General features: G+C 68.8%; 53 protein-coding genes and 1 tRNA gene (2 of these 54 only partly in view). 25 read left to right on the top strand and 29 right to left on the bottom strand.

The window, feature by feature from the left end:
- The 3 genes in view from AC3WJT_RS02905 to AC3WJT_RS02895 are tightly spaced (at most 8 nt apart) and all read left to right on the top strand, a layout consistent with a single transcriptional unit that may run on beyond the window.
- A protein-coding gene (locus tag AC3WJT_RS02905; protein ID WP_492341560.1) for an NAD(P)H-dependent glycerol-3-phosphate dehydrogenase crosses the window boundary here: on the top strand, positions 1-694 show its 3' portion. The gene continues 308 nt to the left of window position 1, outside the view; only the last 694 of its 1,002 coding nucleotides appear in the window; its start codon lies beyond the left edge, outside the window; its stop codon occupies positions 692-694.
- Positions 695-702: 8 nt separating this feature from the next.
- The gene (locus tag AC3WJT_RS02900; RefSeq protein ID WP_492341559.1) at positions 703-993 is read left to right on the top strand and encodes a YciI family protein; all 291 of its coding nucleotides are present in this window, start codon (positions 703-705) and stop codon (positions 991-993) included.
- The gene (locus AC3WJT_RS02895) at positions 981-1,340 is read left to right on the top strand and encodes a Rieske (2Fe-2S) protein (protein ID WP_492341558.1); all 360 of its coding nucleotides are present in this window, start codon (positions 981-983) and stop codon (positions 1,338-1,340) included. Before AC3WJT_RS02900 ends, AC3WJT_RS02895 begins: the two co-directional genes overlap by 13 nt.
- 128 nt (positions 1,341-1,468) lie before the next feature.
- On the opposite strand, the gene AC3WJT_RS02890 is transcribed toward AC3WJT_RS02895, so the two are convergent.
- Complete coding sequence (locus AC3WJT_RS02890) at positions 1,469-2,218, bottom strand: creatininase family protein (protein WP_492341557.1); 750 nt, start codon at positions 2,216-2,218, stop codon at positions 1,469-1,471.
- Positions 2,219-2,355: 137 nt separating this feature from the next.
- On the opposite strand from AC3WJT_RS02890, the gene acs reads away from it, so the two are divergent.
- Positions 2,356-4,242, top strand: coding sequence for an acetate--CoA ligase (gene acs, locus AC3WJT_RS02885; protein ID WP_492342364.1), 1,887 nt, complete (start codon positions 2,356-2,358; stop codon positions 4,240-4,242).
- Between the two features lie 23 nt (positions 4,243-4,265).
- Positions 4,266-4,847 (top strand): SRPBCC family protein, encoded by a 582-nt coding sequence (locus tag AC3WJT_RS02880; protein WP_492341556.1) that lies wholly within the window; start codon positions 4,266-4,268, stop codon positions 4,845-4,847.
- On the opposite strand, the gene AC3WJT_RS02875 is transcribed toward AC3WJT_RS02880, so the two are convergent.
- Positions 4,844-5,551: a hypothetical protein gene (locus AC3WJT_RS02875; RefSeq protein WP_492341555.1), complete on the bottom strand. Its 708-nt coding sequence runs from the start codon at positions 5,549-5,551 to the stop codon at positions 4,844-4,846. The genes AC3WJT_RS02880 and AC3WJT_RS02875 overlap by 4 nt on opposite strands.
- Before the next feature lie 133 nt (positions 5,552-5,684).
- Here AC3WJT_RS02875 and AC3WJT_RS02870 point away from each other — a divergent pair, with 133 nt between their 5' ends.
- Together AC3WJT_RS02870 and AC3WJT_RS02865 are read left to right on the top strand one after the other, a co-directional pair.
- The gene (locus AC3WJT_RS02870) at positions 5,685-8,540 is read left to right on the top strand and encodes a M16 family metallopeptidase (RefSeq protein WP_492341554.1); all 2,856 of its coding nucleotides are present in this window, start codon (positions 5,685-5,687) and stop codon (positions 8,538-8,540) included.
- 131 nt (positions 8,541-8,671) lie between these two features.
- On the top strand, positions 8,672-9,850 hold the full coding sequence (locus AC3WJT_RS02865) for an aminotransferase class I/II-fold pyridoxal phosphate-dependent enzyme (protein WP_492341553.1): 1,179 nt from the start codon (positions 8,672-8,674) through the stop codon (positions 9,848-9,850).
- Positions 9,851-9,884: 34 nt separating this feature from the next.
- Here the strand turns inward: AC3WJT_RS02865 and AC3WJT_RS02860 are convergent, their stop codons facing one another.
- On the bottom strand, positions 9,885-10,409 hold the full coding sequence (locus AC3WJT_RS02860) for a DUF1993 domain-containing protein (protein ID WP_492341552.1): 525 nt from the start codon (positions 10,407-10,409) through the stop codon (positions 9,885-9,887).
- Between the two features lie 83 nt (positions 10,410-10,492).
- Complete coding sequence (locus AC3WJT_RS02855; protein WP_492341551.1) at positions 10,493-11,416, bottom strand: LysR family transcriptional regulator; 924 nt, start codon at positions 11,414-11,416, stop codon at positions 10,493-10,495.
- Positions 11,417-11,493: 77 nt separating this feature from the next.
- On the opposite strand from AC3WJT_RS02855, the gene AC3WJT_RS02850 reads away from it, so the two are divergent.
- Positions 11,494-12,114, top strand: coding sequence for a DUF2306 domain-containing protein (locus tag AC3WJT_RS02850; RefSeq protein WP_492341550.1), 621 nt, complete (start codon positions 11,494-11,496; stop codon positions 12,112-12,114).
- A 6-nt stretch (positions 12,115-12,120) separates the two neighbouring features.
- On the opposite strand, the gene AC3WJT_RS02845 is transcribed toward AC3WJT_RS02850, so the two are convergent.
- Together AC3WJT_RS02845 and AC3WJT_RS02840 are read right to left on the bottom strand one after the other, a co-directional pair.
- Positions 12,121-13,431 (bottom strand): Hsp70 family protein, encoded by a 1,311-nt coding sequence (locus AC3WJT_RS02845; RefSeq protein ID WP_492341549.1) that lies wholly within the window; start codon positions 13,429-13,431, stop codon positions 12,121-12,123.
- Positions 13,432-13,546: 115 nt separating this feature from the next.
- Positions 13,547-15,838 (bottom strand): NADP-dependent malic enzyme, encoded by a 2,292-nt coding sequence (locus AC3WJT_RS02840; RefSeq protein ID WP_492341548.1) that lies wholly within the window; start codon positions 15,836-15,838, stop codon positions 13,547-13,549.
- A 269-nt stretch (positions 15,839-16,107) separates the two neighbouring features.
- Between AC3WJT_RS02840 and dapB the strand changes: the two genes are divergently transcribed.
- The gene (gene dapB, locus AC3WJT_RS02835; protein WP_492341547.1) at positions 16,108-16,893 is read left to right on the top strand and encodes a 4-hydroxy-tetrahydrodipicolinate reductase; all 786 of its coding nucleotides are present in this window, start codon (positions 16,108-16,110) and stop codon (positions 16,891-16,893) included.
- Positions 16,894-17,240: 347 nt separating this feature from the next.
- Here dapB and cysQ read toward each other — a convergent pair whose 3' ends face one another.
- Together cysQ and AC3WJT_RS02825 are read right to left on the bottom strand one after the other, a co-directional pair.
- The gene (gene cysQ, locus AC3WJT_RS02830; RefSeq protein WP_492341546.1) at positions 17,241-18,011 is read right to left on the bottom strand and encodes a 3'(2'),5'-bisphosphate nucleotidase CysQ; all 771 of its coding nucleotides are present in this window, start codon (positions 18,009-18,011) and stop codon (positions 17,241-17,243) included.
- The gene (locus AC3WJT_RS02825; RefSeq protein WP_492341545.1) at positions 18,008-18,196 is read right to left on the bottom strand and encodes a DUF3553 domain-containing protein; all 189 of its coding nucleotides are present in this window, start codon (positions 18,194-18,196) and stop codon (positions 18,008-18,010) included. The genes cysQ and AC3WJT_RS02825 overlap by 4 nt, the downstream gene beginning before the upstream one ends.
- Positions 18,197-18,261: 65 nt before the next feature.
- Between AC3WJT_RS02825 and chpT the strand changes: the two genes are divergently transcribed.
- The 5 genes from chpT (at position 18,262) to AC3WJT_RS02800 (ending at position 22,598) form a co-directional block, all read left to right on the top strand.
- On the top strand, positions 18,262-18,942 hold the full coding sequence (gene chpT / locus AC3WJT_RS02820; RefSeq protein WP_492341544.1) for a histidine phosphotransferase ChpT: 681 nt from the start codon (positions 18,262-18,264) through the stop codon (positions 18,940-18,942).
- 270 nt (positions 18,943-19,212) lie between these two features.
- Complete coding sequence (locus AC3WJT_RS02815; RefSeq protein ID WP_492342363.1) at positions 19,213-19,626, top strand: response regulator; 414 nt, start codon at positions 19,213-19,215, stop codon at positions 19,624-19,626.
- Positions 19,623-20,450, top strand: a complete 828-nt coding sequence (locus tag AC3WJT_RS02810) for a CheR family methyltransferase (RefSeq protein ID WP_492341543.1) — start codon at positions 19,623-19,625, stop codon at positions 20,448-20,450. The genes AC3WJT_RS02815 and AC3WJT_RS02810 overlap by 4 nt, the downstream gene beginning before the upstream one ends.
- The gene (locus AC3WJT_RS02805) at positions 20,450-21,232 is read left to right on the top strand and encodes a hypothetical protein (protein ID WP_492341542.1); all 783 of its coding nucleotides are present in this window, start codon (positions 20,450-20,452) and stop codon (positions 21,230-21,232) included. Before AC3WJT_RS02810 ends, AC3WJT_RS02805 begins: the two co-directional genes overlap by 1 nt.
- A gap of 76 nt (positions 21,233-21,308) precedes the next feature.
- Positions 21,309-22,598, top strand: a complete 1,290-nt coding sequence (locus tag AC3WJT_RS02800; protein ID WP_492341541.1) for a cytochrome P450 — start codon at positions 21,309-21,311, stop codon at positions 22,596-22,598.
- A 62-nt stretch (positions 22,599-22,660) separates the two neighbouring features.
- On the opposite strand, the gene AC3WJT_RS02795 is transcribed toward AC3WJT_RS02800, so the two are convergent.
- The 4 genes from AC3WJT_RS02795 to nepR form a co-directional block, all read right to left on the bottom strand.
- Positions 22,661-22,795 carry an entericidin A/B family lipoprotein gene (locus AC3WJT_RS02795; protein ID WP_492341540.1) on the bottom strand — a complete coding sequence of 45 codons (135 nt, stop codon included), beginning with the start codon at positions 22,793-22,795 and terminating at the stop codon, positions 22,661-22,663.
- 68 nt (positions 22,796-22,863) lie between these two features.
- Positions 22,864-24,501 (bottom strand): sensor histidine kinase PhyK, encoded by a 1,638-nt coding sequence (gene phyK / locus AC3WJT_RS02790; protein ID WP_492341539.1) that lies wholly within the window; start codon positions 24,499-24,501, stop codon positions 22,864-22,866.
- Positions 24,502-24,563: 62 nt separating this feature from the next.
- Positions 24,564-25,175, bottom strand: a complete 612-nt coding sequence (locus AC3WJT_RS02785) for a sigma-70 family RNA polymerase sigma factor (RefSeq protein ID WP_492341538.1) — start codon at positions 25,173-25,175, stop codon at positions 24,564-24,566.
- Positions 25,176-25,361, bottom strand: a complete 186-nt coding sequence (nepR, locus tag AC3WJT_RS02780; RefSeq protein ID WP_492341537.1) for an anti-sigma T factor NepR — start codon at positions 25,359-25,361, stop codon at positions 25,176-25,178.
- Between the two features lie 227 nt (positions 25,362-25,588).
- Between nepR and phyR the strand changes: the two genes are divergently transcribed.
- Positions 25,589-26,380 carry an anti-anti sigma factor/receiver protein PhyR gene (gene phyR / locus AC3WJT_RS02775; RefSeq protein WP_492341536.1) on the top strand — a complete coding sequence of 264 codons (792 nt, stop codon included), beginning with the start codon at positions 25,589-25,591 and terminating at the stop codon, positions 26,378-26,380.
- A gap of 8 nt (positions 26,381-26,388) precedes the next feature.
- Here the strand turns inward: phyR and AC3WJT_RS02770 are convergent, their stop codons facing one another.
- The 3 genes from AC3WJT_RS02770 to AC3WJT_RS02760 all read right to left on the bottom strand — a co-directional run bounded on the left by AC3WJT_RS02770 (position 26,389) and on the right by AC3WJT_RS02760 (position 27,810).
- Positions 26,389-26,634 (bottom strand): hypothetical protein, encoded by a 246-nt coding sequence (locus tag AC3WJT_RS02770; RefSeq protein WP_492341535.1) that lies wholly within the window; start codon positions 26,632-26,634, stop codon positions 26,389-26,391.
- Between the two features lie 310 nt (positions 26,635-26,944).
- The gene (locus AC3WJT_RS02765) at positions 26,945-27,382 is read right to left on the bottom strand and encodes an OmpA family protein (protein WP_492341534.1); all 438 of its coding nucleotides are present in this window, start codon (positions 27,380-27,382) and stop codon (positions 26,945-26,947) included.
- Positions 27,383-27,462: 80 nt separating this feature from the next.
- A complete protein-coding gene (locus tag AC3WJT_RS02760) occupies positions 27,463-27,810 on the bottom strand; it encodes a YMGG-like glycine zipper-containing protein (RefSeq protein ID WP_492341533.1) in 348 nt (115 codons plus the stop codon).
- 130 nt (positions 27,811-27,940) lie between these two features.
- Between AC3WJT_RS02760 and AC3WJT_RS02755 the strand changes: the two genes are divergently transcribed.
- The gene (locus AC3WJT_RS02755; protein WP_492341532.1) at positions 27,941-28,834 is read left to right on the top strand and encodes a diacylglycerol/lipid kinase family protein; all 894 of its coding nucleotides are present in this window, start codon (positions 27,941-27,943) and stop codon (positions 28,832-28,834) included.
- On the top strand, positions 28,831-29,631 hold the full coding sequence (locus tag AC3WJT_RS02750; protein WP_492341531.1) for a metallophosphoesterase family protein: 801 nt from the start codon (positions 28,831-28,833) through the stop codon (positions 29,629-29,631). The genes AC3WJT_RS02755 and AC3WJT_RS02750 overlap by 4 nt, the downstream gene beginning before the upstream one ends.
- A 62-nt stretch (positions 29,632-29,693) precedes the next feature.
- Here the strand turns inward: AC3WJT_RS02750 and AC3WJT_RS02745 are convergent, their stop codons facing one another.
- From AC3WJT_RS02745 to AC3WJT_RS02730, 4 genes are read right to left on the bottom strand one after another with little or no spacing between them, the layout of a single operon-like run.
- Positions 29,694-29,864 carry a DUF1328 domain-containing protein gene (locus AC3WJT_RS02745; protein ID WP_492341530.1) on the bottom strand — a complete coding sequence of 57 codons (171 nt, stop codon included), beginning with the start codon at positions 29,862-29,864 and terminating at the stop codon, positions 29,694-29,696.
- Positions 29,865-29,915: 51 nt separating this feature from the next.
- Complete coding sequence (locus AC3WJT_RS02740; protein WP_492341529.1) at positions 29,916-30,584, bottom strand: superoxide dismutase; 669 nt, start codon at positions 30,582-30,584, stop codon at positions 29,916-29,918.
- Positions 30,585-30,631: 47 nt separating this feature from the next.
- The gene (locus AC3WJT_RS02735) at positions 30,632-31,021 is read right to left on the bottom strand and encodes a hypothetical protein (RefSeq protein ID WP_492341528.1); all 390 of its coding nucleotides are present in this window, start codon (positions 31,019-31,021) and stop codon (positions 30,632-30,634) included.
- 17 nt (positions 31,022-31,038) lie between these two features.
- Positions 31,039-31,386, bottom strand: coding sequence for a hypothetical protein (locus tag AC3WJT_RS02730; RefSeq protein WP_492341527.1), 348 nt, complete (start codon positions 31,384-31,386; stop codon positions 31,039-31,041).
- 165 nt (positions 31,387-31,551) lie between these two features.
- Here AC3WJT_RS02730 and AC3WJT_RS02725 point away from each other — a divergent pair, with 165 nt between their 5' ends.
- Positions 31,552-33,468, top strand: a complete 1,917-nt coding sequence (locus AC3WJT_RS02725) for an HWE histidine kinase domain-containing protein (RefSeq protein ID WP_492341526.1) — start codon at positions 31,552-31,554, stop codon at positions 33,466-33,468.
- Positions 33,469-33,515: 47 nt separating this feature from the next.
- On the opposite strand, the gene AC3WJT_RS02720 is transcribed toward AC3WJT_RS02725, so the two are convergent.
- Complete coding sequence (locus AC3WJT_RS02720) at positions 33,516-34,733, bottom strand: CaiB/BaiF CoA transferase family protein (protein ID WP_492341525.1); 1,218 nt, start codon at positions 34,731-34,733, stop codon at positions 33,516-33,518.
- Between the two features lie 80 nt (positions 34,734-34,813).
- Between AC3WJT_RS02720 and AC3WJT_RS02715 the strand changes: the two genes are divergently transcribed.
- Positions 34,814-35,386, top strand: a complete 573-nt coding sequence (locus AC3WJT_RS02715; protein ID WP_492341524.1) for a DUF4142 domain-containing protein — start codon at positions 34,814-34,816, stop codon at positions 35,384-35,386.
- 23 nt (positions 35,387-35,409) lie between these two features.
- Here AC3WJT_RS02715 and AC3WJT_RS02710 read toward each other — a convergent pair whose 3' ends face one another.
- Both AC3WJT_RS02710 and AC3WJT_RS02705 read right to left on the bottom strand, forming a co-directional pair.
- Complete coding sequence (locus tag AC3WJT_RS02710; protein WP_492341523.1) at positions 35,410-39,015, bottom strand: ABC transporter permease/M1 family aminopeptidase; 3,606 nt, start codon at positions 39,013-39,015, stop codon at positions 35,410-35,412.
- Positions 39,016-39,025: 10 nt separating this feature from the next.
- On the bottom strand, positions 39,026-39,904 hold the full coding sequence (locus AC3WJT_RS02705) for an ABC transporter ATP-binding protein (protein ID WP_492341522.1): 879 nt from the start codon (positions 39,902-39,904) through the stop codon (positions 39,026-39,028).
- Positions 39,905-40,049: 145 nt separating this feature from the next.
- On the opposite strand from AC3WJT_RS02705, the gene AC3WJT_RS02700 reads away from it, so the two are divergent.
- Positions 40,050-40,823, top strand: coding sequence for a tyrosine-protein phosphatase (locus AC3WJT_RS02700; protein WP_492341521.1), 774 nt, complete (start codon positions 40,050-40,052; stop codon positions 40,821-40,823).
- Between the two features lie 37 nt (positions 40,824-40,860).
- Here AC3WJT_RS02700 and lptB read toward each other — a convergent pair whose 3' ends face one another.
- The 5 genes from lptB to AC3WJT_RS02675 all read right to left on the bottom strand — a co-directional run bounded on the left by lptB (position 40,861) and on the right by AC3WJT_RS02675 (position 43,539).
- Positions 40,861-41,604, bottom strand: coding sequence for an LPS export ABC transporter ATP-binding protein (gene lptB, locus AC3WJT_RS02695; protein ID WP_492341520.1), 744 nt, complete (start codon positions 41,602-41,604; stop codon positions 40,861-40,863).
- Positions 41,605-42,126 carry an LptA/OstA family protein gene (locus AC3WJT_RS02690; RefSeq protein WP_492341519.1) on the bottom strand — a complete coding sequence of 174 codons (522 nt, stop codon included), beginning with the start codon at positions 42,124-42,126 and terminating at the stop codon, positions 41,605-41,607.
- Between the two features lie 29 nt (positions 42,127-42,155).
- On the bottom strand, positions 42,156-42,779 hold the full coding sequence (gene lptC / locus AC3WJT_RS02685) for an LPS export ABC transporter periplasmic protein LptC (RefSeq protein ID WP_492341518.1): 624 nt from the start codon (positions 42,777-42,779) through the stop codon (positions 42,156-42,158).
- 8 nt (positions 42,780-42,787) lie between these two features.
- Complete coding sequence (locus tag AC3WJT_RS02680; RefSeq protein WP_492341517.1) at positions 42,788-43,405, bottom strand: ribonuclease D; 618 nt, start codon at positions 43,403-43,405, stop codon at positions 42,788-42,790.
- Positions 43,406-43,452: 47 nt separating this feature from the next.
- Positions 43,453-43,539, bottom strand: a tRNA-Leu gene (locus AC3WJT_RS02675).
- A gap of 137 nt (positions 43,540-43,676) precedes the next feature.
- Between AC3WJT_RS02675 and AC3WJT_RS02670 the strand changes: the two genes are divergently transcribed.
- On the top strand, positions 43,677-44,642 hold the full coding sequence (locus AC3WJT_RS02670; protein ID WP_492341516.1) for a complex I NDUFA9 subunit family protein: 966 nt from the start codon (positions 43,677-43,679) through the stop codon (positions 44,640-44,642).
- A 4-nt stretch (positions 44,643-44,646) separates the two neighbouring features.
- Here the strand turns inward: AC3WJT_RS02670 and AC3WJT_RS02665 are convergent, their stop codons facing one another.
- Positions 44,647-45,450, bottom strand: a complete 804-nt coding sequence (locus AC3WJT_RS02665) for an undecaprenyl-diphosphate phosphatase (protein WP_492341515.1) — start codon at positions 45,448-45,450, stop codon at positions 44,647-44,649.
- Positions 45,451-45,639: 189 nt separating this feature from the next.
- Here AC3WJT_RS02665 and AC3WJT_RS02660 point away from each other — a divergent pair, with 189 nt between their 5' ends.
- The 3 genes from AC3WJT_RS02660 to AC3WJT_RS02650 all read left to right on the top strand — a co-directional run bounded on the left by AC3WJT_RS02660 (position 45,640) and on the right by AC3WJT_RS02650 (position 52,946).
- On the top strand, positions 45,640-47,088 hold the full coding sequence (locus AC3WJT_RS02660) for an NAD(P)-dependent oxidoreductase (RefSeq protein ID WP_492341514.1): 1,449 nt from the start codon (positions 45,640-45,642) through the stop codon (positions 47,086-47,088).
- A 5-nt stretch (positions 47,089-47,093) separates the two neighbouring features.
- The gene (gene gltB / locus AC3WJT_RS02655) at positions 47,094-51,632 is read left to right on the top strand and encodes a glutamate synthase large subunit (RefSeq protein ID WP_492341513.1); all 4,539 of its coding nucleotides are present in this window, start codon (positions 47,094-47,096) and stop codon (positions 51,630-51,632) included.
- Positions 51,633-51,758: 126 nt separating this feature from the next.
- Complete coding sequence (locus AC3WJT_RS02650; RefSeq protein ID WP_492341512.1) at positions 51,759-52,946, top strand: aspartyl/asparaginyl beta-hydroxylase domain-containing protein; 1,188 nt, start codon at positions 51,759-51,761, stop codon at positions 52,944-52,946.
- Here AC3WJT_RS02650 and AC3WJT_RS02645 read toward each other — a convergent pair.
- Complete coding sequence (locus AC3WJT_RS02645; protein ID WP_492341511.1) at positions 52,919-54,067, bottom strand: citrate/2-methylcitrate synthase; 1,149 nt, start codon at positions 54,065-54,067, stop codon at positions 52,919-52,921. The two genes, AC3WJT_RS02650 and AC3WJT_RS02645, sit on opposite strands and share 28 nt — an antisense overlap.
- An 82-nt stretch (positions 54,068-54,149) precedes the next feature.
- Between AC3WJT_RS02645 and AC3WJT_RS02640 the strand changes: the two genes are divergently transcribed.
- A protein-coding gene (locus AC3WJT_RS02640; RefSeq protein ID WP_492341510.1) for a citrate synthase/methylcitrate synthase crosses the window boundary here: on the top strand, positions 54,150-54,873 show its 5' portion. The gene runs 362 nt beyond the window's last position; 724 of the gene's 1,086 nt are visible here — the first part of the coding sequence; the start codon lies at positions 54,150-54,152; the stop codon falls past the right edge of the window.

Genomic DNA, 54,873 nt, shown 5'->3' with positions numbered 1-54,873 from the left:
GATCCTGCTGTGCGCCAAGGGCGTCGAACAGGGCACGCTGCAGCTGATGACGCAGGTGCTGGCCGAGACCGTGCCGCAGGCCTCGCCCGCCGTCCTGTCCGGTCCCAGCTTCGCCGGCGAGGTCGCGCGCGGTCTGCCGACGGCGGTGACCCTGGCCTGTCCCGACGAGGACCTCGGCCGGGCGCTGGCGGAGGCCGTCGCCACCCCGACCTTCCGCCCCTACCTCTCGACCGACATGATCGGCGCCGAGGCCGGCGGGGCGATCAAGAACGTGCTGGCCATCGCCTGCGGCATCGTCGAGGGCAGGGGCCTGGGCCGCAGCGCCCACGCCGCCCTGATCACCCGTGGTTTCGCCGAGATGACCCGCATGGCCGAGGCCCTCGGCGGTCAGGCGGAGACCGTGGCCGGCCTCTGCGGCCTGGGCGATCTGGTGCTGACCTGCTCCAGCCCCCAGTCGCGCAACATGAGCGTCGGTCTGGCGCTCGGAGCGGGTCAGTCGCTGGAGCAGGCGCTGGCCGGCAAGTTGACCGTGGCCGAGGGCGTCGCCTCCGCCCCGGCCGTCCGGGCGCTGGCCCGCAAGCTGGGCGTCGAGACGCCGATCAGCGAGGCCGTCGCCGCCATTCTCGCGGGAGAGGTAGGGGTGGACGAAGCGATCCTCGGCCTGCTCTCGCGCCCGATCAAAACCGAACGCTAGGAAAGCTCATGCCGCTCTTCATCGTCCAATGGAAAGACCGGCTGCCCGACGGCCCGGCGATCCGCGCCGCGACCCGCGAGGCGCATCTGGCCTGGGCGGCGGCCCAGCCGCTGAAGATCAGGCTCGGCGGGCCGTTCCTGACCGCCGATGAGGGCATGGCCGGCTCGATGATCATCGTCGAGGCGCCCGATCTCGCGGCCGCGCAGGCGTTCCACGCGGACGATCCCTACACAAAAGCCGGCCTCTACGAGACCTCCAGCGTCGAACCCTGGCGGGTCACCATCCCGTGGAAGGACTGAACCCGGCCCGTCCGCCGGCGGGGACGGTCCTGTGCCGCCTCGACGAGATCGCCGACCCCGGCTCCCGCGGCTTTCACTTCCAGGCAGGGGACAAGCTGTTCCTCGGCTTCGTGGTGCGGCGCGGCGATAGCCTGACCGGCTACGTCGACAGCTGCCCCCACACCGGCCAGCCGCTCGGCGGCCCGACCGGTCGCCATGTCACGCGCGAGAACGACCTGATCCTCTGCACCGGGCATGGCGCGCTGTTTCGCATCGGGGACGGCCTGTGCACCAGCGGGCCGTGCGAGGGGAAGCGGCTGACCGAATGGCCGGTCGCGGTGGTCGACGGCGCGGTGCTGACGGCCTGAACTAACACTGTCATCCCGGCCGGAGCGCAGCGGAGAGCCGGGAACCAGATTTGGCTTCAGGCAGGGTGGACGAGATTAAATCTGGGTCCCGGATCGACCTGGCGGCCGTCCGGGATGACAGGATGAGGTTAGGGCGCGACCTCAGCGCCGAACGCCGCCACATCCTCGATCAGCGCCTTCGCGGCCAGCGCCACCAGCTCGCCGCCCTTTTCCGGCGTCGCCTGCGCCGGGTCGGAGCCCATGCGGCCGTCGGCGTAGCGCGCGCGGAAGTCCACCGCCTCACGGATCGGACCGGTCGGGGCGATCTGTGGCGCGTAAGACGCCGTCTTGATCGCGTCCGGATAGGCCCACTGCGTCACCGCGATCTCGGACGGCGTGGCGTGGCTGCCGTGGCCGATGGGAAACTGGCGATTGGCCAGGCCGTTCACGCCCGACAGGTCCCACCAGTTCTTCAGCTTGCAGGCAAAGCCGCGCGGCTTTCCGGCGAAGCTGGCCTCGGCGTAAAGCTCGCTGAACGCCGCCTCGATGGTGTGCACGTTGCCGCCGTGCCCGTTGAGGAAATAGATCTTCTCGAACCCGTGCCCGGCCAGTGACCGGCACCAGTCGCCGATCGCCGCCATGAAGGTCGAGGGCCGCAGGCTGATGGTGCCGGGGAAACCCAGATGATGCTGCGCCATGCCGATGTTGAACGTCGGCGCGATCAGCAGGTCGTCGCGACCTTTCTGCGCCTCGATGGCGATGATCTCCGGGCACATCCAGTCGGTGCCGAGCAGACCGGTCGGGCCATGCTGCTCGTTCGAGCCGATCGGCACGACGACCGTCCTCGACCGCTGAAGGTAGGCCTCGATCTCGGGCCAGGTGGATTTGGCGAGCAACATGATCAAACTCCCGCAGCGGCATCCTTGCGCCGCCGACCTCCATCCGCATACTCGCGCACAACAAGAAGGCAAGGGAGTGCGGCGTGAGCGAGGGTCAGGTGTTTCCGGTTCCCGAGGCTTGGGCGAAGCGCGCCCACATGGACGCCGCCGCCTATGAGGCTGCCTGCGCCCGCGTCGACAGCGATCCCGACGGCTTCTGGCGCGACGTCGCCGGCCGGCTCGACTGGATCAAGCCGTTCACCCAGGTGAAGGACGTCTCCTGGAACCGCGACGACTTCCGCATCAAGTGGTTCGCCGACGGGGTGCTGAACGTCTCGGTCAACTGCCTCGATCGCCACCTGCCGACCCGCGCCGACGACGTGGCCTTCATCTGGGAAGGTGACGACCCCGCGGACTCGAAGACGATCACCTACCGCGAGGCGCACGCCGAAGTGTGCCGCATGGCCAACGTCCTCAAGAACCACGGCGTGAAGAAGGGTGACCGGGTCACGATCTACCTGCCGATGATCCCCGAGGCCGCCTACGCGATGCTGGCCTGCTCGCGGATCGGCGCGGTGCATTCGGTGGTGTTCGGCGGCTTCTCGCCCGACAGCCTCGCGGGCCGGATCCAGGACTGCGACAGCCGGCTGGTGATCACCGCCGACGAGGGCGTGCGCGGCGGCAAGATCGTGCCGCTGAAGATGAACGTCGACCTCGCCCTGACCCAGTGCCCGGACGTCGAGAAGGTGTTGGTCATCGAGCGGACCGGCTGCAAGTGGCTGAAGCACAGCGGGCGCGACGTCGCCTATGGCCCCGAGCGGGACAAGGCGTCGGCCGACTGTGCGCCCGAGCCGATGGGCGCCGAGGACCCGCTGTTCATCCTCTACACCTCCGGCTCGACCGGAAAACCCAAGGGCGTGCTGCATACCACGGGCGGCTATCTGACCTGGGCGGCCTGGACCCATGAGCTGGTGTTCGACTACCGCCCCGGCGAGGTCTTCTGGTGTACGGCGGACGTGGGCTGGGTCACCGGCCACAGCTACATCGTCTACGGCCCGCTCGCGAACGGGGCCACCAGCCTGATCTTCGAGGGCGTGCCCAACTACCCGACCGCCTCGCGGTTCTGGGAGGTGATCGACAAGCACCAGGTGGAGATCTTCTACACCGCCCCCACGGCCCTGCGCGCGCTGATGCGCGAGGGCGAGGATCCGGTGAAGAAGACCTCGCGCAAGAGCCTGCGGCTGCTCGGCAGCGTCGGCGAGCCGATCAATCCGGAGGCCTGGCTCTGGTATCACCGCGTGGTCGGCGAGGGCCGCTGCCCGATCGTCGACACCTGGTGGCAGACCGAGACGGGCGCCTGCCTGGTCAGCCCGCTGCCGGGCGCCACAGCGCTGAAACCCGGCTCGGCCAGCAAGCCGCTGCCTGGCGTGAAGCTGCAGCTGGTCGACGCCGAAGGGCTGGTGCTCGAGGGCGCCGTCAGCGGCAACCTCTGCCTGACCGACAGCTGGCCCGGCCAGATGCGCACGGTCTACGGCGACCACCAGCGCTTCATCGAGACCTACTTCACCACCTATCCCGGCAAGTATTTCACCGGCGACGGCTGCCGTCGGGACGAGGACGGCTACTACTGGATCACCGGCCGGGTGGATGACGTGATCAACGTCTCTGGCCACCGGATGGGCACCGCCGAGATCGAGAGCGCGCTGGTCGCGCACCACGATGTGGCCGAGGCCGCCGTGGTCGGCTTCCCGCACGACATCAAGGGCCAGGGCATCTACGCCTATGTGACGCTCAACGCCGATGTTCAGCCTACGGAGGACCTGCGCGCGGCGTTGGTCAAATGGGTGCGGCGGGAGATCGGCCCCTTCGCCGCGCCGGACGCCATCCAGTGGGCGCCCGGCCTGCCCAAGACCCGCTCGGGCAAGATCATGCGCCGGATTCTGCGCAAGGTGGCGGAAAACGACATCTCCAGCCTCGGCGACACCTCGACCCTCGCCGACCCTGCGGTGGTCGACGATCTCGTCGCCAATCGCCTGACACGATGATGCGGCCGGGGAGCGGACAGACGATGCGCCGGATGCTCCCCGCCCTGCTGCTGCTCCTCGCCGCCGGCCCCGCCCAGGCCGACTGGACCCTCGACGGCGACGCGCTCCGCCAGCTGTCGCGCGGCGCGGTTCATGCCGAAGTGCATCCGGACGGCGACGGGGTTTCCGGCGTCGTGCTCGGCGCCGTCGAGATCGACGCCCCGCCGGCCGTCGTCTGGCGGACGATCACCGACTGCGGCCGCGCCGGACGGATGGCGCCCAGCGTCAAGTCCTGCCGCATCACCACGAGTGACCCGGAAGGTCGCTGGGATATCCGGGAGATGATTGTCCGCAGCGGGATCATGCCCGCTTTCCGCACCGAATTCCGGTCCGACTTCACCCCGCTGCGGTCGATCCGCTTCCGCTGCACGGCCGGCGACATCCGCACCTGCAAGGGCGAATGGCGGCTCGAACCGCTGGCGGGCGGCCGAACCCGGGTGCTCTACGAAAACCGCGCCAGCTCGCCCTTCCCGGCCCCCGCCATCGTCGCCCGGGCAGCGATGCGCCTGGACCTCGCCGACGCCCTGCGCGCGCTGCGCCGGGAAGCGGAGTCCCGCGCCCCCTAGCGCGAGATCGTCTGCCGATAGGGGACGTACAGCGCCAGTTCCAGCGGCCCGGACTGGTACCAGGTGACCGGCAGGGTGAGCCCGTCGATACTGACCCCGTATTTGTCGCCGAAGGCCGCCGCCGTCCTGTTGGCGTCCGCCGCGACCAGGTTGATGATGTCGCCGCGATACTGTCCGGGACCGATCAGGGTCAGGTCCCAGCCCCCGCTCATCAGCACCTCGGTGCGGCCGGTCTTGGGCGTCTTCCTGACGAACGCGGTGACGCGGCCGGTGACCGAGTCATAGGTGTCGGTCGGCAGCACCCGCGTCTTCAGGGTCAGGGTCGCGGTGCTGGTGTCGACCTTGGCGGCCGCGCGGATGATGCCGTCGAGATCGGCGGCGTCGAACTTGCGCACGACGTCGTCGGTCTCCACCGCCAGTTCGATGCCCGCCGCCGCCGCGCCCTTCACCAGCGCCTGCAGCGTGGCCTTCAGTTCCGCCCTGCGCTGGACAGGATCGCGCGTGTCGCAGGTGACCTCGATCCGGGTCAGGATGTTGTCGGCCCGCTTTTTCAGCACGATCGCCGGGGTTTCGGTCGGCTCGTAGTCCTGCATCCGCGAGCCGGTGACGACGATCTCGGAGACATCGCTGTCCTGGGCGACGGCGATCGAGCCCGCGACGAGAACCAGACCGAGGGCCAGAGCGGTCAGACGCACGGCTTTCATGGAAACCTCCCGTTGTTTCCACCGAGCTTGGTCGCGGAGCGCGTCGGCGTCCAGCCGCCACATGACAGGACCGTAAGGTTTCGCCGCCGCCGCCCGGTGCTAGGGTCCGCGCACAGTTCATCCGGAGTTCTCCATGCGCCGTCCGGCCAAGGCCTTCCTGCTCGCCCTCGCACTTGCTTCCTCGGCCCTCGCGCCGGTGGCCTGGGCCCAGACCGCCCCCGCTCCGGCTGTCGCGTCCGCCGCCACGGACGTGCCGCCGATCGGCTTCAAGAGCCGCGTCCTGGCCAACGGGATGAAGGTCTTCTATTCGACCGACCGCACGACCCCGAACGTGACCGTGCAGGTCTGGTACGGCGTCGGCGCCAAGGATGATCCCGCCGGTCGCTCGGGCTTCGCCCACCTGTTCGAACACCTGATGTTCAAGGCCACCCGCGACCTGCCCGCGGAGTCCTTCGACCGGATGACCGACGATGTCGGCGGCTTCAACAACGCCTCCACTTGGTCGGACTTCACCAACTACTACGAGGTCGTCCCGGCCAGCCATCTGGAGCGCATCCTGTGGGCTGAGTCCCAGCGCATCGGCTCGCTCGTGGTCGATGAGGCCACCTTCAAGTCCGAACGGGACGTGGTGAAGGAGGAGCTGCGCCTGCGGGTGTTGTCCGACCCCTACGGCCGGTTCTTCCGGATCGTCATCCCGGACGCGAGCTATACGACCCACCCCTACAAGCGCCCGGGCATCGGCTCGATCGAGGACCTCGACGCGGCGACCGTCGACGACGTGCTGGCCTTCCACGCCACCTACTATCGCCCGGACAACGCCGCCCTGATCGTGGTCGGCAATTTCGACGAGGCCGAGCTGAACGGCTGGATCGACAAGTATCTCGCCCCGCTGAAGACGCCGGCGACGCCGCTGCCGCGCGTGACCGTCCGCGAGCCGGCCCGCACCGGCGCCCGCACGGTCACCGCCTACGCCCCGAACGTGCCGCTGCCGGCGGTCGCCATCACCTGGCAGGGGCCGTCCGCTTCGGACCCGGACGCCGCGGCGCTGGTGGTGCTCGACGCCATCCTGTCGGGCGGCAAGTCCTCGCGGCTCTACAACAGCCTGGTCTATGACCAGCAGTTGGCCCAGGCGGCCTTCTCCAGCGCCGACCTGAACGCGCAGCCCGGCCTGTTCTGGGTCGGCGCGATCATGGGCGGCGGCAAGACGGTCGAGGAAGGCCAGGCCGCCCTGATGGCCGAGATCCGCCGGCTGCGCGATGCGCCGCCGACCGAGGCCGAACTGGCAGAGGCCCGCACCGAGATGATCGCCAGCGCCGTTCGCGACCGCGAGACCATCGACGGCCGCGCCTTCTCGCTCGGCTACGCCCTGATCATGGAAGGCGACGCGGCCAAGGCCAACACCGGCATCGCCGAACTCCAGGCCGTCACCGCCGCCGATGTCCAGCGCGTGGCGCGCAAATACCTCGCCGACGACCGTCTGGTGACCATCCGCTATCTCGACGAAGGCCAGCGCCCAGCCGGCGAGGCCGCCCCGGCGCCTGCCAGGGTCAAGCCCGTCAAGTCGCCGAAGTTCAAGGGCCAGGTGTTCACCCTGGCGCCGGAAGCCGAACGCGCGACGCCCCCGGCGCTGGGAACGCCCGTCGCGCCGGTCCTGCCGGTCGCCTCTGAGAAGATCCTCGCCAACGGTCTGCGCGTGATCGTCGCGCGCAGCAGCGACCTGCCGCTGGTCACCGCCGAACTGACCGTCCGCTCCGGCGCCGCGGTCGACCCGGCCGACCGCGCCGGCGCCTCGGCCATGATGGCCGAACTGCTGACCGAGGGCACGACCACCCGCAGTTCCGTCGACATCTCCAGCCAGACCGAGGCGCTCGGGGCGGACCTGTCGGCCGGCTCGGGCTGGGAGTCCTCGTCGGTGACGCTCAACGTCATGCCGCAGAATCTCAAGGCGGCCATGGGCATCATGGCCGACGTCACCCTCAACCCGGCCTTCGCCCAGACCGAGCTGGACCGCGTCCGCGACCAGTCGCTCGACGGCTTCTCGGTGGCATTGAAGCGGCCGGGCACGGTCGCCGGCTTCATCACCCCGACGATTATCTACAGCGGCTCGTCCTACGGCCACGTGGCCGGCGGCACGCCCGCCTCGCTGCCGAAGCTGACCCGCACCGACCTGCTGGCGATCCACAGCACCTGGTGGCGGCCGGACAACGCGGTGCTGGTCATCGTCGGCGACCTGACCCCGGAACAGGGTTTCGCCCTGGCCGAGTCGGCCTTCGGCGGCTGGGCCCGTCCCGCCGCGCCCCTGCCGGCCCTGCCGATCGCCGACGCCAACCCGCCGGTGCGCAATGTGATCATCGACATGCCGGGCGCCGGCCAGGCTGCCGTCACCCTCGCCCGTCGCGGCATCGCCCGCAGCGACCCGCGCTACTACGCGGGCGTCGTGGCCAACGCCATGCTCGGCAGCGGCCTGTCCTCGCGCCTGAACCAGGAGATCCGGGTCAAGCGCGGCCTCGCCTACGGCGCCGGGTCCAGCCTGTCGGCGCGTCGGGTCGTCGGCGGCTTCACCGCCTCGACCCAGACCAAGAACGAGTCGGCCGCCCAGGTCGTCGGCCTGATCCGTCAAGAACTGGCCGGCATGGCCACCGTCCCGGCGACGCCGGCCGAGCTGACGGCCCGCAAGTCGGCGCTGGTCGGCGACTTCGGTCGCGACATCGGCACCACCGACGGCCTGGCGGGCATGCTCGGCGGGCTGGCCGTTTACAACATCGATCTGGGCGAGATGAACCTGTTCACCGGCAAGGTCGAGGCGGTCACCGCCGCCGATGTCGCGGCCTTCTCCGCCGACATCCTCGACCCGTCGAAAGCCAGCGTGATCATCGCCGGCGACGCGGGCAAGTTCGGACCCGACATCAAGACCGCCGTCCCGAACGCCACGGTCATCCCGATCGGCGAACTCGACCTCGACAGCCCGACGCTGAAGAAGGCGCAGTAACACCGCCTCAATCCTCCCCAACGCAGTTGGGGAGGGGGACCGCTCGAAGAGCGGTGGAGGAGAGTCCGTGCACCACCGCCCCTCCACCACGCTCCCCGCAAAGCGGGGAGGATCGTGTAGAAGATGCCCCCATGACCGCGCAGATCGACCCGTTCCACGCCATCGCCATCAGCCGGCTGGCGCACCAGCTCAAGGGTGAGGGCCGGTCGATCATCCACATGGAGTTCGGCCAGCCCTCGACGGGCGCGCCGGCGGCGGCGATCGCGGCGGCCCACCATGTGCTCGACACCGACGGCATGGGCTACTGGGAAAGCCCGGCCCTGCGCGCGCGGATCGTGCAGCACTATCGCGAGACCTACGGCGTCACGGTCGAGGAGAGCCGGATCATCCTGACGTGCGGCGCCTCGCCGGCGCTGGTTCTGGCCCTGCTGTCGGCCTTCTCGCCCGGCGAGCGGGTGGCGCTGGCCCGGCCCGGCTATGTCGCCTACCGCAACACGCTCAAGGCCCTGCGGATGGAGCCGGTGGAAATCGCCTGCGGCGCCGACAGCGGCTTCCAGCTGACGGCGGCGCATCTGGCGGCGCTCGACCCGGCGCCCGCCGGGGTGATCATCGCCAGCCCGGCCAACCCGACCGGCACGATCATTCCCGCCGACGAAATGCGCGCGATCGCCGAGGTCTGCCGTACACGGAACATCCGCATCGTCTCGGACGAGATCTACCACGGGCTCAGCTACGTCGAGCCCTGCCACTCGATCCTCGAATTCGAGCCGACCGCCCTGGTGGTCAACAGCTTCAGCAAATACTTCAGCATGGTCGCCTGGCGGCTGGGCTGGCTGCTGGCCCCGGCGGACCTGATCGCCAGCGCGCGCGCCTATGTCGGCAACCTGTTCCTCACCGCGCCGTCGCTGAGCCAGCATGCGGGTCTGGCGGCCATGGATGCGACCGCCGAGCTCGACGGCCATGTAGAGGTTTATCGCCGCAACCGCGCCCTGCTGCTGGAGGCCCTGCCGTCACTGGGGCTGGCCGACATCGCCCCGCCGGACGGGGCCTTCTACATCTACGCCAGCGTCGCCCATCTGACCGACGACAGCCTGGCCTTCTGCATGGACCTGCTGCGCGACACCGGCGTCGCCATCGCCTCGGGCGTCGATTTCGACCCCGTCGAGGGCCGCCGCTTCATCCGCATCAGCTTCGCCGTCTCGACATCCGAGGTCGAGGAGGCGCTGACCCGCCTTCGCCCCTGGTTCGCGGCGCGCAGCCAGGGGACATGTACCGAAGGCACGTGTCCCCCAAACCGGCAACTCGATTAGGGGACACGTACCTGCGGTACATGTCCCCGCGCCCTCAGCTCTTCAGCTTCAGCGCGCCGAGGAAGTAGCGCTTGCCGAGCGGAACGCCGTTGGCGCGCAGCACGTCGTAGGCGGTCGAGGCGTGGAAGTAGAAGTTCGGCAGCGAGAACGACAGCAGGAAGCCCTCGGCGGTGAACGGCATCTTGGTCGGGCCGAACTCGAAGGTCACGTCCTTGCCGGCCAGGGCGTTGACCTCGTCGGGCGTCAGGGCCCGCAGCGCCGCCTGGGTGTCGGCGATGATCTTGATCAGACCCTCGTAGGTCTCGGGCATGGCCGGGCCGCCGACCGCCTTGAACAGGCCGACTTTCACCGCCTCGATGGCGCCGATGGAGTGGTGGGCGATCGAGGTGACCTGGAACGCCAGCGGCAGCATGTCGCCGGTCAGCCGCTTGCCGACCAGATCATCAGGGTTCGCGCCCTCGTCGGTGCAGTGCTTGAGCCCCCGGTCAAGGAAGCCCGCGGCGGCGTCGACGGTCTGGAGGAACTGGCCGACGGTGATGTCATAGAGCGAGATGGTCATGGCGGTCGCGCCTCCCGGGTGCGTTGTTTTGTGAAACGGTGGGCACATTGCCCAGCGCGCCGTCCGGCGGCAATCCCCAACCGTCAGCCCGCCGCAAAGACCTCGCCGGCGATGTCGCTGATCTGGTCTCTGAGCCAGGCCAGCAGGGCGTCGCTGCTGCGGTGGCTGGCCCAGACCAGGGTCATCTCGTAGTCGCCCCCGGGGAAGGGCGCGGCCGCCAGATGGAGGCCGAGGGAGTCGCGAAACCGCTCCGCCAGGGCCCGGGACACGGCGGTGAGGCTGTCCCCGGCGGCAACCGAAGCCAGCGCCGCCACGAAGCTGGGCGTGGTCAGGGCGATGCGTCGCTCCAGCCCCTCCGCCGCGAGGATCGAATCGATCGTCGACTGACCATCGCCGAACAGACTGACGCCGACATGACTGTGCCGGGCATAGTCGGCCAGGCCCAGCGCGCCTGCGGACGCCGGATGACCCCTGCGCATGGCCACGACCAGACTGTCACGGGCGATCGGCGCGCTGACGGCGCCGGGCGGCAGCGGGGCGCCGGTGACGGCGAAGGTCAGGTCGACCTCGCTGCGGGCCACGCGCAGCGGCAGGTCGGGACTGTAGGCCTCGATGCGCAGTGTCACCCCGGGCGCCTGCGTCGCCAGCCGGGCGGCCAGCGGCGGGACCAGCAGCACGGTGTGGATGTCGCTGGCGACGAGACGGATCGTGCGGGTTTCCGTGCGAGGATCGAACACCGGCCGTCGGAAAAGACCTTTCAGGTCCCCGAGCGCCGTCTCCAACTGGGGAACCAGCGCCTCGGCGAACGGCGTCAGCACCAGGCCGCCCCCCTGGCGGACGAGCAGGGGATCGCCCAGCAAGTCGCGCAGGCGTCCCAGCGCCCGGCTCATGGCCGGCTGGCTGAGCCCGGCGTCCGCCGCCGCCCGCGTGACATTGCGCCGCCGCAGCAGCGCCTCCAGGGGCGGCAGCAGGTTCAGATCGACGGCGGCCAAATTCACTTCACGCATAGTCTGGATATAATCTATGCATTTCCGGCATGAACAAGGCCGTGACACGGTTCAGGCTCGATCGCAGGGAGCCGCCCATGTCCGCCAACACCGCCTCACCCGCCGCCCCGAAGACCGGCTGGCCGTTCCGGCTGATGCTGGCCGGATCGCTGCTGATCGCCCTGGCCTCGGCGCGCTACCTGGTTCCCGGCGCACCGGGCGGGGCTCCGGACATCATCACCAACGCGTTTGCGAAGTACGGCGCCCTGACCGTCCATGCCGGCTTCGCTATCGTCGCCCTGACGATCGGGCCGTTCCAGTTCCTGCGGGGCCTCCGGGCCCGGCGGCCGGGCCTGCACCGCTGGATGGGGCGGACCTATGTGCTGGCCTGCCTCGTCGCCGGCGCCGCCGGCCTGGTGCTGGCCTTCGGTGCGACCACCGGACCGGTCTCGACGGCGGGGTTCGGCCTGCTGGCGGTGCTGTGGCTGTTCACGACGACCAAGGCCTGGACCTCGGCGATGAACCGCCGGTTCGACGAGCATCGCCGCTGGATGATCCGCAGCTTCGCCCTGACCTTCGCGGCGGTGACCCTGCGCCTCTACCTGCCCTTCGCCTTCTTCTCGCCGTTCGGCTACGACGACACCTACCGGGCGATCAGCTTCCTCTGCTGGGTCCCGAACCTGGCGTTTGCGGAGGTGTTTGTGAGAGTGCGGCGGTAGCGGCCCCTACCCCGCCCGCTCACTCCAGTCGTCCAGGTCCTCTTCCGCCCCAAGCAGCGCAAGGCCCGTCGCGATCGACACCAGCTCGGCGCCGCTCTCCAGCTTGCCCGCCCCGAAGCGGCGCTCGAAGATCCCCCTCACCGCCGGCACGAAGCTCGACCCGCCCGTGAGGAACACCCGGTCGACGCCCGCCTCGGTCAGCCCGGCCCGCGACAGCGCCTGATCGACCGCGCCCTCGATGGCCGTCAGCTCCGGCTGGATCCAACGGTCGAAGGACGCCCGCTTCACCGGCCCCTCGATCTCCACCGACCCGCCTTTGAAGCTGAACACCGCCTCCTCGGCCCCCGACAGCGCCTCCTTCAGCCGCGAGACGGACTGGTAGAGCCGGTAGCCGTGGTTGTCGTCGAGCACCTCGACCAACCGCTCGAGCTTCTCCGGCTCGACCGCGTCGCGCACCAGCCGGCGGATGTCGCGCATGTCCTTCGACGCCCGCAGCAGGGCCAGCTGCTCCCACCGCGCGAAGGCGGTGAAGTAGCGGTTGGGCAGCGGGATGACGTTGTCGAACGCCTTGTACAGGCTGCCCTTGCCGAGCTTGGGCGACACCAGATGGTCGATTATCCGGTAGTCGAACGCGTCCCCCGCCACGCCCACCCCGGCGTTGGACAGGGCCTGCGACTTCACCCGCCCGTCCTGGCGCGTGAACTTCACCAGCGAGAAGTCGCTCGTGCCGCCGCCGAAATCGGCCACCAGCACCGTGGCGTCGCCCTCCAGCCGCTTGGCGAAGAAGAAGGCCGCCGCGACGGGCTCGTAGACATAGCGGATGTCCTCGAACCCCAGCCGTTTGAACGCCGTCTCATAGCGGGTCAGCGCCAGCGCCGGGTCCGGCCGCAACCCGGCGAACGCCACCGGCCGCCCGACAATCACCCGCTTGGGCAGATCGGCGAGATCGGCGCCGCCGTGCTCGCGCACCTTCAGCAGGAAGGCGCTCAGCAGGTCCTCGAAACTGAACCGCCGCCGCAGGATCTCGGTGTCGGTGAACAGCGTCGAGGCGGCGTAGCTCTTGAACGACTGTATGAACCGCGTCTCCAGCGGCTCCTCGACATAGGCGTCGATGGCCCAGGGCCCGGCCTCTACCACCCGGCCGGCGGGGTCGTCGGCGGGGGCGTGGAAACTCAGCGCCGAGCGGAAGGCGTTGAACGGCTGGCCGTCATGGCTGAACCCGGCGAGGGCCGCCTGGCCGTCACCCTGGTCGAAGGCGACGACCGTGTTGGTCGTGCCGAAATCAACGCCGATCGCGGCGTCGGGTACGCGCGTCATGGGATTGTCCCTTCGCGGAAAATGGAGTGGCGCGCGCGCCACCCCGGCGAAGGGGCGGGCGTCAGGCCTGGAGGATGAAACTCGTCACAGCGCGGCTGATCATGAAGCCATGGCCCTACTCCGCCACCGGCTCGAGCGGCTGGTCGTAAGCCGCCATGAGCGCCATGTTGAGAATCCGGGACACCGAGGCCGACAGCGGCGCGATCTGCACCGACTTGTTCATGCCCAGCAGGATCGGACCCATCACCGTCGCCCCGCCCAGGCTCTGGACCAGCTTGGTCGAGATCGAGGCGGAGTGGATTGCCGGCATGATCAGGATGTTGGCCGGGCCGGTCAGGCGCATGAACGGGAAGTTGCCGCGCGACTCGGGCTCCAGCGCCAGCTCGGGCGGCATCTCGCCTTCGTACTCGAAGTCGATGTCGTCCCGCTCGTCGAGCATGGCGACCGCCTCGCGGACCTTCTCCGAGCGCAGCCCCATCGGGTTGCCGAAGGTCGAGTAGCTGAGGAAGGCCACCCGCGGGGTGAAGCCGAGCCGACGCACCGCGCCGGCCGCCTCGCAGGCGATCTCGACCAGCTCGTCGGCCTCGGGCATCTCGGTGACGTTGGTGTCGGCAATGAACACCGTGTGGCCCTTGGCCAGCACGATCGACATGCCCATGACCCGGCCGCCGGGGGCCGGATCGATGACCCGCAGGACCTCTTCCAGCACCTGGTCGTAGCTGCGGGTAACCCCGGTGACCATGCCGTCCGCGTCGCCGAGCGCGACCATCGAGGCGGCGAAGCTGTTGCGGTCCTGGTTGATCAGCCGCTGCACGTCGCGCTTTAGGTACCCCTCGCGCTGGAGCCGCTGGTACAGGTGCTCGACGTAGTCCGGATTGCGGTCCGACAGGCGCGCGTTGACGATCTGCAGGTCGACCTCGTCCGGGTTCAGACCGGCCAGACGCATGTTCTCCTGCACCAGTTCCTCGCGACCGCAGAGGATCGCCTGGCCATAGCCCTGGGCCTGGAAGGCGTAGGCGGCGCGGATCACGCTGGGCTCCTCGCCCTCGGCGAAGACGATGCGCTTCCTGGGGCCGTTCATCACGGCGCCGGAGATTTTCTGCAGGAAGGCCGCCGTCGGATCGAGCCGCTGCGCCAGCGAGGCGCGGTAGGCGTCCATGTCGGCGATCGGCCTGCGCGCCACGCCGGTGTCCATCGCCGCCTGGGCGACAAACGGCGGGATGTACCAGATCAGCCGCGGATCGAAGGCCGACGGGATGATGTACTGCGGGCCGAACTTCAGCTGCCGGCCGTGGTAGGCGGCGGCCACCTCATCCGGCACGTCTTCCCGCGCCAGCATGGCCAGGGCGTTGGCGCAGGCGATCTTCATCTCGTGATTGACCCGGCGGGCCCGCACATCGAGCGCCCCGCGGAAGATGTAGGGGAAGCCCAGGACGTTGTTGACCTGGTTGGGATAGTCGCTGCGGCCGGTGCCCATGATCGCGTCGCCGCGCACGGCGTGCACCTCTTCGGGCGTGATCTCCGGATCCGGATTGGCCATGGCGAAGATCACCGGATTGGGCGCCATGCTGGCGATCATTTCCTTGGTGAAGGCGCCCTTGGCCGACAGGCCCAGCAGCACGTCCGCCCCAACCACGGCCTCGGCCAGGGTGCGCTTGTCGGTGTCGACCGCGTGGGCGCTCTTCCACTGGTTCATGCCGTCGGTGCGGCCCTGGTACAGCACGCCCTTGGAGTCGCAGGCGATGACGTTCTCGGGCCGCACACCCATCGCCTTGATCAGTTCCATCGAGGCGATGCCGGCGGCGCCGGGCCCGTTCAGCACGACCTTCACGTCTTCCAGCTTCTTGCCGGTGATGTAGCAGGCGTTGATCAGGCCGGCGGCGCAAATGATCGCCGTGCCGTGCTGGTCGTCGTGGAACACCGGGATATCCAGCAGCTCCTGGCAGCGCTGCTCGATGATGAAACACTCGGGGCTCTTGATGTCCTCGAGATTGATGCCGCCGAAGGTCACGCCGATGGTCTTGACCACGGTGATGATCTCGTCGGGATCCTCGGTGCTCAGCTCGATGTCGATGGCGTCGACGTCGGCGAAGCGCTTGAACAGCACCGCCTTGCCTTCCATCACCGGCTTGGAGGCCAGCGCGCCGAGGTTGCCCAGCCCGAGGATCGCGGTGCCGTTCGAGATCACCCCGACGAGGTTGCCCTTGGAGGTGTAGTCGTAGGCCAGGTCCGGGTTCTCGGCGATCGCCAGCACCGGCACGGCCACGCCCGGCGAATAGGCCAGGCTCAGGTCCCGCTGCGTCGCCATCGGCTTGGTCGCCGCGATGGCGATCTTTCCGGGCGTCGGGAACTGGTGGAAGGCCAGCGCTTCCTCGTCGGTGAAGGTCTTCTTTTCGGAGTCGCTCATGGCGAAGGGGACGTCCTTGGAACGCGAATGCAGGCGCTGTGGCGCCGGAATGTGCTGAGAGGCGCGCAACCTAACGGGCGGGAGGGGGCGGGACAACCTGTCGCGGTCTCTCAATCAAATCCGTCATCCTCGCCCTTGCGGCGAGGACCCATGCGCGGCGACCTTTCCGGAGAGGACTGTGTGCATGGGTCCTCGGGACAAGTCCGGGGATGACGGGGGTTTGATTCGGCAAGGGTGACGGGCGCGGAAGCAGGCGCTAATCCTTCCCCATGACCCACACCGCACCCGCCCCCGTGAAGATCGCCGTCGCCGGCGCGCTCGGCCGGATGGGCCGGGCGGTGATCGCGCTCTGCGAGGGCCGCGAGGATGTCGCCGTCGTCGCCCGCTACGAACGCCCGGGCGTCGAGGGCGAGGGGCTGGTCACGATCGACCAGGCCATCGCCGCCGCCGATGTGGTCATCGACTTCACCACGCCCGAGGCTTCCGTCGCCCTGGCCGAAAAGGCCGCCGGTCGCGGCGCGGTCGCCCTGGTCATCGGCACCACGGGCTTCTCGCAGGACCAGACCCGCCGCATCGACGAGGCCGCCGGCCGCATCGCCATTGTGCGCTCCGGCAGCTTCTCACTGGGCATCAACCTGCTGCTGGGCCTCGTCGAACAGGCCGCCCGCGCCTTCGACGCGAACGACTTCGACATCGAGGTCTTCGAGGCCCACCACAAGCGCAAGGTCGACGCCCCCAGCGGCACCGCATTGATGCTCGGCGAAGCGGCCGCGCGGGGCCGGGGCGTCGCCCTGAACGACGTGATCCAGCCCGCGCGCCACGGCCTGACCGGCGCGAGGCCCGACGGCCAGATCGGCTTCTCCGTGATGCGCGGCGGCGGCATCATCGGCGAGCACAGCGTGACGTTTGCCGGTGAGGAGGAGATCCTGACGATCAGCCACTCGTCGCGGGACCGGTCCCTGTTCGCGCGCGGCGCGGTGACGGCGGCAAGGTGGGTCGCCGGCCGAGGGGCCGGGGCGTTCGACATGCAGGATGTGCTGGGGCTGCGGGGATGAGCGGGAGTAGCGGGTTGGGATCTCGCCCACACCCCGCCCTTCATCTCATGGCGGGAGCTTCGCCGCTCGAGCCAGGTCACTCAAGGACCGCCCGCCGGGCGGCCGCGCGCGGCGGCGCGGAGCGCCGTCCTTGACTGACCTGACCCGACCGGCACGCTGGCCTACATGAGACAAAGGGCTTTCCTCCCCTCGCAAAGGGGAGGGGGACCACGCGGAGCGTGGTGGAGGGGCAGCGCCGGTCTCGCCGGAAGGACCGGAATTCAGGATGGGGCCGCCAGTGTCCGCGCCGGCCCCTCCACCGCCTCCGGCGGTCCCCCTCCCCGGCTACGCCAGGGAGGATTGCCGAATTACCCGCCGCGCGCCACGAACCACTCGTTCAGGAACCGCTTGTCGGCCTTGCCGTACAGAAACTCGGCCCCCTGATACCCGGTCACCGACCCGCCGGCGGCCTCGAGCACCGCCTGGGCTGCGCAGATGTCCCACTCGCTGGTCGGGCCGTGGCGCGGATAGATGTCGGCCACGCCCTCGGCGATGCGGCAAAGCTTGACCGAGCTGTCCATCGCCAGCTTGCGGTGAAAGCCGTACTCGGCCGTCAGTTTCGCCAGTTCCTCGTCCTTCATCGTGTGGCTGATCAGGGCCACCGCCTCGTCCTTCGGCCAGGGCCGCACGCGCACGGGCGAGGCCGGCCCGCCCTCGGCGCGCTTCATCGCGCCGCCCGCCGTGGTGAACCAGGTCTCGTTCGAGGCCGGGGCGCAGACCGCGCCCGCGACGGGACGCCGGCCCGCGACCAGACCGATGTTGACGGTGAAGCTCGGATCGCCGCGCATGAACGCCTTGGTCCCGTCGACGGGGTCGACGAGGAAGAACCGGTCGCCGATGGCTTCAGGGGTGCCGAACTCGGCGGCGGCTTCCTCGGCGACGATGGCGATGTCGGGAAAATGCTCCTTCAGCCGGGCGACGATCAGCTTCTCGCCCTCCTGGTCGGCGATCGTCACCGGGCTCATGTCGGCCTTGCTGGTGTGGGCCACCGTGCCGCCATGCGACCAGTAGGGCAGCACCAGCCGTCCGGCCTCCTCGACGATATCCGCCAGGATGAGTCCAATATCAGCGTCGCTCATCGGCGGGCTCCAGGGTCGTCGGCCACGAAGACCAGGCGCACGACCGACCCGTCGATCGCCTGTTTGCCGGCATGTTCGAAGTTCACGGTGACCCGCCGCCCGGTCACCGACTGCACCTGTCCCAGACCCCAGTCCTCGCGATCCGGATGGCGCACCAGGGCGCCGGGTTCGATGAACGGGTCCATGGGCGCTTCGTTAGGGGCCGGAAGGACGTTTGCCAACGCTTCAAATCAGGTCAATTTCGCTGGCCATGACCGACCCTGATCCCATCGAAGCCGCCTCGCCCGTCGTCGAGGAGACCCTGCCGGACGCCGCCGAGCTGGCGGCCCAGATCTCGGCGCGCCTCTGTCACGACTTCATCAGCCCGGCCAGCGCCATCGTCTCGGGCCTGGACCTGCTCGAGGACCCGACGGCGCAGGACATGCGCGAGGACGCCATGGACCTGATCGGCCAGAGCGCCCGCAAGCTGGCCGACCTGCTGCAGTTCAGCCGCGTGGCCTTCGGCGCCTCGTCGACGGCAGAGAGCTTCGATCCGCGCGAACTGGAGTCGCTGGCCAAGGGCGTCTTCGCCCATGTGCGGCCGGAGCTGGACTGGAAGGTCGAGCCTGCGACGGTCAACAAGGCCGCCGCCCGCATCCTGATGAACCTCTGCCAGATCGGCGCGGGCGCCCTGCCGATGGGCGGGACCGCCGTGGTCCGCGTGGTTGAGGCCGACGGCCGCGCGGCGATCACGCTCGACGCGACCGGCCCGCGCGCGCGGCTGAAGCCCGAAGTCCTGCGCGGCCTGAAGGGCGAGGGCCGCGGCGACGCGGTCGGCGGCGCCTGGGTCCAAGCCTACTACCTCTCCCTGATTGTCAAATCCGCCGGCGGCCAGCTGGCCGCGGAAGTCGGCGACGACAAGGTCACACTCGCCGCCTGGGCGCCGGTCTAGAATCCTCCCCGTCAGGGGAGGTGGCTCGCCTTCGGCGAGCCGGAGGGGGTTGCCCCCGATCAGCATTGTCATCCCGGACGGCCGCTCGGCCGATCCGGGACCCAGACCAGATCCAGTCCCCGGCGCCTGAAGCCAAATCTGGGTCCCGGCTCTCCGCGCTCCGCGCTGCGGCCGGGATGACAGTGTTTGTGACTTTCCACAGCTTTGGACAGGCCACCGTCTACGTTTTCTACGTCCTCTCACCACCCGTTAACCGACACGGCTCAAAACATCGGAAGGGGAAGGAGCGCTCGCGCCTTGAAAACCTGTCTGCTGGTTGATGATAGCCGGGTGATCCGCAAGGTCGCCCGCCGGATCCTCGAGGATCTGGGGTTCGAGGTCGCCGAGGCGTCCGACGGGCTGGAGGCGCTTGCCTGGTGCCGGGCGGCGATGCCCGACGTGATCCTGCTCGACTGGAACATGCCGGTGATGAACGGCCTGGACTTCCTGCGCCAGCTGCGGACCGAGCCCGGCGGCGACAGGCCCCAGGTAGTGTTCTGCACGGTCGAGAGCGAGCCGGCCCGCATCCGCGAGGCGCTGGCCGCCGGCGCCTGCGAGTACATCATGAAGCCGTTCGACGGCGACATCATCCAGGCCAAGTTCGCCGAGGCCGACATCTCCGCCCGGGAGACCGTCTCGATATGACCCCGGACGACATCAAGCTGGTCGTGGCCCTTTGCCGCCAGCGGGCGGGCCTGAACATCGACCCGACCAAGACCTACCTGATCGAAAGCCGCTTGGGGCCGCTCGCCCGGCGGGAGTCCTACGGTTCGGTCAGCGAGCTGATCGCCGGCCTGCGCGCGCGGCGCGAAGAGCCGCTGATCTGGGCGCTGGTCGAGGCGATGACGGCCAGCGAGACCGCCTTCTTCCGCGACCGGACGCCGTTCAGGCTGTTCCGGGACGACATCCTGCCGACCCTCACCCGCATGCGCGGGCCCGAGCCGATCCGCATCTGGAGCGCCGGCTGCTCGACGGGCCAGGAAGCCTACAGCCTGGCCATGATCGCCGAGGCCGGCGTCGGGCTGGAGCCGGGCGCGCGGATCGAGATCTACGGCTCGGACATCTCCGAGCGCTATCTCGAGAAGGCCCAGGCCGGGATCTACAACCAGTTCGAGGTCCAGCGCGGCCTGCCGATCCGGATGCTGGTCGACTATTTCGAGAAGGTCGAGGACAGCTGGCGGCTGTCGCCACGCATCCGCGGCCGGGTCCGCTGGCGGCGCCTGAACCTCGCCAGCGACCTGTCGGCGGTCGGCCGGTTCGACGTGATCTTCTGCCGCAACGTGCTGTCGGCGATGGACGATGCGATCCGGCCCGGCGTCCTGGAAGGCCTCGCCCGCGCCCTGCCGGCGGACGGCTTCCTCGTGCTCGGCCAGGGCGAGAGCCCGCTGGGACTGACCGACGCCTATCGGCCGATCAGCGGCCGCGACGGCCTCTATGCCCGCAACCCCGCCTTCCGGGTCGCCGCCTGATGCCGGAGAGCCGGGACCAGGCCGTGCTGGCCTGCATCCGGGTGCCCAAGAGCGGCTCCAAGAGCCTTTCGCGGATCGTCGCCGGGGCCTTTCCCGACCGCACCACCTTTTATCTGCCCGACACGCTGGGCCGTGAGGCGATGATCAGTCGCTGGCAGGCGTTCCGCCTGTGGCGCTCGCAGGCCCAGAACCTCAGCAAGCACCTGAAGGTGCTGACGCTCGACGCGGCCCTGGCGAAAATCGACGCCGCCGCCAGGCCGGGCGACCTGCTGATCGGCGGACACTTCGACCAGCCCGCGGTGCAGTCCGGCCTGGGCCTTCCCGTCCAGAGCATCGTCCTGCTGCGCGACCCGGCGGAACGGGCCCGGTCCGACTACAACTACGCCCGGCAGGGGTTCCTGAAGAAGAAGCCGTGGCAACGGTTCGACGCCCACCTGACCGCGCAGGCCGCCGGACGCTATGGCTTCGAGGGGTTCCTCGACTACCAGCTCGAGCATCCCGAGGTGTTCGGGGACCTGGCCAGCGCCTACCTGGGCTGGCTTCCCGGCCAGCCACTGGAGGCGGTGCTGCCGACGATCTGGTGCTGGGGCGTTTTGGAAAAGGCCGACGCCTTCGCAAACCGGATGTCGGAGCTGACCGGCAGGTCGCTGACCCTAAGCCAGTCGAATGTCACCCGCCAGGTCGAGGTGCTCGACATCTCCGCCGCCGAACGGCGCAAGATCGAGCGGCTCTACGCCCGCGACCTCGAGCTCCACGCCCGCTGCGGCCAGGACTACGGCTGACGCCTCCGTTCGGGGCCCCTTTGCTTCCGTGACGTCACGACGGCATGGTCGCGCCGGGGCAAAGAAGGAAACCACCATGAGCGGCGCCGAGCGCATTCCCGACGAGATCGCCTTCCAGGCCATCAATCCGGCGGCCTATGCCGACGACAGCGTCCATGACGCCTTCCGCTGGCTGCGCGCCAACAACCCGCTGGGCAAGGCCGAGCTCGAAGGCGTCTATCCGTTCTGGCTGGTGACGAAGCACGCCGACATTCTCGAGGTCAGCCGGCAGAACGATCTGTTCCACTCCGGCGACATGCCGACCACCTTCACCACGATCGAAGGCGACAAGATGGTCCGGGCCATGACCGGCGGCAGTCCGCACCTGGTGCGCACGCTGGTCCAGATGGATGCGCCGGACCACCCCAAGTACCGGATCATGACCCAGTCGTGGTTCCTGCCGCAGAACATCCGCAAGCTGGAAGACCGCATCCGCACGATCGCGCGCCAGCACGTGGATCACATGGCCTCGCTCGGCGGCGAATGCGACTTCGTCAACGAGATCGCCCTCTACTATCCGCTGCGGGTGATCATGGAGATCCTCGGCGTGCCGGCCGAGGACGAGCCGAGGATGCTCAAGCTGACCCAGGAGCTGTTCGGCGCCCAGGATCCCGACCTGAACCGCAACAAGAGCTCGGCCGAGACGATGCAGGGGCCCGAAGCTCTGGCCGCGCTTCAGGGCGTGATCGCCGACTTCTTCATGTACTTCAAAACGATCACCGACGACCGCAAGGCCAATCCGCGCGACGACGTGGCCAGCGTGATCGCCAACGGCAAGCTGGACGGCGAGCCGATCAACGACTTCGAGGCGATGAGCTACTACGTGATCGTCGCCACGGCCGGACATGACACGACGTCGTCGTCCACCGCGGGCGCCATCTGGGGCCTCTGCCAGTACCCCGAAGAACTGGCCAAGCTGAAGGCGGACCCGTCCCTGATCCCGGGCCTGGTCGACGAGGCCATCCGCTGGACCACGCCGGTGAAGCATTTCATGCGCTCGGCGACCGCCGACACCGAACTCGGCGGACGCAAGATCGCCAAGGGCGACTGGCTGTGGCTGGCCTATCCGTCAGGCAACCGCGACGAGACGGTCTTCGACGATCCCGACGCCTTCCGCGTCGACCGCTCGCCTAACAAGCATCTGGCCTTCGGCTACGGCGCGCACCTGTGTCTGGGCCAGCATCTGGCCAAGATGGAAATGCGCATCCTGTTCGAGGAACTGCTCCCGCGCCTCGAGACGCTGGCGTTCAACGGCGAGCCGCGCCGCAGCCTCGCCAGCTTCGTCAGCGGACCCAAGTCCCTGCCGATCAAGTACAGCATGACCTGAACGCGAAACGGCCCCCGACGATGAGGTCGGGGGCCGTTCCGTGGTCCGGATCCTTGCGACGCCTACTTGGCGTCGTTCGCGGTATCTTCGACAGCCGCGCCGGCGGCCTGGACGTCCTTGCCGGCGCCTTCGATGGTGTTGCAGGCGGCGGCGAGCAGGCTGGCGGCCGCAACGGCCAGAATTACGATCTTACGCATGGCGCAGTCTCCTCGAGCCCCGATGAGCGGGGCGGTTGTTGCACGGGGGAACAACGCCTCCCGCACCTTCAGGTTCCGTCCGCGGGAACCTCGGGCATCGGAAAGACAAGGCGCGCGGTAAGGCCGCCCATGGGGTTCTGTTCAAGGGTCATCTTGCCGCGCAATTGACGCGCGAAGGCATTCATCAATGTGCGGCCGACACCGGCGGTCTGGGAGGACTCGGCGGTCGACGCGACCCCGCCGCCGCCGTCGTCCGCGATCGCGAGTTCCGCCTCGCCGTCGCGCAGGGTGAAGTCGACGGTCAGCGTCCCGCCTGTGTTCCGCAGGGCGTGCTTCTGGGCGTTGGTGACGGCCTCGACCGCGAACAGCGCCAGCGGCGCGAGCTTGTCAGGGTCGATCGCCAGCATGTCGGCGCGCACCTCGGTACGGATGTGACCTCCCGCCTCGCCGGCCAGAAGCTGCCCGATCAGATCTTCCAGGAAGGGCTTCAGGTCGACGTGCCTGAGGTCGGGACCCTGGTAGAGGGCGCGGTAGATCAGGGCGAGGGCAGTGATCCTCTGACGGGTATCGCTCATCGCGGCCCGCGCGGCCGGGTCGCTGAGCGCCCGCTCCTGCATGCTCAGCAGGGAACTGATGACCTGGAGATTGTTCTTCACCCGGTGATGGATCTCGCGCATCAGCGCGTCCTTCTGGTCCAGGTTCTCGTGCAGGGTGGCGTCTCGCTCGACGATGGTCGCGGCCATGTGGTCGAGCGTTTCCGCCAGATCGCGAATCTCCGGCGGCGCCCGCTCTGCCCGCAACGGCCGGACCGTGAACCGCCCCCGGGCGTAGATTTCGGCGATCCGCTGCAGATAGGCGATCCAGCGGCCGACCACGCGCTCGGCCGCGAAGAACACGGCGAGCAGGGCGACGATGAAGGCGACCAGCGGGAAGACAATGCCTGACAGAGGGTCCAGCCAGTCTGTCGAAAACAGTCCCGCAGAGGGCGCCGACAGAACGACGAACAGGCTGTCCCCGACCAGTGGCGCGGCGGAATAGACCCGCCGTACGTTCCGGCCATCGGGGCCATAGCCCAGGTAGGAGCCCCTGACGGCGACACGGTCGACCCAGGCCTTCATCGCCGGCGGAAAGGCCCTTCTGTCGGTGACCGACAGAATCTGGCCCTGACGATCAATAACCGCCACCTGCGCGCCGCGCGGAAGCGTGCGCTCCTCGGGCTGCGGCTGCAGGCTGGACAGCGGAATGACCGCCGCAAGCACGCTGAAGCCGGTCTTGGGGTCCCAGGATCGCGTCGCGGTGAACAGGCTCGGCTCAGTCGAATACCGGACCCCCGGCGTCAGGGTCACCACCATCGTCTCGCCGCCCTGAAGCCGGCGGAACCAGTCACGGTCGCGCCGCGCCGCATCCGCCGGGACGGTTTGCGCCGAACAGGCCACGCGCCCGATCCGGTCGAACCGGATCAGGTTGGCGTACTCGGGCAGCCGTTGCCGGATGTCGCCCAGCCGTCGCGAGCAGTCCATGCCGATCGCGCCCGGGCCGAGGGTCTCGAGCAGAACGCCCGCCGCTTCCATGCGGGCGCGCGCTGACGCCGCGCTCCGTTCGGCGGCCGATTGCAGGACCGCCTGCCGGTCCGCGGCTTCGCGCTGATAGGCGAGCAGGGACTGGCCCGCGCCGAGCAGAAGCACCGGCAGCAGGGCCAGCGCCATGGCGACGCCCAGCCTCACACGGATCGTGGTTGCAGGCCCCCACCGCAACCGGTCGGACAATCTCACCGGATGGCGCTCAGCCGCTCCGCGTCAGCGATGATCGAGCGCATCGCATCTCCGGCCTCGCGACCGTCACGGTCATAGGCGCCGGTCTCGAGGATGCCTTGCAGGGCCTTTCGCGCCCGGCTGACCCTGCTCTTCACGGTGCCGACAGCGCAGCCACAGATGTCCGCCGCCTCTTCGTAGGCGAAGCCGCCGGCCCCCACGAGGATCAGCGCTTCGCGCTGCTCATAGGGCAGCATGCCCATGGCCAGCCGAAGTTCATCCAGGGCGAGGGGGGCCCCGGGATCATCAACGGCGACCAGCGTACGCTCGGCGGCTTCCTGGTCGAGCTGGGTCGAGCGCCACGAGCGGCGCTTGTCGGAATAGAACTGGTTGCGAAGGATCATGAAGGTCCAGGCCTTCATGTTGGTGCCCAGCTGGAAGCTCGCCCGGGCGTCCCAGGCCTTGATCATGGCGTCCTGCGCGAGATCGTCGGCCTGCGTCGCGTCGCCGGTCAGCGTTCGGGCGAAAGCGCGCAGATGCGGGATCAGGGTGACCAGCTCACGCTGGAACACCTTGTCGCGGGCTGCCCCTTCGAGGGGGACGGCCTCGCCGGCGGGTGGTGCGCTCATCTAGCCCTCACCGTTCTTCCGGTCAGCCTGACGCAGGATATCGAGGAACTCGTCGGGTACGGGCTCGTTGACGACCTCATCGAACATCTGGCGCAGCTTCACGCCGATCGCCCGTTGCCGCAGCCTCGCTTCATCGAGCGGGGCCGCACCCTTCCGCCGTTCATCCATGGGACCTTGATCGATCATGCTATCGGCGCGGCGACATGCCCGCCCCCTCCTGGAACTGAGACTCAGGCGGTTCAACGCCCGATTTCGCGCCCGGTTCCCAAAACAATGCCCGGCATGATGGCCCAGACAAATTATTCTGGGAACCGCCGCCGTTCCGGCGCGTTGGCGCTCCTGAGGGAGACGCGTCCCGTCCTTGCGGGCGTCGATGCGCGCTCCCAGTTCGAGGCTTGAAAACGGGAGGGGTTATGAGTCTTCTTGCTCGTCTGGCGCCGCATCTGCCCTACATGCGCCGATATGCGCGAGCCCTTACGGGAAGCCAGTCCACTGGCGATCAGTATGTGCGCGTCGCGCTCGAAGCGCTGGCGGCCGGCGAAAAGCAGCTCGACAGCCGGCTTTCGCCCCGCGTCGCGCTCTATCATGTGTTCCACGCCATCTGGTGCACCTCGGGCGCGCGCCTGGAGGATCGCACTCCGTCGGAAGGCCATGAGGCCAGCCAGCGGTTGATGCGGATCGCGCCCCGCTCGCGGCAGGCCTTCCTGCTGACCGCGCTCGAAGGGTTCACCCCCAGCGAAGCGGCCCAGATCCTCGACACCGACTTCCCGGACATCGAGCGGCTGATTTCCCAGGCCCAGACCGAAATCGACGCCGAACTGGCGACGGACGTCCTGATCATCGAGGACGAGCCGGTGATCGCTGCCGACATCGAGGCGCTCGTGCGCGAACTCGGCCATACCGTGGTCGACATCGCCGCAACCCGCTCCGAGGCCGTCGAGGCCGTCGCCCGCAAGGCGCCGGGCCTGGTCCTCGCCGACATCCAGCTGGCTGACGGCTCGTCAGGCATCGACGCGGTGAAGGACATCCTCGGCCACTACGATATCCCGGTCATCTTCATCACCGCCTTCCCGGAACGCCTGCTGACCGGAGAGCGTCCCGAGCCGACCTTCCTGATCACCAAGCCCTTCCAGCCGGAAACGGTGAAGGCGGCGATCGGCCAGGCGCTGTTCTTCCATCCCGGCCGGACCGCCAAGGCGGCCTGATCGCAGCCCTAGTCTGCCGGTGCGCCGACGGCCCGCGATTCCGCGGCCGTCGGCGTATTCGTCGCGTCAGCCGCCGACAGATCGCCGGCGCGGAACATCCAGCTGCCGAACAGGGCGGCGATGGCCAGCACCGTAGAGCAGACGAGCATCCAGAAGGCATGACGACCCCAGCGGCCCTGACGGGCGTCGGTAGCGTCGATGTGCACCTCACCGGACGGGGGCGGGCGGGAAAAGCGCTTGAAGATCGCGGCCATGGGATCGGTCTCCTGTCCGTTTGGTCGGGCTGGAAACGTTTCGCGACAGGGGGACGTTCCGGTTTCGCGTGTGCGGCGAAAAAAGATTCAACTTTTCCCGGATCGATCGGAACGAATTTCGGACAAGGGACGTTTATGGATTGCGGAGGCGGCGACGCCCCCCCCGACTTGAGGCTGGTGAAAGCCAGCCAGTCGCCTCCGCACCCTTTTCCCGACACTGCAGACTTCAGGGGGCGGACCCAGCATCCGCCCCCTGTTTCTTTTGCCTGAAGCCCCGCCTTCGGCGCTCCGGGCCGGGGCGTCTAAGGTCCTAGCGCGACAGGTGGAAGGTAACGTCCGTCCGCCGACGCAGGGGACGATCAGCGCCCGAGGCCGTCACCGCGCCCTGCTCGCCGACAGCGGCGACGTCGAAGTTCACGGTCGAGAAGCCCAGACGCGAGACCGCCTTGCGCACGGCGTCGGCGCGCTTCCGGGACAGCGCCAGGTTCACGGCCGGATCACCGACCGAGTCGGCAAGACCGGTGACGTCGACCTGACCCAGCGTGCAGCCCCTGGCCAGGTCGCCGGCGCCCTTGAGTACGGCCTGGGCCTCGCGGGTAATCGTCGCCGAGTCCCGCTCAAAGTAGATCGACACGGTCAGGTCCTGGCAGACATTGGGGGTCTTCGCCCGCCAGCTGCTCATCGTGCCACAACCGCCCAGCGCCAGCGCGGCGACGCCCAGCGCCGCCAGCTTCGAGATCCTGTTCATCACCCAACCCTCAGACCAAAATGAAAGGGCGGTCGACCACCTGGCCGACCGCCCCTCGCACATCAGCGAGCACAGGGCGATCAGGTCCGGGGACGGCCGTCTTCCCAATAGTAACGGCCAGACGCCTGATCGTAATAGTAATACCGACCGGCGGCCTCATCATAATACTGACGCCGGTTCGGGGCAGGCGTTGCGCCGCAGCCGCCGTCCTCACGGCAGCCCTTGATCGCGCCGACCCCGCCACCGACCACCGCGCCGACCGCAGCCCCGGATCCGGCGTCGCCGTCGCCGGTGTTGTTGCCGATGACGGCGCCGGCGATGGCGCCGACGACCGCGCCGCCGGCGGCGTTGCGCTCGACGTTGCCCGTCGTGGTGCAGGCGGCCGAGAGCAGGCCGGCCCCGAGAATGGCGATGAAGGACTTGGACATGGGAGGTACCTCGTATTCCGGTGAGCCCCGCCCGGATCGCCAACGTCCGGACTGCGGTCGGGTTCCCGATCGGGAACCTGCAGGCCAGGCCAGCCGTTGAGCAGCGGACGGGGTGCGGGAGCAAAGCAGCGTGAAGTCCAGACAGAAGGCGCTCGTCTTCAACCGGATCGCCGTCGTGGTGAACCCGGCCTCAGGCAGCGCTGGTCCCGACGCCGTGTCCGAAGCGGAGCGCATCCTCGCCGAGGCGGGCGTGACCGGCGAGGTGACGGCACCGGGCGAGGCCGGGCTGGAGGCCTGCCTGCAGGCCGCACTCGACACCCGGCCCGATCTGCTGGCCATCGTCGCCGGCGACGGCACGGCGCGGGCGGGCGCGGAGTTGTGCGGCCCCAAGGGCCCGCTCGTCGCGCCGCTGCCCGGCGGAACCATGAACATGCTGCCGAACGCCCTCTACGGGGGGCGGGACTGGAAGACCGCGCTCGCCGACATTCTCAGGGATGGCGTCGTCAAGCCGGTGTCGGGCGGCGAGATCGAGGGCAAGGCGTTCTACGTCGCCGCGATCCTCGGGTCGCCCGCGCTCTGGGCCGAGGCGCGCGAGGCGGCGCGGCACGGTGACCTGAAGGGCGCCCTGATCCGCGCGCAGCGGGCGCTGCACAGGGCGTTTTCGGGCCGGTTGCGCTTCAGTCTCGGGGGTCGCCCCCGCGCCAAGGCCGAGGCCCTGGCTCTGATGTGTCCCCTGGTCTCCAGGGCGATGGACGACGACGAGGGCTATCTGGAAGCCGCCGCCATTGATCCGGGCGGGGCGCTGGAGATCTTCCGCCTCGGCTTCCGCGCGGCGCTCGGCGACTGGCGCGCCGACCAGACGGTCGAGGTCACCCATATCCGCGCCGGACGCGCCTGGGCGGCGGGACGCATTCCGGCCGTGCTGGACGGCGAGCCGGTCCGGCTCGGACGCGTCGTCGACTTCCGCTTCCGGCCCGTGGCGTTCCGGGCTCTGGTGCCGCGCGATACGGAGACAACAGCGTGACCCTGCGGCTGGCCCATTTGTCGGATATCCACTTCGGCGGCGAACATCGCGACGCGGTGGGCGCTGCGGCCGGATGGATCGCCGAGCACCGACCGGATCTGGCGATCATCACCGGCGATGTCACGCGCGAAGGCTCGGAGACGGAATTTGTCGCCGCGCGCCGCTGGATCAGGAGTCTGGCGGTCGATTCGCTGGTCGTCCCGGGCAATCACGACACCCCCTATTTCAGCCTGATGAAGCGGCTGTTCGCGCCGTGGAAGCGCTACGAGCGCCACTTCGGCCCGGTCTCGCCGACGCTGTTGCGGCGACCGGGGCTGGCGGTCGCCTCGATCAACACCGCCCGCGGCGTGCAGTTGCGGACCAACTGGTCGAAGGGCGCGATTTCGACTGGCCAGGTGAACGGGGCTGTCCGGGCCCTCGCAGACGCGCCGGCCGGAGCGCTGAAGATCGTCGCCTGTCATCATCCGCTGATCGAAATGATCGGCGGCCCGATGAGCGGTCAGGTGCATGGCGGACACGATGCGGCGGTCGCGCTGGCCGACGGGGGCGTCGATCTGGTCCTGACCGGTCATGTGCATGCGCCGTTCGCCCTGCCCTATCCGGGGGGTGACGGTCACACCTGGGCGGTCGGCGCCAGCACGCTTTCAATCCGTGAGCGCGGCTCACCGATCGGCTTCAACTGTATCGAGGTCGACGAGGACATCGTCCGGATTTCCGCCCTGGCGTGGTCGGGCTCGCACTTCGAGACCTGGCGCACCTGGTCGATCGACCGGCGGCCGGAGCCGGCCAGACCCTGAACGGAAAGCGGCGGCGGGATGACCCGCCGCCGCTTCTGACGTCTCATCGAAGACGTGCGCCCCTAAGGCGCCCGGCCCCGGACCAGGTGCATCACGGCCGAAACCAGGAACAGCACGAGGAAGATGAAGAACAGGATCTTGGCGATATCCACCGCCGTCCCGGCCAGTCCACCGAAGCCGAGGAACGCGGCGACGAGCGCCACGACCAGAAAAATGAGCGCCCATCTGAGCATGATGCTTCTCTCCTGTTTGTATCAGGCGGCGTTGACCAACCCTTGTTCTGGCTAACGCCTGGCCTGGCGAGCTGTTCCCTCCGCGGCCTCCGGCGCGGGATAGGTCCACGCCGCGCCCTGTTCCTGCGCCGCGGCGAACTGGGCGGCGGCCAGGTCCCAGTTCAGCAGGGTGTCGAACCAGGCCGCGAGGAAGCCTTTCCGGTCGTTCTGATGGTCCAGGTAGTAGGCGTGTTCCCAGAGGTCGCAGACCGTCAGCGGAACCACGTCCTCCTGCGTCAGCGGCCCCTCGGCGTCGTGGGTCGCCACGACCTTCAACCGGCCGCGCTCGGCCAGCAGCCAGACCCAGCCCGACCCGAAATGCTCCGCCCCGGTCTTGACGAAGGTCGCCTTCAGGTCCGCCAGCGCGCCGAAGCCTGTCTCCACCGCGCCGGCAAGGGCGCCGGTCGGCGCGCCTCCGGCCGGCGACATCGCATCCCAGAAGAAGCCGTGGTTCCAAGCCTGGGCGGCGTTGTTGAACAGCTTGGCGCGGGCAGGATCAACGGCCGCGTCGCGCACAACCTGTTCAAGGCATTCCGGCGTCTCGCCGGCTTCCTCGAGCAGGGCGTTCAACGTCTCGACGTAGGTCTTGTGGTGCTTGCCGTGGTGAAACCGCAGGGTTTCAGCCGAAATCACCGGCGCCAGGGCGTCGGGTCGGTAGGGAAGCTCGGGAAGGATAAACATGGCGCGCTCCGGAACAGGGGTCCGGAGGGAAGCGTTCCGCGGCGGCGTCAGTTCCGGCCGGGCGGCGGTCTGTGCGGCGGCTTGTCCATGAAGGCGCGGATCACGGCGGCGGCCAGCTGCGGATTGCGCAGGGCGTAGATCCCGGCGGCGACGGCGGCGCCGGCCGACAGCAGCGGGCGGTCACGGACCACCGTCATGATCGTGTCGATCAGCGTGGGGTCCGCGACCGGGGCCGCACCCGGCTTGCGATCCCCCTCGGCCTTGCGGGCGGCCAGGAGGCCGGCCGCCGCCACGACCAGCGCCGAGCAACCGGCGATGATCGCAGCTGCGCCGGGCGTGCCGACGTAGGGCTGGATGAAGGCGAAGAGGGCGAAGAAGGCCGAAAAGACGCCGGCGGCTGCGGCGGCGGCGATAGCGGCGCCAGCCGCTACAGCCATCAGCGTCCGTTCTATCATCAGCGGCGATCGCCCCGGCTGGCCAGCAGCAGGCCGACGAGCACGCCGAAGCCGACCCCGGCGAGCAGGGCCGTGGCGGGCCGTTCCTTGACCTTCTCGACCACATAGCGCTGGGCGTCGTCGAACTGGGCCGTGGCGGAGTCGGCATAGACGCGGCTCTGCACGCGCAGCGTCTCCATACCCTCGCGGACGGCCGCTTCGGTGCGGTGGGCCGCTTCGGTCAGACGGTCACGCGCCTGGTCAGCGGCGTCGATGAAGCTGCGCTCGGCGTGCTTCGCGGCGCTCTTGAGATCGGCCTTGGCCTGTTCAGCTTCGCGGGTCGATGGGGTCGAGGCGTTGGTAGGCATTGGAAACTCCGTAGTCGCGGGCGCACCGATCAGGCGACCCTCCAGGCGGGGGGCTGACCGGGAACGCGATCACGATAGATCGGGTTCCATTCTAGCCACACAAGGGGTCAGGCGCCACGAATTCTCGCCTGTCGCGTGCGCGGCGGTTACCCGTTATGGTGAGGCATGGACGACGCCCCGCTATTGGCCCCCGCTGTGAATGAAGCCGCGCGGCTCAAGGCGCTGCGTTCCCTTCATGCACTCGACAGCGGCTCGGACCGACGTTTCGACCGGATTGCCCGGATGGCGGCGCTGATCCTGCACGCGCCGCGCGCCGCCGTCGTGCTCGTCGACGAGGATCGCCTCTGGCACAAGGCGCGTCTCGGCGTGCCCGCCGGACAGTACCCGCGGACCGGTAGTCTCGCCGACTTCATGGTGCGCAATCCACAGGTCATCATCAGCGGCGACATCCGCGCCGATCCGCTGTTCAAGGGATATCTGCAGAGCTTCAGCCAGGTTGACGTCCGCTTCTATGCCGGCGCGCCGCTGCTGGCGCCGGGCGGCGAGGCGATCGGGGTGCTGTCGGTCGGCGACACCGAGCCCCACGAGCCCCACACGGAAGCCGAACGCCTGGCCCTTGCGGACCTGGCCGCGCTGGCCAGCGAGATGCTCGCCCACGATGCGGAGACGATCGACGCCGAACGGCGCGCGCGACTGGACCAGAGCCGGGTCGAACTGGCCCTCGACGCCGCCGGTCTGGGTGAATTCGAATGGGACATCGCCCGCGACCGGATGATGATCAGCGACCGCATGCGCGCGATCACGGGCGTGGCCTCGAGTGCGGCCCGGGGCGAAGGCGGCGACCTGTCGTTCCGCTTCGTGCATGCCGACGATGTCGCCGCCCTGAAAGAGACCGTCGACAAGGGCCTTCGCGGGGCCGGCCGTTACAGCGCCGAATACCGGATGATCCGCCCGGACGACGGCCGCCTGCGCTGGATGCAGGGCTCGGGCGTCGTGGTGACCGGTCCGGGCGGCGCGCCGCAACGGGTCATCGGCGTGGTCCGCGACATCTCCGACCGCAAGGCGGAGGAGGAACACCGCGAGACCCTGCTCGCCGAGCTCGATCACCGGGTGAAGAACGTCCTGGCCGCCGTTCAGTCTCTGGCGGCGCAATCAGCGCGCCGCACGACATCCACCGAGGGCTTCATGGCGGCGTTCGCCGGCCGGCTGAAGGCCATGGCCTCGGCGCATGAGCTGCTGACCGCCACGCGCTGGCGCGGCGCCAGCCTTGCCCATATCGCCGCCGCCGAGCTGGGCGGACTGGCGCCGGGTCAGGCGCGTTGGGAGGGACCGGATCTGATCCTGACCCCGCGCGCGGCGAACGCCCTGTCGCTGGCGCTGCACGAACTGGCCACCAACGCGGTCAAGTACGGGGCCCTGTCGGTCGAGTCCGGCCGGGTCGAGGTGACCTGGGAGCAGGCGCCCGAGGGCGGCTTTACCTTGCGCTGGAACGAGAGTGGCGGCCCGGCCGTATCGCCGCCGGAGCGGCGCGGCTTCGGGTCGACCCTGCTCGACCGGGTCACCGGCCGCGAACTGGGCGGAGAGGGCCGTGTCGAGTACCGCGCCGATGGCGTTCAGGCCATGCTGCGCGCCGACGCCAGGGCGATCGCTGATCCGGTGGCGGAAACCCCGGTGATCGAGATCGACCTGCCGACAGGCGCCTCGCAGGGCCGGGCCGATACCCCGCATGGCGGCGTCGAGGGTCTGCGGCTGCTGGTGGTCGAGGACGCGGTCCTTCTGGCCATGGAGCTTGAGGCCGGACTGGTCGAGGCCGGCGCCACGGTGGTCGGCAGCGCGGCCGACCTGGGCGAGGCCATGGCGATGCTCAGCCTCGAGATCGACGCCGCGGTGCTGGACGCCAATCTCAACGGCGAGTCGGTCGAGCCGCTGGCCGCGGCGCTGCACGCCCGCGGCACGCCCTTCGTGTTCGCCACCGGCTATGGCGAACGCGGCGCGCCGGAAGGCTTCGGCGCGCCCGTTGTGCGCAAGCCCTACAATGTCCACCAGATCGTCCGCGCCCTGGCCGAGGTCACGGGGCGATAGACCACAACCACGGTCGCCCGGGTCGCAGCAGCGGGGAGCGCCAGGCGTCAGACGATGCCCTTCGACCGCAGATCAGCGACCTCGTCCGGGGACAGCCCTGCCCGTGCGGTCAGCACCGCGTCGGTGTGTTCTCCCAGCGCGGGGCCGGGCCAGCGGACCGCGCCCGGCGTATCCGTCAGCCTGGGGAAGGCATTCTGCATCTGCACCGCGCCGAACACCGGATGCGGGACTTCGACAATAGCATCGCGGGCGGCGAACTGGGGATCAGCCAGCATGTCAGGGGCGCGATAGACCCGGCCGGCGGCGACGCCCTTCTCTTCCATCAGCGCCAGCAGGGCGTCCGCGTCGAGGGTTGCGGTCCAGCCGCCGATCAGCGCATCCAGTTCGGTCTGGTTCTCGCCGCGCGCCGCATGGCCGGCGTACCGTGGATCGTCACTGAGCCCGGGCCGGCCCATGGCCTCGCAAAGCCGCTTGAACAGCGTGTCCTGGTTGGCCCCGATGACCACCAGCGCCCCGTCCCGCGTCGGATAGGCGTTCGACGGCGCGATGCCGGGAAGCACCGAGCCTGACCGCTCGCGGACATAGCCGGTCAGGCCGTATTCGGTGATCAGGTTCTCCATCACCGACAACACGCTCTCATAGATCGCCGCGTCGACGATCTGGCCCTTGCCGGTGCGATGGCGCGAATGCAGCGCCATCATGGTCCCCAGCGCCGCGTGCAGGCCGGCCAGGCTGTCGCCCACGGAAATCCCGGCCCGGGCGGGGGCGCGGTCGGGCTCGCCTGTGATGTAGCGCAGTCCGCCCATGGCCTCGCCGATCAGGGCGTAGCCGGCCCGCGAGGCGTAGGGGCCGGTCTGGCCGAAGCCCGAGACCCGCGCCATGACCAGGCCGGGATTGTCGGCCGACAGGCTGTCGTAACCCAGGCCCCATTTCTCCAGCGCGCCGGGACGGAAATTCTCGACCAGCACATCGGCGCCGCCGATCAGCTTGCGGGCGATAGCCTGACCCTCTGGCGTCCGCAGGTTCAGGGTCACGGACTTCTTGTTCCGCCCGATCACCGGCCACCAGGGCGAATGGCCTTTGGGCAGGCTGCGGCCCCACTGGCGCATGGGGTCGCCCGCCGCCGGGTCCTCGATCTTGATCACCTCGGCGCCGAAGTCGCCGAGGATCTGGCCGCAGAAGGGACCCGCGATCAGGGTTCCCATCTCGATCACGGTCAGGCCGTCCAGCGGACCGGGGATTTTCGGCTCTTGGTCGGAACTCATCACGCCCCCGTGAGGTTGTGTCTGCACAGGGTCCGCTTGGGGGCGGCGGGCGACCTTGTCAATCAAGTGGAGTACCCAAGATGAACCGCAACCTTCTCCTCGTCGGCGCCGCCGCCATGGCCCTGACCCTCGCCGCCTGCGGCAAGAAGTCCGAAGAGGCCGCCATGGGCGCGCCGGACGCCAACCCCTCGGCGACCATCCCGACCGCCGCGAACGAGGCGGCCGCGCCCGACTTCGTCAGCAAGGCTGCCCTCGGCGACATGTTCGAGATCGAGTCCAGCAAGATCGCGCTGGAGCGGGCGACCAACCCCGAGGTCAAGGCTTTCGCCCAGATGATGGTCGACGTGCACACCCGGACGACGGCGGACCTGAAGACGGCGATCGGCGCCTCGGGCCTGACCCTGGCGCTGCCGTCCGCCCTGCCGGAAGACGAGATGAAGACGCTCGCCGACCTGCGCGAGGCCAAAACCGAAGATTTCGACAAGGCCTATATGGACGGCCAGATCGATGCCCACCAGGCGATGCTGGACCTGATGACGCGCTACGCCCAGGACGGCGACAACGCGGCCCTCAAGTCCGCCGCGGCGACCACCGCGCCGGTCGTGCAACAGCACCTCGACAAGGCCGACGCCCTCCGCAAGGGCCTTTCCTAAGGCTGTCTGGGGCGGGCGGCCCTCTAGCCGCCCGCCTTCAGCAGATTGTCGTCTGAATTGCGGTCGATCAGGTAGTTGTAGGGATCCACCCCGCCGTACGTCGGCGCCTTGTCGACGGTGAAGGTCAGGGTCTGCGTCCCGCTACGGATCATCCGCGGCTGCATGATGACGACCTTGCTCCGGTCGAAGGTCTTGTCGCCCGGCATGGCCGTGAACAGACCCACGTCCAGCATCTCGGCCATCGGCGCGGTCGTCTCCACGCCCTTGCCGTCGGCATAGACCTTTTTGGCCTCGACCGTCAGGCTGACGTCAAACCGGCCGTCGGCACGCTTCTTCACCGTCATCGCCTTTGTCTTGAGATCGTAGAGGGTGATCTTCTCGAACAGGTCGGTGATCAGGGCCTGTTTGTCGGCCGGCGCCACGGCGCGCAGCTCGGCGATCAGATCCAGCGAGGTCGGATAGGGCGCGGCCTTGAAGGCGAACCTCTGCAGCAACCGGCGCAGGGCGCGGTTGACCGCGTCCTCGCCCAGCTCCCGCTGCAGCCGGTACATGACCAGCGAGCCCTTGCGGTAGTGGATGTAGCCCTGCCCCTCGACCTTGTAGAGCGGCAGCTCCTCGACCGGCTCGCCACCGCGCGCGCGCAGATAGCGGTCCAGCTCGTACTTGAGGAACTTCCGGATCTGGTCCTCCCCGTACATGTGCTTCATGACCATCAGCGCGGAGTACTGGGCGAGCGTTTCCGACAGCGAGGTCGCGCCCTGCTGGTCGGCGCCGACGATCTGGTGGGCCCACCACTGGTGCCCGATCTCGTGGGCGCCGATGTAGGTCACCAGGTCGAACTTCGACTTGTCGCGATAGTCGGCGATGAACCCGAGGTTCTCCGACCAGGGCATGGTGTTGGCGAAGGCCTGGGCGAAGTCGGCATAGGCCGGGAACTCGAGGAACCGCAGCTGGCGGAACTGGTAGGGGCTGAAGTTGGTCTGGAAATAGTCCAGCGAAGCCTTGCCCGCCGTCTTCATCCGCTCGACGTTCCAGGGGTGATGCGGGTCGTAGTAGACCGCGATCTGGACGCCCTTGTAGACCTCCTTCGACACCGTGTAGCGCGCTGACTGGACCGAGAAGAACGGCAGCACCGGGGCCTCGGTGACGAACCGTGCGGTGCGGCGACCGTCCTTGACGGTGTTGGACACTTCGTAGCCTGGCGCGATCGGCGTCTGGTCGGCGACCGTCGTGACGGTGATGTCGGCCGTCACCCAGTCGGCGTCATGGCGCAGATAGTGGAACGACCGGCTGGCCGTGTCGCCGAGCTTCGCCGGGCGCAGTTCCGCCGGCAGGCCGTACTTGCGGCGCTTGGCCCGGTCCTGCAGCAGCCCGGACCGCTCGACGCCCAGGAGCGGCGCGATCTCGGCGTTGTTCAGGAAGGTGCCGTTGTCGACGACGCGCGTTTCGTTGCCGCGGTTTCGGAAGCCCCGCTGGGCGCGTTCGGTGGTGAAGGTGATCACCCGGCGCTCGCCCGGCAGCATGGGCGTGTCGAGGGCGAAGATCCTGTAGTTGAACCGCTTGTAGGGATTGGCCGCCGGCCGGCCGCCCTCGATCGAAACGGCCTTCACCGTCAGGTCGCGGTCGAACAGCAGGTGGATGTCCTTCAGCGGCGCGTCGGTGCGGTTCTCGACCACATAGGAGCCGAGCGTCGTGGCGCGCGGCTGGTGCGGATAGAGGTCCACCTTCAGGTTCATCGACACGATCTTGGGCCGCGGCAACGTGTCGAAATGCTGCTCGCTGATCAGGGTCTTTTCGAAGTCAGCCAGCCACTTCTCGTCAGCGATGGCCGTGCGGTATTCATTCCAGACATTGGTGTTGATGTAGATGAACACGCCCGTGCCGGCGAACAGCGCCAGCGCCAGGGCGAAGGTCGCGCCGGCCTTGCCGGTCAGACGCCGGGGCAGCCGCTTCAGTCGCGGCCACAGGCGGGTCTCCGCGCCCCGCCGCCAGAGCGCGTAGCTCAGCACCAGCAGCAGGACCGCGGAAGCGCTCCAGTAGACGCGGAACCAGGCCGCGCCGATCCAGAACTTGCCCTGTCCGTTCATGTCCGACAGCGGCACGCCGGGCGCGCCGCCGTAGTTGTAGAGATTGTGCTCGTAGCCGAGGTTCACGAAGGTGACCGTGGTGATCAGGTAGATCACCATCAGCCCCCAGCCGATGAACTTGTGCGGCGAGAGCGTCTGGAAGAACACCGCCAGCACCGCCAGCAGCAGCCAGTCGATCCCCTGCGGCAGCACGTACCACAGCAGATAGTCGCCCAGCTGGAACAGCTGGTAGCCCTTCAGCGCCTGGATGAGGACGGCCGCGAACACGCTGATCACCAGCGTCGAGAGCAGCACGAGCGAGATGGCCAGCGTCTTGGGGCCGACGAAGGCCCAGTCCGGGACCGGCGTGGAATCGACGATCTCGTGGGTCTTCTTCTCGCGCTCCCGCCAGACCAGCTCGCCGGCGTAATAGACCGCGATGATCATCGGGATCAGGCTGAAGGAGCCGAGCAGCGGCGGGATCAGCGCGCGGGTCACGGGCCAGATCTGGCCGCCGTAGCCCGTGTCGTCGGTCGCGAACCACAGGGCGCCGATCGAGTTGAACAGGCCCATCGCCAGCAGCACGAGATAGGCCGGACTGCCGAACACCTGGCCCATGTCCATGCGCGTGCGGGCAAGCAACTGGGCCCAGGCGGAGGCGGCGTCGAAGCGCGCCCTGGGCAGGGCCGCCAGCGGCGGCGGCGCGATGTCGGGCGCCGCGCTGGCCATCAGCTTCGCCGCCTTGGCCCGCTTGCCGGACTGCGCGCCGGACTGGAAGCGGAACAGGATGAAGGCGAGCGACAGGAACAGCGCCGACAGGGCCACCGCGAAGAGGCGGTTGAACAGCAGCGCGCCGGTCAGCGGCGGGACCAGCGTGTTGCGGTCTGCGACGGTCCAGTACTTGGTCGCCAGACCATACGCCGCGGTGCCGAACGGCTCCCAGAGCGCGGCGGCCTTCTCGAACTCGGGCTTGTCGAGCGCGATCCCCGCGACGGTCCACAGTATGAGCAGGGCGATCACCCCGACATAGGTCCACATCAGCGAGCGGGTGACGGTCGCCAGGGTAAAGAACAGCGACGAGGTCAGGAACAGCGCCGGCAACGCCAGCACGACATAGGCGTAGACGAACGGCTGGAGCGTCAGCGGACCGAGCGTCTCCTTGTCGACCCAGGGCATCAGCGAGCCGATGGCGATCGCCGCCGGGACTGCGAAGAAGGACAGGCAGACCGCCGCGAAGGCGCCGGTGAACCGGCCGTAGAGGTAGTCGAACTTCGAGATCCGCGTGGACCTCAGAATACCGCCGAAGCCGGTCTCGTCGTCGCGCACAACGATGTTGGCGACGAAGGCCGTCGACACGAACATGTAGAAGATCGCCAGGATCAGGTGGATCAGCCCGATCATGAAGGGCGCGTTCTTGTGCACCCCGCCGCCGCCGCCGCCGATGCTGACCTGCTGGATGGTCACCGAGGCGAAGGTCAGCAGGAAAAAGATGCCCGCCGCGACCCAGAACACCGGGTTGCGCAGCTGGTAGCGGAATTCAAAGCCCGCGATTTTGCTGAACATGGCCGGGCCCTCAGGCGGCTTTGCGGTGCGTCGAGAGGGTGGAGAAGTAGACGTCCTCCAGATCCCCCTGCACCGGCGTGAAGCCATCGCCCGGGTTGTCGTCCGAAATGATGTGAATGACCGTCCGGCCGGCGAACAGGCGGGTCGAGATCACGCGGTAGCGGGCCTGGTGGTCCTTGAGCTCGCTCTTGTCGATGATCTTCTTCCAGATCCGGCCCTGCAGGCCGGCGACGAGGTCGGCGGGCGCGCCCTGACCGACGATGCGGCCGTCGCAGATGATCGCCATGGCCGGGCAAAGGTCGGAGACATCCTCGACGATGTGCGTCGAGAGGATCACCACCACGTTCTCGCCGATCTCGGCCAGCAGGTTGAGGAAACGGTTGCGCTCTTCGGGGTCGAGACCGGCGGTGGGCTCATCGACGATGATCAGGCTGGGGTCGCCGATCAGGGCCTGGGCGATGCCGAACCGCTGGCGCATGCCGCCGGAGAAGCCGGCGATGGCCTTCTTGCGCACGTTCCAGAGGTTGGTCTGGCCCAGCAGGGTCTCGACCGTCTCCTTGCGATCCTTCGCGTTGGAGATGCCCTTCAGCACGGCCATGTGGTCGAGCATGTCGTAGGCGGAGACGCGCGGGTAGACGCCGAAATCCTGCGGCAGGTAGCCGAGGGTGCGGCGGAGCTGTTCGGGATCCTTGAGCACGTCGATCGCGCCGAACCGGACGTGGCCGGAGGTCGGCGCCTGCAGCGTCGCGACGGTCCGCATAAGGGTCGACTTGCCCGCGCCGTTCGGACCCAGCAGGCCGAACATGCCCTTCTCGACGGTCAGGTTGACGTCATCCAGCGCGACCGTCCCGTTCGGATAGACGTGCGTCAGGTTCTCGATGATCAGCATGTTACGGCCCACCCCCCGGTGATGACAGTTGCGCTCGATAGTCCCCGCGAGAGTCATGGCGGGCGAGGCCCGGTGGAGCAAGTGAAAGAACGGTAAGGCGCGGAACGTCTCGCCATCGTCATCCAGCTTCGCTAGGAACCGGAGCATGACCCGCAAGATCAGCTTCGACGCCATCGAGAACTTCCGCGACTTCGGCGACTACGCCGCCGGCTCCCGCCGCCTCAAGCGCGGCCTGCTCTATCGCGCCGCCCACCAGTCGGAGGCCACCGAGGCCGACCTGGCCGCCATGCAGGCGCTGGGTCTGTCGGTGATCGTCGACCTGCGCCGGCCCAACGAGCGCGAGCGCAGCCCCAGCCGCCGCTGGGAAGGCTTCGACGGCCTGGTGATCGAGAACGACATCGGCCAGGAAGACGACGATCCCTGGCACACCTTCATCAAGGGCTCCGATCTCAGCCCCGAGGCCTTCATCGGCTATATGGTCGAGTACTACCGCGAGGCGCCCTTCGTGGACCGCCACATCGATCTCTACAGCCGCTATTTCCACGCCCTGTCGGAGACCACCGGGCCGGTGCTGATCCACTGCGCCGCCGGCAAGGACCGCACGGGCATCCTCGCCGCCCTGACCCATCATCTGGCCGGAGTCAGCGAGGAGGACATCGTCGCCGACTTCCTGCTGACCAACGACATCCACCGCTTCGAGCGCCGCGCGCCGCAGTTCGCCGCCCACATCGAGGAGATGACCGGCCGGCTGCCCAGCCGCGAGGCGATGATCACGGCGATGGGCGTCGAGGCGCAGTATCTGGAAACCGCCTTCGCGGCGATCCACGAACGCCACACGACGCTGGACGCCTACCTCGAGGACGTCCTCGGCGTAGACGCGGCCCGCCGCGAAGCCATCGCCCACCGGATTCTCGACTAGGGGGTCGGGGTCGGCTCCGGGCGCCGCAGAACGGCGATCAGTTGAAGCGGTCGCCCAGATAGACGCGGCGGACGTCGGGATTGTCGACGATCTCCTGCGGCGCGCCCTCGAACAGCACTTCACCGGCATGGATGATCGAGGCGCGGTCGATGATGTCGAGCGTCTCGCGCACATTGTGGTCGGTGATCAGGATACCGATGCCGCGACCCTTGAGGTAGCCGATCACGTCGCGGATGTCGGCGATGGCCAGGGGGTCGATGCCGGCGAACGGCTCGTCCAGCAGCATGAACGACGGCTCGCTGGCCAGGGCGCGGGCGATTTCCACGCGCCGGCGCTCGCCGCCCGACAGGGACACGGCCGGGGCCGATTTCAGATGGCTGATCCGCAGTTCCTCAAGCAGGGCGGCGGTCGCCTCGCGGGCGCGGCCGGTCTCCTTCTCGCGCATCTCGACGACGGCCAGAACGTTTTCCTCGACCGTCATGCCGCGGAAGATCGACGCTTCCTGCGGCAGGTAGCCGACGCCCATGCGGGCGCGCTGGTACATCGGCAGGGCGGTGATGTCGCGGCCATCCAGGCGGATCGCGCCGTCGTCGACCGGGATCAGGCCGGTGATCATGTAGAAGCAGGTCGTCTTGCCCGCGCCGTTGGGGCCGAGCAGGCCGACGACCTCGCCGCGCTTCAATCGCAGGCTGACGCCGTGCACGATCTGGCGCTCGCCGAACGACTTGAACAGCCGGTCGACGACGAGGCCCTCGCCGCTCTGGTCGAGGTCGGCGGCCACCTAGTTGGAGGTCCCCTGGTTGGGATAGAAGACGCCGCGCACGCGGCCGGCCTTGTTGCGGCCGGTGACGCCGGACGACATCTGCGCCTGTCCGGTGCGGGTGTTGATGACCAGACGATCGCCGCGCACGACGCTGCGGCCCTGCACCACGATGACGTTGCCGCTGAGCGTGATGGACTCGCCGCCGAAGCTGTAGACGGCGGCGTCAGCCCGGACGGTGCGCTCGGGCGTCACGAAGTAGACTTGGCCGGCCGCCTCCATCCGGTCGCTGGCGCCGCAGGTGTCGCCCTTCTTCAGGCTGTACATGCGGACGCTGTCGGCCCGCAGCCGCGTGCGCCCCTGCAGGGCCTCGACCGCGCCGCTCCAGGTCGACTGGCACTGGCTCTGGATGACTTCCGAGGAATCGGCGGTGATGTCGATCGGCGCGCGCGGATCGAGCTGCGCCAGCGCGGCGCTCGCGCCGAACAGCACGCCGACGGCGACCGTGGCCGCCAATCCAAGATGTTTTACCGCGCTCTGCATGCGCGCTCCCGACCTGATCATGACCCGTCTTATTCCGGATTGACGCGCGTGCGAACCCTGCCTCGGAACTCGATGCGGTCGCCCTTGTCCTTGACCGTATATGAGTCGGCCGAAACCTGACCCACCGGACCGTCGCCCTCGATGCCCTGTTGGCCGACAGCGGACCCGGTCCGGGTGTCGATCGTGATGTCGTTCGAGGCGATGCGGTTGCCGAGGCCGTCGTCGATGCGGACATCGCCGGTCAGCTGAAGCAGCCGTGTCTTTTCGTCATAGACGCCCATGCGCGCCATCAGCCGGCGCGGCGTCGCGGTCTCGGCGCCGACGACCATGATCGGCTCGATCAGACTGACCCGGTGCGGCTGGCGCTCGTCCCGCGCGGCCTCCTGGGCCCCGATGAGGAAGCTGCGGCCGTCCTCGACCCGGCCCTGGAAGCGGGCGCCGACCATGCGGATGATCGGATCGTCATTGCGGACCAGCTTTGGCGCCTTCACGGCGCTGAGCGTCACAAGACCCACCAGGCCGAGCGTGATCAGCGCCATCAGAGCGGGCAGGGCGCGACGCAGACGGGTGATCAGCCGCAGCCGGCGCTCCCAGCGCGCGAACGCGGCGTCGCGATCAACGGGCGTGTCGGCGGGGTGCGCGGCGACCGTCATCAGCCGCCTCAGCTATGGGCGAAGATGTCGACCTCTTCCCAGCCGGCGAGGTCGAGCCGCGCGCGCTGGGGCAGGAAGTCGAAACAGGCCTGGGCCAGGTCGGCCCGGCCTTCGCGGTCGAGCATCGCCTGCAGGCGGTTCTTGACGCCGTGCAGATAGAGGACGTCGGAGGCGGCGTAGGCGATCTGTTCGGGCGACAGCACGGCCGCCCCCCAGTCCGAACTCTGCTGGGCCTTGCTCAGGTCCACGCCAAGCAGCTCCTTGCACACGTCCTTCAGGCCGTGGCGATCGGTATAGGTGCGGGCGAGCTTGGAGGCGATCTTGGTGCACCAGACGGGGTTGGTCGTGATCCCCAGATGATGCTCGAACATGGCGATATCAAAGCGGCCGAAGTGAAAAATCTTCAGCACTGAGGGATCGGTCAGCAGCGCCTTGAGGTTGGGGCAGTCATAGACCGGGCGATTGAGCCGCACGACATGGGCGTCGCCGTCGCCGGCCGAGATCTGCACGACGCACAGCGGATCCCGCTGGAGACTCAGCCCCATGGTCTCGGAATCAATGGCTACCGACGTCGCGCCCGCGAACAGGCCCGCCGGGATGTCGCCTTCATGCAGATGATTGGCCAAATGCAGTCGCTCCCACTCTCACTCTACTACCATATAGAAGAGGAGGGTGGTGCCCAGGAGAGGACTCGAACCTCCACGGCCGTTAAGCCACTGGCACCTGAAGCCAGCGCGTCTACCAATTCCGCCACCTGGGCTCGCATACCTTTCCGGAACCCCGGATCAGCGCGAAGGCGAGCCTCATAGGGCGCCGTCTTGATGCGGTCAATGGCGCGTTGCGCATGGAGCGCCTGTCGTCTATCCGGGCGCTATCACAAAGGGAAAAGGCGCCGTCATGCGTGGGCTCGTCACCGTCTTCGGAGGAACCGGCTTTATCGGCCGTCAGGTCGTCCGCTCGCTGGCGAAGCAGGGCTACCGAGTCCGCGTCGCCGCCCGCAATGTCGGGCGCGGCTATCGCCTGCGCATGCTGGGCGATGTCGGCCAGATCGAGGTGGTCCAGGCGAATGTCCGCAATCCGGATTCGATCGGCCGGGCGCTGGACGGCGCCGAGGCCTGTGTAAACCTGGTCGGGGTGCTGTTCGAAAGCGGCCGCCAGGGGTTCCAGACGATCCACACCATGGGCGCCAGGGCGATCGCCGAGGCCGCCGCGGCGCGCGGGATCACCCGCTTCGTGCAGATCTCGGCCATCGGCGCCGACGCTGAGTCTCCGGCGAAATACGCTCGCAGCAAGGCCGAGGGCGAGGCCGCCGTGCGCGCCGCGATCCCGACGGCGGTGATCCTGCGCCCCTCCGTGGTGTTCGGGCCGGAGGACGACTTCTTCAACCGCTTCGCGGCCATGGCCTCGATCAGTCCCGCCCTGCCGCTGCCCGGCGGCGGCGCGACGCGCTTCCAGCCGGTTTATGTCGCCGACCTGGCCGCCGCTGTCGCGAAGGTCGTGACCGACCCGGACTGCGCCGGAAAGACCTATGAGCTGGGCGGGCCGGGCGTGTTCACGTTCCGCGAGCTGATGGCGTTCGTGCTGCTGGAAACCGGCAAGAGCCGCATCCTTGCGCCGCTGCCGTGGCCGATCGCCTCGCTGGTCGGCAAGCTGGCGGCCGTGACGGCGGTGGTCGGAATCGCGCCGGTGCTGACGTCGGACCAGGTCGAGCTGCTGCGCAGCGACAATGTCGTCGCGGACGGCGCGGCGGGCTTCGACGCGCTGGGCATCACCCCGCGCAGCATCGAGGCGATCGTCCCGAGCTACCTCTATCGCTACCGCAAGGGCGGCCAGTACGCGGCGACGCCCGAAGGCGCCGTCTAGTCGGTCAGGCCAGGTAGATCACGGCCAGACCACCGGCGCCGACCAGGATCCGCCACCAGCCGAACGGTGAGAGGCCGCGCTTGCTGACGACGTCCAGCAGCACCTTGACCACCACCAGGCCGGACAGGAACGAGACGACGAAGCCGACGGCCAGCAGGCCGAGGTGGCTGCCCACCATCAGGCTTTCGCGGCTTTCCCAGAAGTCCTTGGCGAAGGCGCCGACCATGGTCGGGATAGCCAGGAAGAAGCTGAACTCCGCCGCCGCCCGCTTGTCGACGCCCAGCATGACGCCGCCGACGATGGTGGCGCCGGAGCGGGACACGCCCGGGATCATCGAGATGCACTGGATCACGCCGATGCCGAGCGAGGTCAGCAGCGGCAGCTTCATGGCGTCGTGCTCCTTCGGCGCGGGGCTCCAGCGGTCGATGGCCAGCAGCACGAACCCGCCGAGGATCAGCGACCAGCAGATCAGCGCCGGGCTCTCAAACAGCACATGCTTGATGAAGTCGTAGAGCAGGAAGCCCAGGAACACCGCCGGCATGAAGGCGACCAGCACGCTGAGGGCGAACCGGCGCGCAGCCGGATCAGTCGGCAGGCCGATCAGCACGGCCCACAGACGTTGGAAGTAAAGCGCCACCACGGCCAGGATCGCCCCCAGCTGGATCAGCACGATGAAGCTGTCCCAGGACGGGTCGGTCAGCCCCAGCGCCACCTTGGTCAGCAGCAGATGGCCTGTTGAAGAAACGGGGATGAACTCCGTCAGACCCTCGACGAGGCCGAGGATGATGGCGGCCAGAAAATCGCTCATGAAAGACTCACGGATTGATGGTCTACAAACGGGACATAATCTGCGGCCCGGACAGGCGAAGCCTGCCCGAAATCCGAACGGCGGCCAGAAAAGTGGTCAACTAAACGGACCGACGCATGTTTCATGCGTTTCCCAACGCCTAGAAGGCCGGCAGAGCAAACTTTTCCTTCAGGAAGGCTGGGGCACGGCATGGCCGAGCGGATGCTGAAGTTCACGATCATTGATCGTCGCACTCCCGAGAAGCGCGATGCGCGAGAGCGCGACCGCGACTTCCATGAAATCTATGCCGACTTTATCGACGCGAAGGCCACCGAACAGGCCTCGCGCTGTTCCCAGTGCGGCGTCCCCTTCTGCCAGACCCATTGCCCGCTGCACAACAACATCCCCGACTGGCTACGGCTGACCGCCGCCGGCCGGCTGGAGGAAGCCTACCGGCTGTCGCAGGCGACCAACGCCATGCCCGAGATCTGCGGCCGGATCTGCCCGCAGGACCGCCTGTGCGAAGGCAACTGCGTGATCGAGCAGTCGGGCCACGGCACCGTCACCATCGGCGCGGTCGAGCGCTATCTCACCGACAAGGCCTGGGAAGAGGGCTGGGTGAAGCCGCTGGTCGCCCGTGCCGAGATCGGCCAGTCGGTCGGCATCGTCGGCGCCGGGCCGGCGGGTCTGGCCACGGCGGAGATCCTGCGCGAGCTCGGCTACAGCGTCACCGTGTATGACCGGCACGACCGGGCCGGCGGCCTGCTGATCTACGGCATTCCGGGCTTCAAGCTGGAGAAGGACGTCGTCGAGCGCCGCACGCAGCGACTGGCCGACGGCGGCGTGGAGTTCAGGCTGAACTTCGAGGTCGGCCGCGACGCGACGCTGCCGCAGCTGCGCGAACGGCACGACGCGGTTCTGCTGGCGACCGGCGTCTACGCCGCCCGCGAACTGGAGATGCCGGGAACGGGATCGCAGGGCGTGGTCGCTGCGCTCGACTATCTGATCGCGTCCAACCGCAAGGGCATGGGCGACATGGTCGCGGACTTCGAGTCCGGCGCGCTGAACGCAGCCGACAAGGACGTCGTGGTCATCGGCGGCGGCGACACGGCCATGGACTGCGTGCGCACGGCCATCCGCCAGGGCGCGACATCGGTCACCTGCCTCTATCGTCGGGACAAGGAGAACATGCCCGGCTCCCTGCGCGAGGTCGCCAACGCCGAGGAAGAGGGCGTGGTGTTCGAATGGCTGGCCGCCCCGCGCAGCCTGCTGGGCGACGCCGACGGCGTGACCGGCGTGCGCGCCATCCGCATGCGGCTGGGCCCGCCCGACAGCTCCGGGCGCCGCGCGCCGGAGGCGGTCGACGGTTCGGATTTCGACCTGCCGGCCCAACTGGTGATCAAGGCGCTCGGCTTCGATCCCGAGGACCTCCCCACCACCCTGTCAGCGCCCGATCTGTCGGTCAGCCGCTGGGGCACGGTGAAGATCAACCACAGGACCCAGGCCGCCAACCTCGATGGCGTGTTCGCTGCGGGCGACATCGCGCGCGGCGCCTCGCTCGTCGTCTGGGCCATCCGCGACGGCCGCGACGCCGCCGACTCCATCCACAGCTATCTGCAGGCGAAGGCGGCCTCCCCCGCCCTCGTCGCGGCCGAGTGACCGACATGAGCGCTGAACTCACCCGCTATCTGGCCAACCGTCAGCTGCTGATCGACGGTCACGCCTATGATCCGACGTCCGAGCGCGACAACTGCGGCGTCGGCCTGGTCTGCGCGATTGATGGCAAGCCGCGCCGCGAAGTGGTCGAGCTGGCCATCAAGGCGTTGAAGGCCGTCTGGCACCGGGGCGCCATCGACGCGGACGGCAAGACCGGCGACGGCGCCGGCATTCTGCTGTCCGTGCCGCAGGACTTCTTCATCGACCAGGTCCGCAACACCGGCCACAAGCTGCGCCCGGGGGCCATCGCCGTGGGGCAGATCTTCCTGCCGCGCACCGATCTGGGCGCCCAGGAAGCCGCGCGGACGATCGTCGAGAGCGAAGCGCTGCGCTTCGGCTTCTACATCTACGGCTGGCGCCAGGTGCCGGTCGACACCTCGGTGATCGGCGAGAAGGCCAACGCCACCCGGCCCGAGATCGAGCAGATCATGCTCTCGCCGCCGGCGGGCATGGAAGGCGAGGCGCTGGAACGCGCCCTCTTCCTCTGCCGCAAGCGGATCGAGAAGAAGGTCGCCGCCTCGGCGATCAACGACTTCTACATCTGCTCGCTGTCGGCCCGGTCGCTGATCTACAAGGGCATGTTCCTCGCCGAGAACATCGACGACTTCTATCCCGACCTGCGCGACGAGCGGTTCGCCGCCGCGGTGGCGATCTTCCACCAGCGCTATTCGACCAACACCTTTCCCCAGTGGCGGCTGGCCCAGCCGTTCCGGATGCTGGCCCACAACGGCGAGATCAACACGCTGAAGGGCAACACCAACTGGATGAAGAGCCATGAGATCCGCATGGCCGCCCAGGCGTTCGGCGATTTCGGCGAGGACGTGAAGCCGGTGATCCAGGCCAGCGGCTCGGATTCCGCCGCGCTCGACAACACCTTCGAGGTGCTGGTCCGCGCCGGGCGCGACGCGCCGATGGCCAAGGCCCTGCTGATTCCCGAGGCCTGGGCGAGCAAGAGCGACGAGCAGATGAAGCCCGAGCACCGGGCGCTCTACAGCTACTGCAACGCTGTGATGGAGCCCTGGGACGGTCCGGCCGCGCTGTGCGCCACCGACGGTCGCTGGGTTGTCGCCGGCAAGGACCGCAACGGCCTGCGCCCCCTGCGCGTGGCCTATACCTTCGACGGCCTGGTCATCATGGGCTCGGAAGCCGGCATGTGCGGCGTCGCCGAGAACCGCATCGTCCGTAAGCTGAACATCTCGCCTGGGCGGATGATCGCCATCGATCTGGCCGAGGGCCGCCTCTACGATGAAGAGGCGATCATCGACAAACTGGCCGAAGCCCACCCCTACACCGACTGGCTCGGCAACATGGTCGAGCTGGAAGAACGGATCGGCCCGGGACCGGAGCCGCGCCGGTTCCACGGCGAAGAGCTGGCGCGTCGCCAGGCCGCCGCCGGCATGACCCTGGAAGACCTCGAGATGGTCCTCGCGCCGATGGTCGAGGACGGCAAGGAAGCCGTCGGCTCGATGGGCGACGACACGCCGCTGGCGGTGCTGTCCGACGGCTACCGGCCGCTGAGCCACTTCTTCCGGCAGAACTTCAGCCAGGTGACCAACCCGCCCATCGACCCGCTCCGCGAGACCGGGGTGATGAGCCTGAAGACCCGCTTCAAGAACCTCGGCAACATCCTCGTCCAGGACGAGGCCCAGACGGACGTCTACGTGCTGGAGAGCCCGATCCTGACGACCGGGATGTACGAGCGGATCCTCGGCTACATCGGCGACAAGGCGCTGGCGGTCATCGACTGCACCATGCCGATCCCCGCCGATGAAGCCAGGCCTGGCGACGCCCTGCGCGCCAATCTCGACCGGGTTCGCGCCGAGGCCGAGGACGCCGCCCTGCGGGGCTGCGCCACCATCGTCCTGACCGACGAGATGAGCGGTCCCGACCGCGTCGCCCTGCCGATGATCCTGGCCACCGGCGGGGTGCATGCGCACCTCGTCAGCAAGGGTCTACGGTCCTACGTCTCGATCATCGTGCGCTCGGCCGAGTGCATGGACACCCACTATTTCGCGGTGCTGGTCGGGGTCGGCGCCACGGCGGTCAACGCCTGGCTGTCGCAGGAAAGCTTCCAGGACCGGCTCGACCGCGGCCTGCTGGGCGACACCACGCTTCGCCAGACCTGCGTGAACTTCAAGACGGCTATCGAGCAGGGCCTGCTGAAGATCATCTCCAAGATGGGCATCGCGGTGATCAGCTCCTACCGCGGCGGCTACAACTTCGAGGCCGTCGGCCTGTCGCGGTCGCTGGTCGCCGAGTTCTTCCCCGGCATGCCGTCGCGCATCTCCGGCATCGGCTTCGCCGGTCTCGAAAAGCGGGTCGTCGAGCTGCACCAGCGCGCCTGGGATCCGGCCTTCGTCGCCCTGCCTGTCGGCGGCTTCTACAAGGCCCGCCGCTCGGGCGAGGCGCACGCCTTCGAGGCGCGGATGATCCACGCCCTGCAGCAGGCCTGCGACACGGGCGACTACGAGACCTACAAGCGCTTCTCCGCCGGCATGCGCACCCTGCCGCAGATCCAGCTGCGCGACCTGCTCGACTGGCGCAGCGACCGCAAGCCGTTGAACCCGGACGAGGTCGAAAGCGTCAACGAGATCCGCAAGCGGTTCCTGACGCCGGGCATGAGCCTCGGCGCCCTGGGGCCGGAGGCGCACGGCGCGCTGAACATCGCCATGAACCGCATCGGGGCCAAGTCGGTCAGCGGCGAGGGCGGCGAGGACCGCGCCCGCTACCGGCCGCTGCCCAACGGCGACAACCCCAACAGCGCGGTCAAGCAGGTCGCCTCGGGCCGGTTCGGCGTCACGGCCGAGTACCTGAACGAATGCCGCGAGATCGAGATCAAGGTCGCCCAGGGCGCCAAGCCCGGCGAGGGCGGCCAGCTGCCCGGCTTCAAGGTCACCGAGATGATCGCCCGGCTGCGCCACGCCACCCCCGGCGTGATGCTGATCAGCCCGCCGCCGCACCACGACATCTACTCGATCGAGGATCTGGCCCAGCTCATTTACGACCTGAAGCAGATCAACCCTGACGCCCGGGTGACGGTGAAGCTGGTCGCCATGACCGGCATCGGCGCGATCGCCGCCGGGGTGGCCAAGGCCAAGGCGGACATCATCCTGATCTCCGGCAGCGTCGGCGGCACGGGCGCCAGCCCGCAGACCTCGATCAAGTACGCCGGCGGCCCCTGGGAGATGGGTCTGTCCGAAGCCAATCAGGTGCTGACCCTGAACAACCTTCGCCACTCCGTCCGCCTGCGGACGGACGGCGGTATCCGGACGGGCCGCGACGTGGTGATCGCCGCCATGCTCGGCGCCGAGGAGTTCGGCATCGGCACGGCCAGCCTGATCGCCATGGGCTGCATCATGGTCCGCCAGTGCCATTCCAACACCTGTCCGGTGGGGGTCTGCACCCAGGACGAGGCCCTGCGCGCGCGGTTCACCGGCACGCCGGACAAGGTCGTCAACCTGTTCACCTTCATCGCCGAGGAGGTCCGCGAGATCCTCGCGCAGCTGGGCTTCCGCTCGCTGGAGGAGATCGTCGGCCGCACCGATCTGCTGACCCAGGTCAGCCGCGGCGGCGAGCACCTGGACGACCTCGACCTGAACCCGCTGCTGGTTCGCGCCGACCCCGGCTCGAACAAGCCCTACTGCACCGTCGAGGGCCGCAACGAGGTCCCCGACACGCTCGACGCGCAGATCGTCCGCGACGCCGCGCCGCTGCTCCAGCGCGGCGAGAAGATGCAACTGACCTACACGGTGCGGAACACCGCCCGGGCGATCGGCGCGCGCATCTCCAGCCACATCGTGCGCAAGTTCGGCATGAGCGCCCTGCCCTCCGACCACCTGACCGTCGAGCTCAAGGGCTCGGCCGGCCAGAGCCTCGGCGCCTTCGCGGTGCGTGGCCTGCGGATCGTGCTGACCGGTGAAGCCAACGACTATGTCGGCAAGGGCCTGTCCGGCGCGACGATCGTGGTCCGGCCCTCGCCGCATCTGGCGTCGCCGGAGTCGAACGCGATCATCGGCAACACCTGCCTTTATGGCGCGACGGCCGGCAAGCTGTTCGCCGCCGGCCAGGCGGGCGAGCGGTTCGCCGTACGCAACTCGGGGGCCGTTACGGTGGTCGAAGGCTGCGGCGCCAACGGCTGCGAGTACATGACCGGCGGCGCGGCGGTTATCCTTGGGCCGACGGGCGGCAACTTCGGCGCCGGCATGACCGGCGGGATGGCCTATGTGCTCGACATGGCCGGACGGTTCGAGGGCCGGGTCAATACCGACAGCGTCATCGTCCAGCGACTGGCCTCCCCGCACTGGGAAGAGCATCTCCGGCGCCTGGTTACCGAGCACGCCCACGAGACGGGCTCCGCCTTTGCGGCGGGTCTGCTGCGCGACTGGGACCGGATGCGGAACCTGTTCTGGCAGGTCTGCCCCAAGGAGATGGCGGGTCGGCTCGACCACCCGTTGCAAGCGGAAGAGGCGTCGTTCGAGCGGGCCTGACCGACGGGGGTGAGACGTCTCGTCGCACCATTACCGTTTCGTCATGTTTCCGGTCGATTGCCCGGAAGGCCGCCGGTATCGTGCCGGTGAACGCGGGTCTTCGAGTTGCCGCGTCCGGGGGATGACATGGCGACGACGCTGGCGCCGGAAACGGATGCGCTGGTCAAGCAAGCGGAAGCGGCTCTGCGACAGCGCGACGTCAAGGCCGCCCTGGAGCTGCTGAACCGCGCCGGGACCGCCGCGCCGACGGACATCTCGATCAAGATGCTCAAGGCCTCGGCGCAGCGCTTCGCCGGGGACCTCGACGGCGCCCTGATGTCGCTGGACGGCGTGCTGGCCATCGATCCGTACCACTTCGTCGCCCTGCTTTCGAAGGGGACCCTGCTTGAGCGTCTTGCGGGCGTGCGGGTCGCTGCGCGCTTCTATCGCGACATCCTGGAGGCCGCCCCGCCCGAGGGGGAGATTCCCGCAGCGCTGGCGGCGCCGATCGCCCATGCCCGCCGCCTCGTCGCCGAGAATGCGGACACCCTGGCGGACTATCTGCGCCGGCAGGTCGAGGACGTGAAGTCGCGGCATGGCGGCGCATCCCTCGGACGGTTCGAGGAGGCGCTCGACATCTACGCCGGCCGTCGCAAGCCGTTCGTTCAGGAGCCGCTGCTGCTTCACTACCCCCAGCTGCCGGCCATTCCATTCTATGATCGCGACCTCTTCCCCTGGCTGCCGCAGCTGGAAGCGGCCACCGATATGATCCGCGGGGAGCTGGAGGTCGCGCTCGAGAAGGCCAGGAACGAGTTCGCACCCTACGTCGCCTATCCGCCCGGCTCTCCGGTCGGCCAGTGGGGCGAGCTGAACAACTCGATGAACTGGCGCTCGCTGTGGCTGTGGAAGGATGGCCGCCGGCAGGACGAGGCCTGCGCGGTCTGTCCGGGCACGACCGCGCTCCTGGACAGCCTGCCGATGGCCGACCAGCCGGGCTTCGCCCCGACCGCGCTGTTCTCCGCCCTGGAGGCCAATACCCGCATTCCACCTCACACCGGTTCGACCAATACCCGCCTGCTGGTGCACCTGCCGCTGATCCTGCCCGGACCGGCCCGCTTCCGGGTCGGCAACGAAACCCGCGACTGGAAGATGGGCGAGGCCTGGGTGTTTGATGACTCGATCAATCACGAGGCCTGGAATGACGCGGACCAGCTTCGCGTGATCCTGATCTTCGATATCTGGAACCCGTTCCTCAACGACGCCGAGCGGGAGCTGGTCACGGCGATGATGAACGCGCGCAACAGCTACTACGCCGGCGGCGCCTCGCCGATATAGCGGGCCCGCGGGCGGATCAGGGCGCCGGTCTGGACCTGCTCGACCGCATGGGCCAGCCAGCCGGCTGTCCGCGCCACGGCGAACAGGGCGAACGGGGCGTCTGCCGGCAACCCGAACCGGGCGCTCAGCGCCGTCACCGCGAAATCGACATTGGCCGCCTCGCCGGTCATGGATTCCACCGCGACCTGCAGCGCCGCGTACTCCGGAGGCGGCTCGAAGGCGGCCAGCAGCGCCGCCGCCCGCGGGTCGCCATCCGGATAGAGCGGGTGGCCGAAGCCCGGCGTGGGTCCGGCGCGGGCGATCCGTCCGGCGACCGTCGCCTCAGGGCCGATACGACGCGCCTCTTCCACCAGGTTGATCACCCGTCCCGCCATGCCGCCGTGCAGGGGTCCCGACAGCGCGCAGAGGCCGGACAGGGCCGAGGCGGCCAGCGACGCGCCGGTGGAGGCCGTCACGCGGGCGGCGAAGGTCGAGGCGTTCAGCTCGTGATCCGCCAGCAGGACCAACTGGCGGCGAATGAAGTCGGCCGCCTCGGGCTTGCCCCAGGCCGTGGCGATCCGCCGATGGATCGGCCCCTCGCCCGCAGCGCCGGCAGCAGCGTCGGCCACCAGGTCCAGCAGCCCGACCGCCTCCACGGCCAGCGCCAGCGCGGCCCGCCCCCGCGACGGCGGGTCCATGCCGGCCCGCGCCGAGAGGGCGCTGAACAGCCGTTCGCGCAGCGACTGGCCACCTTGAGGCAGGGCCGGCGGCGCGGTCTTCAATGAAGCGCCGTGCCCGCCCCGCAGCAGCCGCGCGACGGACTCGAGGGTTTCGGTCTCGGAGAGGTCGACCGCGTCGCGTCCGCGATAGAACAACCGCCCGCCGGCGACGGTGGTGATCGCCGAGGCCAGCACCGGTTCACCCCAGGCGATGGCGCCGGCGGCGACCTCGGAGGCCTTGCGGCCACGCTGCTTGCGCTGGGCCAGCCCGTCGATGTCGGCGAGGCGATAGCGACTGCGGCGCGGGTCGGCGGGATCAGGTCTGGCCTCGATCCGGCCCCGGCTGACGTAGGCGTAGAGCGTCTGCGGGCGCACCCCCAGCCGGTCCATCGCCTCTTCCGCCGAAACCCAGTCGCGATCCATGATCTTACATTGATTATATTGATCAAGATTGACGATATCACAGCCCGGGCGGATTTGTCTCCCCATGAAAAGGAGACAGGACATGAGTGACGGTCTTGAGGGCGTGATCGCCGCCCGCACAGTGCTTTCGGACGTGGACGGCCTGGCGGGCCATCTGATCATTCGCGGCTACAGCCTCGACGACCTCGCGGGACGGACCCGCTTCGAGGATGTCGCCCACCTGCTGTTCGACGGATTCTTCGACGACATGCCGGCTGATCTGACGCGGGCGCTGGGCGAGGCGCGGGTGGCGGTATTCGCAGAGACTGCGGCGCTCGATGCGGGCCTGCTGAAGCTCAATCCGGTCGAGGCCATGCGCGCCCTGACCGCCCGGCTCGCCGACGGCGACGGGCTCGATACGGCGCTGAAGCTGCTGGCCGCGCCGGCTGTGTTCACTCCGGCCGTAGTCCGGGCCCAGGCCGGCCAGTCGCTCGTGCCGCCGGACGCCTCGCTGCGGCACAGCGCCGACATCCTGCGGATGCTGCGCGGACGCCCTGCGGCCGAGGCGGAGGCTGACGCCCTGGACGCCTATCTGGTGACGGTCAGCGACCATGGCCTGAACGCGTCCACCTTCGCCGCCCGGGTCGTCGCCTCGACCCAGGCCGGTCTGACATCGGCGGTGCTGGCGGGCATTTCGGCCCTCAAGGGGCCGCTGCACGGCGGCGCGCCGGGTCCGGTGATCGACATGCTCGACGGCATCGGCCGGCCGGAGAACGCCCGGGCCTGGCTGGAGGCGGCCCTGGACCGGGGCGAGCGGCTGATGGGCT

The organism is Caulobacter sp. FW305-C-30-S16, from assembly GCF_058783025.1.
Note: the sequence above shows the minus strand (reverse complement) of the source record. Positions and strands in the feature narration are given on the sequence as shown.

What these genes read in the sequence shown, in the direction of transcription:
- AC3WJT_RS02850 (WP_492341550.1), top strand. Translation starts at nt 11,494, where the DNA reads ATGTCCGCCAACACCGCCTCACCCGCCGCCCCGAAGACCGGCTGGCCG.
- AC3WJT_RS02700 (WP_492341521.1), top strand. Translation starts at nt 40,050, where the DNA reads ATGACCCGCAAGATCAGCTTCGACGCCATCGAGAACTTCCGCGACTTC.
- acs (WP_492342364.1), top strand. Translation starts at nt 2,356, where the DNA reads ATGGACGCCGCCGCCTATGAGGCTGCCTGCGCCCGCGTCGACAGCGAT.
- AC3WJT_RS02690 (WP_492341519.1), bottom strand. Translation starts at nt 42,126, where the DNA reads ATGCAGAGCGCGGTAAAACATCTTGGATTGGCGGCCACGGTCGCCGTC.
- AC3WJT_RS02795 (WP_492341540.1), bottom strand. Translation starts at nt 22,795, where the DNA reads ATGCGTAAGATCGTAATTCTGGCCGTTGCGGCCGCCAGCCTGCTCGCC.
- AC3WJT_RS02865 (WP_492341553.1), top strand. Translation starts at nt 8,672, where the DNA reads ATGACCGCGCAGATCGACCCGTTCCACGCCATCGCCATCAGCCGGCTG.
- AC3WJT_RS02800 (WP_492341541.1), top strand. Translation starts at nt 21,309, where the DNA reads ATGAGCGGCGCCGAGCGCATTCCCGACGAGATCGCCTTCCAGGCCATC.
- chpT (WP_492341544.1), top strand. Translation starts at nt 18,262, where the DNA reads ATGACCGACCCTGATCCCATCGAAGCCGCCTCGCCCGTCGTCGAGGAG.
- phyR (WP_492341536.1), top strand. Translation starts at nt 25,589, where the DNA reads ATGAGTCTTCTTGCTCGTCTGGCGCCGCATCTGCCCTACATGCGCCGA.
- AC3WJT_RS02670 (WP_492341516.1), top strand. Translation starts at nt 43,677, where the DNA reads ATGCGTGGGCTCGTCACCGTCTTCGGAGGAACCGGCTTTATCGGCCGT.
- AC3WJT_RS02770 (WP_492341535.1), bottom strand. Translation starts at nt 26,634, where the DNA reads ATGGCCGCGATCTTCAAGCGCTTTTCCCGCCCGCCCCCGTCCGGTGAG.
- lptC (WP_492341518.1), bottom strand. Translation starts at nt 42,779, where the DNA reads ATGACGGTCGCCGCGCACCCCGCCGACACGCCCGTTGATCGCGACGCC.
- AC3WJT_RS02875 (WP_492341555.1), bottom strand. Translation starts at nt 5,551, where the DNA reads ATGAAAGCCGTGCGTCTGACCGCTCTGGCCCTCGGTCTGGTTCTCGTC.
- AC3WJT_RS02645 (WP_492341511.1), bottom strand. Translation starts at nt 54,067, where the DNA reads ATGGATCGCGACTGGGTTTCGGCGGAAGAGGCGATGGACCGGCTGGGG.
- dapB (WP_492341547.1), top strand. Translation starts at nt 16,108, where the DNA reads ATGACCCACACCGCACCCGCCCCCGTGAAGATCGCCGTCGCCGGCGCG.
- AC3WJT_RS02890 (WP_492341557.1), bottom strand. Translation starts at nt 2,218, where the DNA reads ATGTTGCTCGCCAAATCCACCTGGCCCGAGATCGAGGCCTACCTTCAG.
- AC3WJT_RS02870 (WP_492341554.1), top strand. Translation starts at nt 5,685, where the DNA reads ATGCGCCGTCCGGCCAAGGCCTTCCTGCTCGCCCTCGCACTTGCTTCC.
- AC3WJT_RS02650 (WP_492341512.1), top strand. Translation starts at nt 51,759, where the DNA reads ATGGCGACGACGCTGGCGCCGGAAACGGATGCGCTGGTCAAGCAAGCG.
- AC3WJT_RS02725 (WP_492341526.1), top strand. Translation starts at nt 31,552, where the DNA reads ATGGACGACGCCCCGCTATTGGCCCCCGCTGTGAATGAAGCCGCGCGG.
- AC3WJT_RS02810 (WP_492341543.1), top strand. Translation starts at nt 19,623, where the DNA reads ATGACCCCGGACGACATCAAGCTGGTCGTGGCCCTTTGCCGCCAGCGG.
- AC3WJT_RS02665 (WP_492341515.1), bottom strand. Translation starts at nt 45,450, where the DNA reads ATGAGCGATTTTCTGGCCGCCATCATCCTCGGCCTCGTCGAGGGTCTG.
- AC3WJT_RS02745 (WP_492341530.1), bottom strand. Translation starts at nt 29,864, where the DNA reads ATGCTCAGATGGGCGCTCATTTTTCTGGTCGTGGCGCTCGTCGCCGCG.
- phyK (WP_492341539.1), bottom strand. Translation starts at nt 24,501, where the DNA reads ATGGCGCTGGCCCTGCTGCCGGTGCTTCTGCTCGGCGCGGGCCAGTCC.
- AC3WJT_RS02705 (WP_492341522.1), bottom strand. Translation starts at nt 39,904, where the DNA reads ATGCTGATCATCGAGAACCTGACGCACGTCTATCCGAACGGGACGGTC.
- AC3WJT_RS02825 (WP_492341545.1), bottom strand. Translation starts at nt 18,196, where the DNA reads ATGGACCCGTTCATCGAACCCGGCGCCCTGGTGCGCCATCCGGATCGC.
- gltB (WP_492341513.1), top strand. Translation starts at nt 47,094, where the DNA reads ATGAGCGCTGAACTCACCCGCTATCTGGCCAACCGTCAGCTGCTGATC.
- cysQ (WP_492341546.1), bottom strand. Translation starts at nt 18,011, where the DNA reads ATGAGCGACGCTGATATTGGACTCATCCTGGCGGATATCGTCGAGGAG.
- AC3WJT_RS02900 (WP_492341559.1), top strand. Translation starts at nt 703, where the DNA reads ATGCCGCTCTTCATCGTCCAATGGAAAGACCGGCTGCCCGACGGCCCG.
- AC3WJT_RS02740 (WP_492341529.1), bottom strand. Translation starts at nt 30,584, where the DNA reads ATGTTTATCCTTCCCGAGCTTCCCTACCGACCCGACGCCCTGGCGCCG.
- AC3WJT_RS02845 (WP_492341549.1), bottom strand. Translation starts at nt 13,431, where the DNA reads ATGACGCGCGTACCCGACGCCGCGATCGGCGTTGATTTCGGCACGACC.
- AC3WJT_RS02715 (WP_492341524.1), top strand. Translation starts at nt 34,814, where the DNA reads ATGAACCGCAACCTTCTCCTCGTCGGCGCCGCCGCCATGGCCCTGACC.
- AC3WJT_RS02765 (WP_492341534.1), bottom strand. Translation starts at nt 27,382, where the DNA reads ATGAACAGGATCTCGAAGCTGGCGGCGCTGGGCGTCGCCGCGCTGGCG.
- AC3WJT_RS02860 (WP_492341552.1), bottom strand. Translation starts at nt 10,409, where the DNA reads ATGACCATCTCGCTCTATGACATCACCGTCGGCCAGTTCCTCCAGACC.
- AC3WJT_RS02660 (WP_492341514.1), top strand. Translation starts at nt 45,640, where the DNA reads ATGGCCGAGCGGATGCTGAAGTTCACGATCATTGATCGTCGCACTCCC.
- AC3WJT_RS02710 (WP_492341523.1), bottom strand. Translation starts at nt 39,015, where the DNA reads ATGTTCAGCAAAATCGCGGGCTTTGAATTCCGCTACCAGCTGCGCAAC.
- AC3WJT_RS02880 (WP_492341556.1), top strand. Translation starts at nt 4,266, where the DNA reads ATGCGCCGGATGCTCCCCGCCCTGCTGCTGCTCCTCGCCGCCGGCCCC.
- AC3WJT_RS02805 (WP_492341542.1), top strand. Translation starts at nt 20,450, where the DNA reads ATGCCGGAGAGCCGGGACCAGGCCGTGCTGGCCTGCATCCGGGTGCCC.
- nepR (WP_492341537.1), bottom strand. Translation starts at nt 25,361, where the DNA reads ATGATCGATCAAGGTCCCATGGATGAACGGCGGAAGGGTGCGGCCCCG.
- AC3WJT_RS02760 (WP_492341533.1), bottom strand. Translation starts at nt 27,810, where the DNA reads ATGTCCAAGTCCTTCATCGCCATTCTCGGGGCCGGCCTGCTCTCGGCC.
- AC3WJT_RS02720 (WP_492341525.1), bottom strand. Translation starts at nt 34,733, where the DNA reads ATGAGTTCCGACCAAGAGCCGAAAATCCCCGGTCCGCTGGACGGCCTG.
- AC3WJT_RS02735 (WP_492341528.1), bottom strand. Translation starts at nt 31,021, where the DNA reads ATGGCTGTAGCGGCTGGCGCCGCTATCGCCGCCGCCGCAGCCGCCGGC.
- AC3WJT_RS02855 (WP_492341551.1), bottom strand. Translation starts at nt 11,416, where the DNA reads ATGCGTGAAGTGAATTTGGCCGCCGTCGATCTGAACCTGCTGCCGCCC.
- AC3WJT_RS02840 (WP_492341548.1), bottom strand. Translation starts at nt 15,838, where the DNA reads ATGAGCGACTCCGAAAAGAAGACCTTCACCGACGAGGAAGCGCTGGCC.
- AC3WJT_RS02730 (WP_492341527.1), bottom strand. Translation starts at nt 31,386, where the DNA reads ATGCCTACCAACGCCTCGACCCCATCGACCCGCGAAGCTGAACAGGCC.
- AC3WJT_RS02785 (WP_492341538.1), bottom strand. Translation starts at nt 25,175, where the DNA reads ATGAGCGCACCACCCGCCGGCGAGGCCGTCCCCCTCGAAGGGGCAGCC.